Consider the following 54,876-nt stretch of genomic DNA (forward strand, 5'->3'; position numbering starts at 1 on the left):
GTCATTGCGAATACTATGACTAAATCAAGTGGATTAGGCTGATTTTTTGTATTTCTTGATCATTTTCTGAATGTGTTTTGGATCATATTCTGCCCGGTTATTCCACATGGCACAGTACAGACGAATCAGTTTATTGATGATGTTGTTGATAGCAACTAATTCATGCTTGCCTTCATTAATTTTCTTCTCGTAATATTGGTGATAGTGTGGTTTGTGGTTGGCTACACTGCGGGCTGCCTGATGCATTAATCGCCGCAATTCGGAGTTTCCGTACCCGGTGGATCGATCCGGGCTTTTGACCGAGCTTCCGGAGCTTCGCCCGTGTGGGGCAAAGCCAAATCGAGAAGATATTTTCCGGGGATTGAGTTGGTCTTTCCCAGCAAACATGCACAACCAAAATCGTGCAATGACCGGACCGATACCGGGAGCTGTTCGCAAGGTTTGATGGCGCCTGCACAGAATTGGGTCCTGACGGATCAGCTCATCCATGGTGTATTCCAGCTGCTCGATATGCTGGGTGAGAAGTTCTACCTGTTGGTTCCACATCTTGGTTAATTGGCTCATGTCCGCATCATGAAACTCAGCCTCGCCAAGCTTACTCTTGAGGGCTGCTCGTCGATCCACCATCTTCCGTCTTTCGGCCTGAAGCCGTTTTAATTGTGCTTGCGTGGGTTTTGGAGCCTCTGCCAGCTGTAATCGGTCATTAAATCGAGCTCCATATTCTGCCAGTTGGCTGGCGTCAAATTCATCCGTTTTACGGTGATGTTCCCAGCTAACTTTTTCCAGGGCCGTTGTCTTTACCACCGCATGAGGCCAACCAGTCCGTGTACTCCATCGTAACAAGTGCTCCCCATAGCGTCCGGTGTGTTCACTAATAAGTATCGTCTGTGATTGAGTTACTTCGTGATCTTCCATCCACTCGGCTAAGTTGTGGAACCCTTCCTGAGTGTTAGGCACCTGCAACATATTTCTATCGCCGGTTTGGCGATCAAATAAAGAGATATCCAGGGTGTGTTTAGAAATGTCAATACCTACGATAAAGCGCCATTTAATTGTAATTTCCATAGCTATTTACCTATTTTAATTAAGATTGAATAGCTGCCGAGTAGTTATCTTCCCGCCTCTTTTAAAAAGGTATACTTTCCATACTATATGGGTTTAGATAACTACCTGCCATGACAGGCTTTGATTCGCAATAAGGGTTTTACCCGGAGGAGCGCAAGAGATTGCCTGCCATGGTTCGGTAGCTTTATTTTGTTAGTAGCTAACCAACAAAATATTTCCTAAGAAGTCTAAAAGAGGAGTTCGCATAGTATAATGTTGGTTGAATAAGCTAAACGACGAAGCAATCTCCCGAAATCGATATCCCAAAAAGATCAGGCAGATTGCCGCGGGTTGTGTTCACTTCGTTCACGGCAACCCTCGCAATGACATTCTCTAAATAACCGGTCATTGCGAGGCGCCCGGTGGAATAACGTTGGTTTAGAAAGTTAAACAACGAAGCAATCTCCCGAAATCGATCTCCCAAAAAGATCAGGCAGATTGCCACGGCCTTTGCTTCGCGGAAGGCCCCGCAATGACTGGCTACAAAAAAAGCCCTGCATGCTTTCGCATACAGGGCTTTGATACTTTTAAAACCGAATCTCTCAGTTATTACTTATTTGAGAATTCGAATTTTTGAAGGTCAATATCAACGCCATCCTTAGGACGAAGAGTGGTTGATTTCGGCTCAAGGAAATACTTGAGATAATCACGTCCACCGGCTTTGGCATCGGTTCCACTTAGTTTGAAACCACCAAATGGCTGGGCTCCAACAAGGGCTCCGGTACATTTTCTGTTGATGTATAGGTTTCCAACTCTGAATTCTCTGAGCGCACGATCCAGTTTCTTAGGATCATTGGAGAAATAGGCACCGGTGAGTGCGTAATCCACACCGTTAGCAATGCGAAGGGCATCATCGGTGTCTTTGGCTTTGATGAATGCGGTTACCGGACCAAAGATCTCTTCCTGTGCAATGCGGGCATTTTCATCCACATCCGCAAAAACAGTCGGCTCGATGTAATAGCCTTCCTCATCGGTTTCGGCACGTTTACCGCCGGCCATCAGTCGGCCTTCCTCTTTACCGATCTCAATGTAGCTCATGATCTTATCCACGGCTTTCTGATTGATAACCGGTCCTGAGATATGATTGTCTTTTGGATTACCTACACTCAGAGCCTTGGCTTTCTCAGTTACTTTTTCAAGCAATTCATCATAGATAGCCTGGTGGGCTACTACACGAGAACTTGCAGAACATTTTTGTCCCTGAAACCCGAAGGCTCCTTTGATGATCTCATCTGCTGCGGCATCGATATCAGCGTCTTCATCAACAACGGTTGCATTCTTACCGCCAAGTTCACAAACCATGCGCTTAAGGAATTTCTGTCCTTCTGCAACTTCAGCTGCGATCTTATTCAGGTGTAGCCCCACTCCCTTGGATCCGGTAAAGGTGATGAAACGGGTGTTAGGATGCTTCGCAAGATTTTCACCTACTTCAATGTCGCCACCTGTTACGTAGTTGAACACACCGGCCGGTAATCCAACTTCATCAAGGATCTCAGCGAGTAAATGTCCCATTTTTGGTGTGTCGGGCGCAGGCTTGGCAACCACTGTGTTTCCAACAGCGATCGGCGCCACGGCCATACCCACAAATATTGCGAATGGGAAGTTCCAGGGTGAGATCGAAACACCGGCGCCGATCGGCATGTAGATGGTTCGGTTATGGTCGCCCCAGGTTTCTTCAAGCACATCCATGCCATCATCAATGCGGAGGGCTTCGTGTGCGTAATATTCAATGAAGTCGATGGCTTCGCAGGTGTCGGCATCCGCTTCCAAATAATTCTTTCCGGCTTCGCTGACCATCCAGGCATTGATCTCTAGTCGTCGGCGGCGGACTACATCAGCGGCTTTAAAAAGATACTCAGCTCGTTTCTCGGCAGAAACATATTGCCAGTTTTCAAAAGCTTTCCATGCTTTGTCGAGAGCATCAAAAGCCTGTTCCTTACTTGCCATCTGAAAGGTTCCGATGGTCTCAGAGAGGTTACCGGGATTCTTGCTTTCGAAGGTGCCGGCATCACCCTTTACAAATTTTCCGTTAATATATAGATCATATTCTTTGCCAAAATTAGATCGCACTTCTTCAAGGGCATCCTTTTGGGCTTTATCGTTAGTAGGGTCTGAAAAATCCAGATACGTTTCGTTTCGGAATTTCTTTAATGTTTGATCAGGCATAGCAGTTTTTTATCTCGTTTTTATAATTATACCTACAAGATACGCAGAAAAGCGCTCCCATTTCAAAGGCCATATTTAATCTGAGAGGGTACCGGGTAAAACATTGAAAATCGGGCGTTATAGTGGTACTTTTATGGAGATTCACAAGAACTTTATAAGTGCTTTTTACATTGTTGTTATATGAATGAAGAGCATTAATATTTAATCATAAACAAGGATTAGAAATGTCAAAAATAAAAGTAGGAATTAACGGGTTTGGAAGGATCGGAAGAATGGTTACCCGTTCAATCCTCGCAAATCACAAAGATAGTATTGAAATTGTTGGTGTCAATGACCTGACAGATACTAAAACACTGGCTCACTTGTTCAAGTATGATTCAGCTCAGGGTATGTATCCCGGTGAAGTATCTGTGGATGGGGAAACCATCACGATTGATGGCGACAGCTTTAAAGTATCAGCTGAGAGAGACCCTGCAAATTTGAATTGGGGTGATCTTGGTGCGGAAGTGGTCATTGAATCCACCGGATTTTTCCGCGATGCTGAGAGTGCCGGAAAGCACCTGAAAGCCGGAGCTAAAAAAGTCATTATTTCTGCACCTGCCAAAGGTGATATTCAAACCATCGTATTGGGTGTAAATGACGAGAAGATCGACAAAGACGTTGAGATCTACTCAAACGCAAGTTGTACAACCAACTGCCTGGCTCCAATGGCTAAAGTACTGGATGATAATTTTGGATTGGTGAAAGGGTTTATGACCACTATTCACTCTTACACAGGCGATCAGGCTCTGGTTGATGCACCGCACAAAGACCTTCGCAGAGCGCGTGCCGCTGCTGTGAACATTGTACCGACTACAACCGGTGCTGCTAAGGCTGTGGGACTCGTACTTCCTCACCTTGATGGTAAGCTGGACGGTGGAGCTGTTCGTGTTCCTACTGTAACCGGATCACTGACTGATTTCACGGTCGTTCTTGAAAAAGAAACAACGGAAGAAGAAGTCAATGCTGCATTTAAAGCTGCATCTGAAGGACCAATGAAAGGAATCCTCGAATATTCTGATGTGGAACTGGTGTCAAGTGATATCATTGGAAACCCACACTCAAATATCTTTGACAGCCTAAGCACTAAAGTGGACGGAAATCTTGTCAAAGTGATCGGCTGGTATGATAACGAAGCAGGATATTCTGCACGTACCGCTGACCTGATCTCAAGGATCGTTTAATTCGACACTGAGAGATCAAAGATCTATTTGAACTCCTGCTCTCGAAAGAGGGCAGGAGTTTTTTTATATCTGTTTACTTGTATAACTGGATCTATCTCCCCACATTTGCATAGGAGTAACATCCCCCTGTAAATGAACAAGTTCATTTTCTGTCCCTCTTCAAAGAGGGAATTCTTTGTAGTTACTGGTGAATTTATTTTCAGGCTTTGGTTCCTTAACCTATTGTGAAAATTCTCCCTTAGAAGGGAGACCGGTTAAGAGCTTTAGCTCATAACCAGGGGGATGTGAGTGGTAAGAGTTAGCAGTGTATTAACTATTAAATCTAAAAAGAGATACTATGATTCGGTCAATATTTTTGGCGACGATCTTTGTCGGAATGGCAACATCCGGCTGCATTACCCAAACGGAAGAATCCGGGGCAGAAAAAGAAATTGAATACGACTATGAGCTCACGGATGCACAAACACACGCCCGCTGGAGTCGAACCATTGAGCCGGTGCTTACAGTCCCTTCAGGTTCTGTGGTAAAAGTGGCAACACAGGAAGCCTCAGCTAAACAACTGACCGTCAACTCAACGGTTGAGGACCTTGGGAACCTGAGTTTTGATCCCATTCACCCACTTACCGGACCGGTGTATGTGGAAGGCGCTGAACCGGGTGACGTCCTGAAAGTCACATTACACAAGGTTGAAATGGGCGATTGGGGCTGGACGGCCATCATCCCCGGATTTGGTTTTCTCGCCGATGAATTCGATGAACCCTATCTGAAAACATTTGAACTGGGTAAAGATCGAAAAACGGCCAAGTTCTCAGATAATATTGAGATCCCATTGAAACCCTTTCCCGGCGTGATGGGTGTGGCCCCTGATACCGATGAAATGTTGTCGACCATTCCGCCCCGGGCAAATGGAGGAAATATGGATGATCCAAATATGACCGAAGGATCGACCATTTACTTTCCGGTTTTTGTAGATGGTGCTTTGTTTTCTATTGGTGACACTCATGCTACTCAGGGGTCATGGTGAAGTTTGCGGAACAGCTATTGAAGCACCAATGAATATCATTTATGAAGTGGAAGTGATCAAGGGCGGCAGAACGATCACCGAACCTCAGTATGAAACCGATGACTACTATGCCGTTACTGCTTTTGCTGAAACGATCGATGAGGCAGCTAAAAAAGCCACGCGATTTATGATCGATTACCTGGAAGAGGAAAAAGGTTTGAGCCGAAATGATGCCTACGCCTTACTTTCCCTGGCCGGTGACCTGAAGATCGCAGAGGTGGTGGACGTCCCGCACATGCTGGTGTCCATGCATATTCCAAAAGATATCTTCAAATAACCTCACACAATTCAAATACTAATTAAACTTAAGCTGACTGAATAAATGAATCATTTAAAACTCCACCTGCTACTTTCTTTTTTTGTACTTCTTTTTGTTTCCTGTTCAGCAGATCAGGAAGCTGAATATGTTCTTGATACAGATCAGCTGATCGAGGACCTTCGTATTATTTCATCCGATTCCACAGAAGGCCGACGTACCGGTACGGAAGGCAATCAACTTGCCCGGGAGTATCTGCTGGATCGATTTGAAGAGGAAGGAGCGGAGCCCTTTCAGGGGGCATTTACTCATGAATTCAGTTTTAACAGCCGACAGGGAGAGGAAGTAACTGGCAATAACGTGATCGGGCAGATCACAGGTAAAACGGATTCGGTTATCGTCATTACGGCGCACTACGATCATATTGGCAAAAGGGATTCCCTGATCTTTAACGGAGCCGATGACGATGCTTCGGGAACAGCCGCGTTATTGGCTTACATCGACTATTTTAGCAATGTGGAGCCGTATCATACATTGGTCTTCGCTGCTTTTGATGCCGAGGAAATGGGGCTGCAGGGAGCAAGAGCATTGGTTCAGGATTCGGTATTTCTGGATAAGGTAAAAATGAACATCAACCTGGATATGATCGCCCAAAATGATAAGGATGAGATCTATGCGGTTGGGACCTATCACTATCCTGAGTTAAAACCGGTTTTGGATGGCATTGATAAGGCAGGAGTGAATGTGCTGTATGGGCACGACGATCCGAACAGTGATCTTGACGACTGGACCTACGCCTCCGATCATGGACCGTTTCATCAGCAGGGGGTTCCGTTCATCTATTTCGGGGTTTCTGACCATGAACATTACCATCAGCATACCGATGATTTTGAGACCATTCCCCAGGAATTCTACAAGAAATCGGTTCAAATGATCCTAAATGCGATCAAGGCGTTTGATGTGAGCTTGTGATCTTGAATAAGGCACTCACATCCCCCTGTAAATGATCAGTGGATCATTTACGATCCCTCTTCGAAGAGGGAATAATCTTTAGTCAGTTTCGGAGGCTATTTTAGGTTTGTGGGTTTAAAAAAACAGTTTAATTATTATTGTAGAATTCTCCCCTGCCTCGCCGGCAGGCAGGCTTAGAAGGGAGACCGGTTGAGAGCTTTAGCTCGAAACCAGAGGGATGTGAGTCAAGCACAAACACAAAAAAGGGAGTACAATATGCCTAATAAGATCCTTCCGTATGATCGGAATTTGAAATATTTAGCACGGGAACTAGGGAAAAACAGCACCCTCAGTGAAGTACTTCTTTGGAAACAAATAAAAGGTAAATCACTGGGTGTTGAGTTTCACAGACAAGTGCCAATATTGAATTATATAGTAGATTTTTATTGTCACGAGATCATGGTAGCAATAGAAATTGATGGGATAAGTCATGATCATCCAGAGAAATTTAGACAAGATAAAATACGACAAAAGGAAATTGAGAATTTAGGTGTCACATTAGTGAGAGTAAGTGATGCCGACGTAAAGAATAAATTACCAGATGTTGTACGGTATTTGGAAGGTTTTGTGGAGCGTTATAAGAATAAATAGCTTCTCGAAAACAGTTTACATCCCCCTGTAAATGATCGGTGGATCATTTACGGTCCCTCTTCGAAGAGGGATTTCCCCACTATAAAATTTTGAGTGTTGAATTGAAATGTACGTTTGTAATAAACTTTTGAATGAGGTATTAGAGTAAATCTCCCTTAGAAGGGAGACCGATTGAGAGCTTCAGCTCTCAATCAGAGGGATGTGAGTCAGGTTACCTGCTTTAAACAAAAAAAGCCCCTCCAAATGGAGAGGCTTTCGGTATAAAAAATGTTTCGACTCAGTTAAAACTTACGGAGATAACTGGTGCACTCTTTGCATTCTTTTCCGTCTTTTCGGGCATCTTCTTCTTTTTCAAAACCTTGACTGGAAAAAGCCTCAATATCACCATTCTTGGAAACACGTCTCCATCTCCATTCGCCTTTAACGTCTTGGTATAACTCACATTTAGCCATAGATAAGTAATTGATTTATTGAATTTTATAAACTATAAAATAGCTAAAATGTAGCTCACAAGCAATTCAGAGGGCTTTTCAAACTACTCAATAACATAGTCGTAAGTGATCTCAGAGCCCTTTTCCAAAGCTTTTGAAGCTGAGCAATATTTTGTGATGGATAGTTTGAGTGCGCGTTCCACTTTTTTAGGATCCAGGTCACCGGAAAGAATAAAATGCAGATGTATGGATCGATATTCAGTATGCGAAGCACCTTCTACTTTTTGACGGTCTCCATCCACTTCAACCTTGAGAGAGGCCACTTTTTGTTGCTGTTTTTCCAGAATGTGGAGGACATCAATAGCACTGCAGCCTCCAACACCGGCCAATAAAAGCTGCATTGGGGCAAGACCGCCTTCGAGGCCACCGATCTCATTATTTCCATCTATTCGGATCTTGCCGTTGGTTTCGTTTTCGGCTTCAAAATGGAAGTCTTTTCCAAGCCAGTTTACATCAATTTTCATCTGTAGGTAGTCTCTTTTGTATGATTTAAAATTTAAGTGAACAAAGGTAAGAAAATAGTAATGGCTTAACCATTCTCTTTCATTTCCAGCCGGCGCATAGGCATCTCATCAATGACGTCAAATAGCTTTTCGTGACGGATGAATTCGTCAGATCTATATTTGCTGCCTCCATCTTTTCCGATCAGAATGATCCTGAATTCAGACGGATCAATGTTAAATCGATCTCTTAGTTCTTTAGCATTTTCATCGCTAAGCAGATGATCTGAGTCATAATTACCGGAATTTTCTATAATCTCATAGAACAATAAATCTCTTTCTTCAAAACCATCCTGATGTTCTTTTATCATTCTCAGAGTTGAATTGAGGTCGGTGTGTGTACTGTTTGGAGAGAAGATGAGTAACACCCGGTTTTTCCATTTAAGGTCACTTAGATCTGTATCCATTTCAGTTTGTGCCGAAAGACCCGTGCTTAGTAGGCTTGCTGTTAAAAGGATCAGTAGAAGAGTCTTCATGTATGCTATTTTGTGGTCATTCGATAAATAAACAGGGCAAACAGCCAAAAAGTTTAGTTTTCAACGAAACGGTAGATGCTTAAAGAATCGTTAAATCAATATTCGGAATTGTACCTAAAACAAACTATGCCTATTTTTGAGCCGTGAAAAAAATGAACCTATATATTTCTCATCCAATTCATCATGGTGTCCGTCATGCCCATCAGGGACATCATCATATTCATGTGCATTAAATTTGCATCTGTTTTCACACGTTTTCTACCCTCTATAATTTTTATTTAACCAACCATTACTTACTGATATTATGAACCGAACGAAGGATTCTTCAACCTCATTGCGTATTGCTATTCAAAAAAGTGGTCGTTTGACTGATAAGACCATTGCTTTACTTGAAGGCATTGGAATAGAATTTGATAACTACAAGCGTAACCTCATTGTCAAAACCCGGAATTTTGATGTAGAATTGTTATTGCTTCGGGATGATGATATTCCCGAGTATGTACAGGATGGGGTTTGTGATCTTGGTTTTGTGGGTGCCAACGAAACTCAGGAAACAGGAGCTGATGTAACACCGATCCGCGACCTTGGCTACGGGAAATGCCGGTTATCGCTGGCGGCTCCTAAAAATGGGAATATTAAGAAACCCAAGGATTTTGACGGGAAAAAAGTAGCCACAAGTTACCCGAATCTGACCCGTAAGTTTTTTGAAGAACTGGGGATCGATATTAAAGTGATCGAAATTTCCGGTGCGGTTGAGATCGCGCCACAGCTGGAGGTGGCCGATGCGATCGTGGATCTGGTGTCCTCAGGTGGTACGCTGCGTGCAAATGGATTGGTGGAACTGGATACCATTCTTGAATCTCAAACACAGTTGATCCGAACCAATAAGGAACTTTCACCCGGCAAAAAGGAACTGATCGAACGCTTTTTGGTGAGAATGGATGGTTATCAGCAAGCGGCCAAGAGTCGTTATATTATGATGAACGCGCCGAATTCAGCGGTTGAGAAGATCAAGGAGATCATTCCGTCTATGAAAAGTCCGACTGTGATGCCATTGGCTGAAGAGAACATGGTTGCGGTTCACACCGTCATCCCGTTAGAAAAATTCTGGACCGTAATGGAAGAACTGAAGGAAGCCGGAGCATCTGATATCGTGATGTTGCCGATCGAAAGTATGATCCTATAGAACATTGAACAAGGAATATTGAACCTGCCTCGCCGGCAGGCAGGTATCGAAGTATTCGAAACTCGTTCCGTCGCTTCGCTACGGAATGCCAAACTGAGGCCTGCTTTAAACTATAAGGCAAAGAAATGAAAAAATACAACTATTCTGAATTATCACCGGAAGAGATCAGAGAGCTGCTGAAGCGGCCAAAAATTGATTTTAGCTCCATATTCCAAACGGTTCAACCCATAATTGAAGCTGTTGAAGAAGAGGGCGATTCTGCCGTGATCCGATATACGGAGCAATTTGATGGTGTGAAACTGAATGAGGTCACGTTGGATCCAAATGATGTTAAGGTTCAGATAGACGCCTCGGTCAAAGAGGCCATAGATATTGCGTTCAGTAATATTTCCCAATTTCATAGGGCCCAGCAGGCACCGGACCTGCATGTGGAAACCATGCCGGGTGTGCGGTGCTCAAAAGTGAGTCGCCCGATCCAACGTGTTGGACTGTATATTCCCGGTGGAACCGCCGTTCTGCCTTCCACGGCGATGATGCTGGCTATTCCTGCCATGATCGCGGGTTGCACAACAAAAGTGTTAGCAACACCGCCCAAGAAAGATGGAAGTGTGGCACCGGAGATCATTTACATTGCCCAGAAAGCCGGGATCAATACGATACTTTTAGCCGGTGGTGCCCAGGCTGTGGCAGCATTGGCTGTGGGAACCGAAAGTGTGCCCAAAGTGGACAAGATCTTTGGGCCGGGAAATCAATATGTGACAGCGGCGAAAATGATCCTTCAAAATTCGGAGGCTCAGATCAGTATTGACATGCCGGCCGGGCCTTCTGAAGTTCTGGTCATTGCCGATGCTGAAGCCAATCCTGCTTATGTTGCAGCCGACTTGCTGTCTCAGGCAGAACACGGAAGTGACAGTCAGGTAGTTTTGGTAGCCACTGAAGATTTTGACATGAATGAATTGGAGCATGAACTAAAAACCCAACTCAACGAGCTTCCCCGAAAAGAAATGGCAACCGGGGCTTTGGATAACAGTTTCAGCCTTGTGGTGAAGTCGCTTGATGAGGCTTTTGAGTTTTCAAATCAGTATGCGCCCGAGCATTTAATTGTGAATGTGAAAGAAGCTGAATCGTATGTGGATGAGATCATCAATGCGGGGTCGGTCTTCCTGGGACAGTTGACCCCGGAAAGTGTGGGGGATTATGCTTCCGGCACTAATCACACATTGCCAACTTATGGGTATGCCCGCATGTACAGCGGGGTGAATCTGGCCGCTTTTCAGAAATCAGTGACCATGCAATCTCTTACAGAAGAAGGGTTGAAAAATGTGGGTCCTGCAGTGGAAATACTGGCGGAATTAGAAGAACTTCAGGCGCATAAAAATGCCGTCAGCCTTCGGTTGAAGAATATCGAATAGTGAATAAAGGAATATTGAATTTGAAGTTGTAATAACACCGGAATAGAACAAGGATGACGCAGATTTAGCAGATGATCGCTGATATAAATTTAGATCTTTGGGCATGCGTAAAAGGCGCTTCATCCGCGTTTCAATTCAAAAGCAGAAATAATATATAGCAGTACACCATAAATCATTAGGAATGAAAAAAATTGACGTTAGTGCCCTGGTGAGGGAAAACATCCGTGATCTCAAACCTTACAGAAGTGCCCGGGATGATTTCGACTCAGGGATCTTACTGGATGCCAACGAGAATAGTTTTGGTGCTCCTTTCGCGGATGACCTTGAGCTGAACCGTTATCCAATGCCGTATCAGAACGAACTGCGTGATAAGATCGCAGCATTCCGGGGTGTGGATACAGAGAATGTGTTTGTGGGTGTGGGAAGTGATGAGGCCATTGAATTACTGTTCAGGATATTTTGTAAGCCCGGGAAAGATCGGGTGATCATCAACCCACCTACCTATGGTATGTACAAAGTATCTGCCGCGATCAACGATGTGGCTGTGGATGAAGTACTTTTGACGGAGAATTTTCAGCTTCAGCCTGATAAGATCCTTGAAGCGGTTCAACCCGAGACCAAAATGATCTTTATTTGTTCTCCCAACAATCCTACAGCCAACAGCCTGGATATTGATGACATCATGCAGGTGCTCAATGAATTTGAAGGGATCGTAGTGATCGATGAGGCATATGTTGATTTCAGTACTCAGGCCAGTTTAGTGGGAAATCTCACTGACTATAACAACCTTGTGGTGCTGCAAACTATGTCGAAATCATTTGGGTTAGCGGGCATAAGGCTGGGAATTGCCCTGGCTGATGCGGAGATCATATCCTACTTTTTGAAGGTGAAGGCGCCATACAACATCAACAAACTGACGGCTCAAAAAGCGAATCAGGCATTCTCTAATCTGGATAATCTTCAGAAAAATATCAATGCTGTGTTAGAAGAAAGGGAACGGGTGATCAGTAAGCTGATTACTTTTCCTCAGGTTAAACGCGTGTACCCAACCGATGCCAATTTTGTGTTGTTCAGGATCGATGATGCCATGGAGGTGTATAAGAAACTGGCTGATGAGGGCGTGATCATTCGGTATCGGGGAAATGAACCCCATTGCGAAGATTGTTTAAGATTGACTGTAGGAACGTCCGTGGAAAGCGACCGGTTCTTCGCTGCATTAAAGAATATTCAATAGTGGATACAACGGTATGGAACCCGGATGATGCTGATTTTATAGATACCCGCAGATATAAAATTTACTCATCAGTGGTAATCCGCTGAATCTGTGTCATCCGCGTTCAATACGATTATTTTATTAAATAATATCAGCTTTAAATATCAAAAATGGACGACTTGTCCGCCTAAGAGGCTTAACCATGTTGATCTCAATTACCAAAAACGCACTGAACGACCCTTCCGAAACGTTCATATTCCGTCCAAATACCATTTCTGTCTTAAAACAAATTGTGGGTGGGGGACGTGACCTGCATATTCCAACGGATGCCATTTCATCTCAGCAAAGGTTGGTATTGGAACAGGAAGGGATCTCGTTTGTTGAAAAAGGGGATGCAGATCTGGTTATCACTGAAGATGAAGGGAAGCTTAAACTTCTCAAAAAGGAAGAAGTATTGATCACTTCAAAGGAGTGGGAGCCTGTGATCGGGTTTATCATCCGGAAAGCGCGTAAGGCAAGTATTCAGCGAAAAACGAATGAGACGAATATCAGCATAGATGTAAATTTGGATGGCACGGGTAAGGCAGATATCTCAACCGGATTAAACTTCTTTGATCACATGCTGGATCAGATCGCCCGGCATGGTTTGATCGATATGAACCTGAAATGCGAGGGGGACCTTGAAGTTGATGAGCACCACACCATTGAAGATGTAGCCATTGCATTGGGCGAAGTGATCACTAAAGCCCTGGGAAACAAGATGGGAATTGAGCGTTATGGTTTCGTGTTACCAATGGACGAAACGCAAGCTACCGTGGCTATTGACCTGTCAGGCCGGCCATATCTGGTGTTCGAAGGAGACTTCAAGAGAGAATATGTTGGAGACTTCCCCACAGAAATGGTTGAGCATTTTTTTTATAGCCTGGCAATGAACTTGAAGGCGACATTACATGTTAGCTTTTCAGGTAAAAATGACCACCACAAAATTGAAGCCTGCTTTAAGGGTCTCGCCCGGTCTTTAAAGATGGCTATAGAACAGAACGGGCGCATAAAAAATCTGGTCCCAAGTTCAAAAGGGACGCTGTAGATTACATATGATCGCTATCATCAAGTATAAAGCCGGTAACACAGCTTCAGTGGCCAATGCCCTGGAGCGGCTTGAAGCACGATATTTTTTTGCTGAGACACCTGAAGAACTTGAAAGTGCAAGAGCTGTAATATTTCCGGGTGTCGGACATGCCGGTGCTGCCATGGAGTCACTCAAGGAAAAAGGGGTGGATGAATGGCTGAAGAACACGAAAAAACCGGTACTCGGTATCTGTGTCGGAATGCAGTTGATGTATGAAAATTCATCAGAAGGGGATACGGCAGGACTTGGGATCATTCCCGGTTCATTGAAAAAATTTGATGAGTCTAAAGCCAAGGTTCCGCACATGGGCTGGAATAAATTAAAAAGCACAGGACAACATCCTATCCTTAAAAATCTGATCGAAAAAAACTACCTGTATTTTGTGCATAGTTACTACGCGCCTGTAAGTGAGCATACTTTAGCTACCTGTAATTATATCAACAACTTTTCAGCAATAGTTGCCAAGGATAATTTTATTGGGGTTCAATTCCACCCGGAAAAATCAGGAAGTGTCGGCTCAATGATCCTTCAAAATTTTCTGGATCTTGTTTACTCTCCTAAAGCAGCCAATGCCCTGGATAAATAGGATGAAGGTGTAGCTCTTCACCTTAACTTCACGTGTTTCAGGTATTTTCTTTTGACCTTAGTTTTGGTTAAATAACCGGGGAGGTCAATATGATACTATCCAAATCCAAAGCCTGTTTACTTTCACTGTTTTTACTGCTTCTTTCGGGAACAGTTTTGGCACAGAATGCATCCGAGATCGTGAAGAAAATGGATGAAAAAATGCGGGGGGAATCGCTGGAAGCCGAGGTTACCATGACTATTGTCAGGCCGGATTGGAGTCGGGAAGTATCCATGAAGAGCTGGAGTCGCGGTTCAGAATACTCAATGATCTTGATCACAGCCCCTGCCCGCGATAGGGGTACCGCTTTTCTTAAACGAGGTAACGAAATTTGGAACTGGATCCCGAATGTGGGAAGAACCATAAAAATGCCACCATCAATGATGATGCAGTCATGGATGGGCTCTGATTTCACCAATGATGACCTGGTTCGTGAATCGTCTGCTGTGACAGATTATGAGCATGAACTGGTTGGGGAAGAAACGATTCAGGGGTACGAGTGCTATAAGATCGAAATGACCCCCAAACCGGATGCCCCGGTTGTATGGACGAGAGTGGATGTGTGGATCTCAAAGGAAGAATACATCGAATTAAGAGCAGAGTTTTATGATGAATTCGGGGAATTGATCAATGTGATGAATGGCATGGATGTGAAGGATTTTAACGGGCGGCAGATACCCTCACGCATGGAAATGATCCCAATGGATAAAGAAGGCCATATGACAATACTTGAATACAGATCTATGGAATTCAATGAAAACATCTCTGAAAGATTCTTTAGCGTGCAGAATATGAGAAGAGTTCAGTGATCAGTTATCAGTGAACAGTGATCAGTACCCAAAGTATATTATAACTTGATTGTTGAATCCAGTTCGGCCAGCTTCTGCTAACTGCTAACTGCTAACTGCTAACTGCTAACTGCTAACTGCTAACTGCTAACTGCTAACTGCTAATCCTAGTCGTTTTTAATATGGAAAATAGAATTCTGCAAAGTTCATCTGCATCGTCATGCATACTATTAAACGTCTTAGAATTTATAAAATCAGTATCATACAATAGGTTTAGCCAATACTTTGTTTCTAAAGATTCTTTGTATGCAATGGAAATTTTAGATGAAAAATCAGCTTTTGAAATGGCACCATTGGCTTCAGATATATTTGCGCCAATACTGGTTCCACATCGAAGTAACTGTTTTGAAAGCATAAATTAACGTTATTCTTTACTTAAGAATTGATATCCTTTAACAACCCGAATTGCAAATGCATATGCTTTTTTAGAATTAATGATGGATTACATTGTAAGAGCCATTAAATCCAAAATCCTTACAGAATTTTTTAAAACATATGTAAAACTGTTTACTGATCACTGTTAACTGCTCACTGAAAAACGAACATGTTATATCTAAAATTAGCCTGGCGGAATATCTGGCGGAATAAGAGGCGCACGTTCATAACGATGCTATCAATTATTGTGGCCGTCATGCTCTCGTCAGTTATGAGGACGATGAACGAAGGTTCCTATGAGCAGATGATCGAAAATACGGTCGGCATCTTTACCGGTTATGTACAAATACATCAAAAAGGGTACTGGGACGACAAGACACTCGAAAACACGTTGGTTTCTTCAGACACACTGTTCCAGATCATTGCCCAAACTCCCGGCATTACAAAAGCAGTTCCAAGAATTGAATCCTACGCTTTGGTAGCAGGAGAGAACCAAAGCCGAGCCGCTATGGTCATCGGCATAGATCCTGAAAAAGAAAGGTCTTTAAGTGATCCTCAAAACCGGATCGTTACAGGTTCCTATTTTGAAGATTTAAATGAGCGATCGGTCCTTTTGGGAACCGACTTGGTGCAGAGACTTGAGCTACAGGTAGGAGACAGCCTTGTGATGATCGGGCAGGGATTCAGAGGACAAAGCGCAGCCGGATTATACGAAGTGAAAGGAACCGTGCGGTTTCCAAATCCGGAAATGAATAAAAGCCTGGTTATGATGCCACTCGGAACGGCTCAGTTCTTTTTAGCCGCTCCCGACAGACTTACTGGGATCTCACTTATTATTGAGGATTCTGATGACGCAGAATCGGTTACAAAGATACTATCGGGTTATTTATCGAGCGAGGATTATGAGGTCATGGACTGGAAGGAACTGATGCCTGAGTTGGTTCAGGCCATTGAGTCGGATCGGGGCAGTGGGTTAATCATTATCATGATATTGTATGTGGTTGTTGGTTTTGGAATACTGGGAACCGTTCTCATGATGATCACGGAACGCACTTACGAATTCGGTGTGATGATATCGGTAGGAACATCAAGGTTTGCAATTGCGATGATGCTGGCCTTTGAGGTCTTACTCATGGCCATGGCAGGGTCACTCGTTGGTATTGTTGCCTCCTATCCAATTTCATACTACTTCCACATAAATCCGATCCGTTTGTCAGACAGTGGAGACATGGCACAGGTTATTGAGACATTCGGTATGGAACCGGTCCTTCAGTTTTCACTTGAACCTTCACTATTCTACTCTCAGGCCATCATCATTTTTGTGATCACCCTGATCTTTTGCCTCATACCTATTCTTAAAGCCAGTCGGTTGAATCCTGTTAAAGCGATGAGGTCCTGATATGCTGAAATATATCCTGAAACTTGGCTGGAAGAATGTCTGGAGAAATCCCACACGAAGTGGTGTAGTGATCATCACCGTGCTGCTTGGAACCTGGGCCGGTATCTTTGCCACCGGTTTTTTTAATGGAATGCTGAATGATTATATCAAGGGACAGATAAATTTGACGGTGGGTCATGTTCAGATCATGTATCCGGAGTTTGAAGATCTATACAATCCGAATTATGCCATCCCGAATGCTGAGAACCTAATAAGAACACTGCAGGTAAACCCGGATGTGGATGAGGTATCGGGTAAAAGTGTGGCAACCGGACTGGCGCAAAGTGCGCGAAACAGTTTTGGGGTCACAATATGGGGTATGGATATTGAGAATGACACCTCTGTTTCGGTGCGTTCCATTAAAGGGTATCTGGAAGAGGGAGACTTTCCGGAAGCTGAAAATCGAAATCAGATACTGATTGGAGATGACTTGGCCGAAAGACTTGGCCTGGAGTTGCGCTCCCGAATGGTATTAAGTTTTCAGGATGTAAGTGGAGACCTCACGGCTGGTGCGTTCCGGGTAGCCGGCATTTTTGACAGTTTTGATAGCCGGTTTGATGAGAACTTCGTGGTGGTCAATAAAGCCGATCTGAACCGTATTTTAGGAGGGAAAAACTTAACCCATAACATCCGTATTGATACAGACGATCTGATGACAGCCGGTGTACTTGCTGAACAGCTTCAGGATTCGAATCCGGACCTTGAGGTGAAAAGCTGGAGGGAGATCGCCCCGGATTTAAGGTATGTTTTTGATATGCAGGATCTGTCCCTGTATTTGGTGATGATCATAATCATCATTGGTCTGATCTTTAGCATCATCAATACTATGCTGATGGCCGTGATGGAGCGAACCCGCGAACTTGGTATGCTGCGTGCTATTGGTATGAATAAAAGCCGAACCTTTAGTATGGTCATGCTTGAGACGGTGTTCCTGACCCTGGTTGGATCACCGGTAGGTTTGCTTCTCGGTTGGTTAACGATCACATATTTTGGGGCTAGCGGGATCGACCTCAGTGCTTTTTCTGAGGGACTGGAAGGATGGGGTTTTACAACCATGATCTATCCATCACTGGCTTTGAAATACTATTTGAATATTGTGCTTTTTGTGGCTGTAGCAGCCTTGATCTCGGCACTGTATCCGGCCTGGCGGGCACTTCAATTGAGACCTGTTGAAGCAATACGAAAATTTAACTAAAGGTTAGAGATGTTTAAACGGATGTTTATAGTGAAATTTAATGCCAACACAGAACGGAAATAACATGTCTGTAATACGAACAGAAGGGTTGACCAAAGTATATAATCCGGATCAGGTACCGGTTCATGCCCTGAACGGTGTGGATCTTACCATTGAAAAAGGTGAATTCACTGCCATTGTCGGCCCATCCGGTTCAGGTAAAACCACCCTATTGAATATCATTGGTGGCCTGGATGAACCGACCGGGGGGAAAGCCTTTATCAGAGGGACAGACATCAGCACCCTTTCTGACCGTGAGTTGATCAACTTCAGGCTCAATCATATTGGGTTTGTATTTCAATCCTTTAATTTGATCCCGGTTCTTACTGCCCTCGAGAATGTGTCGTTCATCATGCAGATGCAGGGAAGGCCGGCAAAAGAATGCCGTGAAAAAAGTATAGAGCTTTTAGAGGAAGTTGGTCTTAAAGACAAGATCAATAAACGTCCCTCAGAATTATCAGGAGGACAGCAGCAGAGGGTAGCAGTGGCCAGGGCTTTGGCATCCAAACCCGATTTTGTCCTGGCTGATGAACCGACGGCCAATCTTGATTCTGTTTCCACAGCCGAATTACTGGATATGATGGCGGAATTGAATGAGGTGGAGGATATGACGTTCATATTTTCGACTCATGACCAAAGGGTGATCGATAGAGCGAGGCGGGTCATTACACTTGTGGATGGGAAAATTGATTCGGATGAAGAGAGAACAGTGGACAGTGGATAGTAAACAGTAAACAGTAAACAGTAAGCAGTGATCAGTGTTTAGTTTGAATATGGAATTATGAACGAACATATTTTTAAATATGAAGTAGGAGCTTATGAAGTAACGTCGAGGCGTTTTGGATTTGGCTTAGTTATTCTGATTCTGATTTTGCTGGTTCCAACAACCATTCAGTCCCAAAATATTGAGGCTGACCTCAGAGGATACGTGAAAGAGCTCGGTGTTTTTAGCCTGAGCAATGATCTTGGAACACTAAGGTACGATAACATCCTGCATCATCGCATTGAAAGCCGTTTTGGCCTGGGGGAAAAATTTGAGATCAGGGCAGATGCCAGAACACGCCTCTTTAACGGCTGGACGGTCAATAATTCACCGGGTTATGGTGACTTTCTATCCAACGATCGCGGATACTTCGATCTGAGTCACACCTGGATCGATACGGACAACACCGTGTTAAATACCGCCATTGATCGCCTGCACGTATCTTATATCAACGGACCGTGGGAACTGCATGCAGGTCGCCAGCGGATCAACTGGGGAAAGACCATGGTGTGGAATCCCAACGACCTGTTCAACGCCTACGCCTATCTCGATTTTGATTATGAAGAGCGTCCGGGTACAGATGCTTTTTATGCATCTTATTCGTGGAGTTATGCATCCAGTGTGGAGGCCGGTTACCGTTTGGGGAATGGCATTGATGAGTCGGTTATAGCCGGAATGGTCCGCGGAAATGCCGGAGAGTATGATCTGCAATTCATTGTAGGAAATTATTTTGAAGAACTGGCCGTAGGAGCCGGATGGAGCGGATATCTTAAGAATGCAGGATTCAGGGGTGAGTTCACGTATTTTCACCCCAGAGATAATTTCTTTGATGAAACCGGACATATCACCTCCACGGTAGGAGCAGATTATATGTTTCAGAATGGGGTATATGGCTCTGCCGAATTATTGTATAACGGGGGATGGAGCCGATCCCTGAATCCGGTGGCACAGTTAACCAGACCGCCCAGTGCATCCGATCTTTTTATTGCGGAAACAGGGTACTTCCTGAATGGAGCCTATCAGGTAAATCCTTTAACAAGTATTTCCGGTGGAATTATGGGGAGCTTTGATCGGAAGATGATCATCCTGATCCCCCAGTTTACCCGCTCCCTTTCCGAGAATATCGATCTTTTGATCCTGGCTCAGCTTCTAAAGGGGGCCGTCTTTACTGATCTGACCGATACCCCGAACGGCATTTACTTTAGGTTAAAGTGGTCCTATTAAAAAAGCACAGCTTAGAAAACCGTGCTTTTTGATCAAATTCGTAAGATCCGAAAATGTGACTAATCCACCCAGTCAGCCACAAAGACGTTGGTAGATCGGTCACCGCCGTTATTTCGATTGGATGAGAACACGATCTTCTTGCCATCCGGTGAGAACATCGGAAAGGAATCAAATTGTTCATCAAAGGTGACCTGTTCAAGTCCGGTTCCATCCACATTGATCATGAAGATGTTGAATGGAAAGCCACGTTGCGACTGATGATTTGAGGAGAATACCACTTTCTCTCCGGATGGATGAAAATAAGGAGCCCAGTTGGCATTGCCGAGATCGGTGATCTGTCGTAATCCGGTACCGTCTACATTTACAATAAAGAGCTCCATGTTAGTCGGTTCCACCAGACCGTCATCCAGTAATGACTTGTATTTTGTGACTTCTTCCTCAGTCTGAGGTCGTGAGGCCCTGAAGATCAGCTGAGTGCCATCAGGCGAGAAGAAAGCGCCGCCATCATAACCGAGTTCGTCGGTTATCTGTATCACGTTGGAACCGTCGGTGTCCATAATGTATAACTCCAGATCTCCGGAACGGTCTGACGTAAAAACGATCTTGTCACCTTTGGGAGAAACAGTAGGTTCAGCATCATAACCCGGTTCATCGGTGAGTTTTGCAATGACGTTACCATTCATGTCAGCTTTATAAATATCGTAGGTATCATAGATGGGCCAAACGTAGGCACCTGCTTCTCCGCGCTCGGGAGGGGTAGGACATTCCATGCCAGACTCGTGGGTTGAAGAATACACAAAGGTTGAATCTCCCGGCAGGAAGTACGCACAGGTAGTCCGGCCATTTCCGGTACTGATCATGGTTGGCTCAAATCCGGGTTCTTTTTCAGAAATATCCATCGTGAAGATCTGATCACACTCCACTCCCCATTCCGGATTGTTGGATTGAAAGATCAGTTTGTCACTGTCGTAGCTCCAGTAAGCTTCAGCATTGTCGCCACCAAAAGTGAGCTGTTGAACATTCCGGAGGTGAACTTCCTGCTCGTACTTGAGTGAGTCAGATTCCGGGTTGTAAGTTTCTTTTTCAGGTGTGGAGTTACAGGAAACAGCCAGCATGGCTGCCACAGATATTAGTAGGTACTTCATGAATAGTTTTAGAATAATTTTGATGAATGGATTAAAGATAAGGAAAATAATTTGTTTTGAATGGGCAGGAAATTGCTCAGAATTTAACTTCCGATCTTAAGCTCCAAAGTAAGATAAAAGGTACGTGGGGGGGATGGGATAATGCCGGGGCCGGGATAACCTGTTGCACGTCGTGTAAAATACCAGTTGTGCAAAACGTTATTGATGCCTGATTCAAGCGTTACCCTATTCCAGTTATAGGAAAAGGAAAGATCCAGAACATCATATGCAGGTATTTCACCCCGGATGCCACTTTGGTTATCAAAGGGATTTTGCTCTGCGTTAGAAGCATCCGTGAACTGCCTGGTTACATAGGTGTACTGCAGACTCCCAACAAAATCTTTATAACCAATGTTGAATCCCGTTTTAAGATTCAAAAAGGGGACAAACTCTACATTATTACCTTCGATACCTGGAATGTCTGAATTGAGGTATTCCGATCGGGTCAGAGCCGTATTGGCAAAAAAGCTAAGTTTTTTATCCGGTGAATCATATCCTAGTATCGGCAATAGATTTAATTCGATCAGGCTTTCAATGCCATACATAAATGCCTGCCCGATGTTTCCACGGTAACGGACAACACGGCCTGTTTCCTCCAGTTCTCCTTCTGTATTCTGGCGGGTTTCTGCTCTCAGAACCTCACCAATTCGGTTATCATACAATAAACCAAAACCCCCGATATCATATGAAACAGATTCATTAAAACGACCCCTGATCCCAAAGTCGGTTGTAAATCCGCTTTCATCTGTAATGTCTGGATCAACCTGAAATGTTGGATTGACAATGCGAATATCATTGAAAGTTACAGAGCGATAGTTTTGAGAGAAATTTCCATAAAATTCTGTTTTTGAGCTCGGGAGATAACTGATACCGGTTCCCAATAAAATAAAGCTACGCTTGAAATCGCGGTTGTCTTCAAAAGTTTCGTTTTGTATTGGATTTCCGGCAAGATCGAAATTGATGCGTTTAAAAGTCCCTTCACTTCTTGTATTGATATATTCGAAGCGAAATCCCGGTGTGATCGAAAGGTTATCCTTTAAATAGAATATGTTCTCCCCAAACACAGCCACATTGCGGTTTGGAAAGGTGAAATCAGATTGGTTGGGGTAATTAGGAAACTGTTGGTCACCAAGAGAAAAGTCAGCTTCTGAACTTGCGGTACCCGGCCCCTGGACGGATTCATTGTTAGACTGATAATATTTGGAACCGATCAGGAAAACAGAACTCATGGAACCGATCTCATAGCGATTCAGGAAACGTATTTCAGTACCCCAATTGTTGAAATCTCCAAGAATGAGGTCGCGGGGGGCATCAAGGTCATCTTCCTGAGAGACTCGGTTTGTACGGAATCCGACAGATTTCCTGGAGGCATCAAGGCCATAGGTCAATACGCTTAGTCGGGTTTTGTAAGAAAATCGGTGCTCTAATTTTAGAGAGGCCAGTTTCCAATCCACTTCAAACCAGTTCCGGGTACGATTACTAATGGTTGGGTCCCGGTAAAACTGAGCATCTGTTAAGCCACCCGGCTGCTGTGCCAGGTAGTACAGGTAAGTAAAATCAGCACTGATGGTTGTGTTTTTACCCAGCTTGTAATCACTGAAGATATAGGCATTCTGAGAATCGAAATTTGAATTGGGGCGAAAACCATTTCCTTGCTTATAATTGAAATACCCATAATATCCGATCTTACCGATTGAACCACTCAGGCTGTTGAAAGAGGTAAAAAGAGCATTAGATCCAAGAGATTGACGAGATATGAGTTCTATATTTCTATCTCTTTCAGGAGTTTTCATTTTAAAATTGACGAGACCACCAAACTGAGTACCATACTGCAGGGAAGCCGCTCCGCGTATGACCTGTATCTCTTTTATGCCCTCGGCTGGAGGGGTGTAATAACTTTCAGGGTAGCCTAACACATCCGCACTGATGTCATAGTTGTTTTGGCGGGTATTAAAATTGGAAGAACGATTTGGGTCCAAGCCACGTCCACCGATATTCAGTTGGAGTCCTGCATCATTTGATTCAAATATGTTCAATCCTGAAATCTGGCTGTAGATCTGCCGGGCATTATTGGAGGATGTATTTACAATCATCTGATCCAGATTGATGACCTCATTCTTCTTGCCTGCAAAGATGGCTGTGCCCTCCACTTCACGCAAGCGCTGCATGGCAAATACTTGCTCTTTTTGCTCAATGATGGCCACCTCAGACATTTCCCTGGATAATTTTCTGAGTTCAATGTAGATGTTGGCGTTTTGGGTATCCAAAATGATGGGCCGTTGTTCTACTTCATACCCCAATTTGTAGAAAAACAGAAAATAGGTTCCATATGGCAGGTCATTGATCTCGAAATAACCCTCCTCATTCGTACTATAGGACTTACCCGCATTATTATCATATATCTCAACTGATTCAATGGGTTCCTTGGATTCCGCATTGATCACATACCCTGAGATCTGATGCTGGGCAAAAGCAGGGAAGCACCAGATTCCTGTGAACAGTAATAAACTAAAGGCCTTTAATTTCGTCATCAAATGGGAGTAACCAGGTTCGGTGTTTAAATGAGGGTTCGATCTCTGTTAGATCAACGTTTGGGTCTACATAAGGTTGACTTCGCCGCCCATTGAGGGCAACGTAGCTTTCAGCATATATTTCTGGATCTTTGATGCCTTGTTCCTGATAATGATCTTCAAGGAAGTGTGCATATTCCAGAATAAAATCCGGCTGCGAGGACATCTGCTTTTCCTGGAAGCGGGTCAGAAACTGCGTATTATCAACATAGAAACGCTGATCATTTTCAGGATCAACAACCTTGAAATTTGCATACCCGGCTTTTTCCATGAGCATCACTCGCCATGAAAATCGGTACCCTTCCTCAGTCCAGAACAATTCACCCGGATAGAGTAGGTACCGAAAGGGGATCAAAAGTTGAAGAATAAAAAATGCTGATATGATACCCATGGAGGCATTACGGAGCCAGGTCTTTGGAAATTCGTAAACAGCACCGTTATCAAAATAGGATTTACTGATCCTAAGCCATTCTGAAAGTTTTTCCAGGATCTTATTATGTAATGCAGAGTCAAAAAAGATAAGGGCACTGGCGATCATTATATATGGAAACATACCGATCGGGAAAAGCACCCTGGTCATAACGTGGAATACAACCACCAAAATAAATGCAAAAGGCTTGGTTCGTTTATATAACAGCAGAAACGGAATAGACAGATCGTAAATGGCGCCACTCCAGGCAAAGATGTAATGCATCCAGGTTTGCTGCAGCAGATCACCTAATAATGGAATAGAGTACTTAGCCGGTAACCAGATCTGCAATGGCATGGCTTCAAATAACCAGTCCGAATTGAGTTTGGCAAGACCGGCATAAAAATATACGATCCCTAAAAGTAGTTTGATAGAATCGATGGTCCAGGAGGGAACTTTCTGTGAGCGGATCTTTTCATCCTGCCAAGCGTCTACAGAAAAATAGCAGTGAGCCGGGAGAAAGATCATTAAAAAACTGAGTATACTGATGAAGTAATAGTGGTTCAGGTAGGTGGTCTTATCCATCAGCTCGATGTAAGTGAAACTGAGGAAAAAAATGATAATTGCCCATCTATATTTGAAGCCTATGGCTACAAATAAAGAGGCGAGCCCGCAAATGATAAAAATCAGATAGGTCCATTCACCCAAAGGCTGAACCCATTCAAAGCCGTAGTAGGAAAAGAAAAATTGCGGTTCTATGTAAAGTTTAGAAATCCAGCCGTTTGCCGCAAAACGAATGATGCTCCAAAACATCAGGATCCCAAACTGGATTCGGAAAACGGCTAATGGAGCAGCATTCTTGGTACCGGAAAAATATGTGCGAATGGAAGAATTATTCACGCCTTAGTCACCGTCGGCATCCACATAATCTACATTGATATTCAATGCCTGAAGCATATCCACTTTCAGGTTGACGACATTCCGCTGAAGCTCATCGTATGTTGAAAGCATGAGGCTGTTATCAGATTCTACCTGAACAGCGAAGTTATCGTTCAAAGTCTGAGCTTCATTTTTTGCATCCTGAAACTGGCTATTTATGATGGATGTGAGGTCAGCACCATCTTTCATGGTATTGAGATAATCCAGGTAATCATCCAGACTTTGACCATCAGCTTCTCCTTCAAAGTGAGTGCCATTAAAGAAATTGATACTCGCTGACAATGCTTCATTGAATAAAGCCTTAGAAAAGCCTTCACTGTAATAAGCCTCAACATGACTGCTTAATGGCGAACCGGAAAAAACACCGGCCGGAATGCCGATCTTGCCCGCGCGCAAGTGTTTTTCGTAATAATAGATATAATCATTTACCATCATGTCGAGTGAAGAATTAGCTCCGTTTCCAGAGTTACTTACAAATTCATCCCGATATCCTGATGTCCAGCTGTTTAAGACCTGATCAGTTAGAGTATCGATTCGCAGGGTCAGGTCTGTCAGGTAAGTGCGATAGTTTTGGGCATCAATGTTGGTGGTGTAATATGATAGTATTTCAATGTCATTATCACCGAGACCATGGATCAGATAATCCAGTGCAGGGAAGCCCTGACTGTCATTTAAAGAAGGAAGTGTTAGATCATACCCCCCTTCACTGACATTCTGTTTGATCTCAGTTGTGTCGGTTGGGTATATATTCAGATTATCCCGAAAACGAAGCTGCATGGCTTCTCCCATCTCAAACATAGAAACATGCTGAAATGCGAGATAAGTATTTTCCCAGGAGTTTCGAAGGGTGTTTAGATTTTGCTGGGTAGGGGAGGCTGAAAAAGTTTCAGCCGAGGTATGGAGTTGGTCAGTCGCCTCTGATAGATCAGTAAATGAAGGGATGATAATATTATCAGCCCAGTTCACTAAAATTGCTTCTCGATCAAAATCATCCGGGTTGGGGCCTGAAGGGCCGTTATTCGTACAGCTCCATAGAAAGAAAACAGTTAATAACAGAATGGCATATTTCTTCATGGCAAAAATGGTTTAAAACAAAAAAGCTGGCAATTTTTCTTAATGCCAGCTTTATTATAAAAATGGTTTTAATTAGCGGCTTGTGCTACTGTGAAATCAAATTGAGCCGCAATCGTTTCAGACATTTGATCCAACGTGCTGGTTTCAACATCCCAAAGTCCTTCTCCATCCTCTAACTGAGCTAACATTGCATCAATTTCCTCAGAAGAAAGGTAGGGACTATCAGAATTTGGAACACGGCTGAATTTCAGGCTATACATAAACCCATAAGCTTCAGAAAGATCGTGAAAAGCTGCTCCAAAATCAGGATTGGATTGCTCCAGGGCTGCTTTCCCGGACTGCAGATAGTAGACAGCTCTTACCGAGATCACAGTTGAGATATTTTCCCGAATGATCTGTGCTTGTTCATCACGAACATCATAAGCTCCGGCCTCAATGGCGGCTCGTCCAAGAATAAAAGCTTCGTAGGTTTCCTGTCCAATTCCGGCAAAATCATCGTCACCGTCAACCCGCCCAAGATAGGTATTCAGAAAACCACTACCCTCACCGATGGTAGGATTTGCAGGATTGTCAGCATTTCCGAATAAGTATCCGTAGGCTTCATCCCACTTATGTTCCATGTTGGTATAATTGGAGCCTTCAGCGAGAGTTCCCTCATTATTATCTTCGCGGTTCGTTCCGGCGTCCAATACCGAAGTACTTAAATAGTTATTTAGCATTTGGTCGGCCATCAAAGCACCGATGAGGCTTTTGCCCACCAGTTGATTGTATTCAAAACCTTTTCCGTTTACATACCGTGTAGATGAACCATCAGCAATTTGTCCGGGCTGACCGGGGGCTGCCAGGGTATTTTCATTAGGAAATACTTCATTGACCTGAGCGCTGATCCAGCTTTCAAATTCATTTTTGATATCGGCACTCATCTGAGTGTTGGAAGCAAAATAATCAGTGGAGGCAGCTACTTTGCCTTTTATATTTTTGGTGGCATCATTCAGATCCGGATTCTGAAATGGATCGGCATCACCACCATTAGCAGTTTCATTACGATACATTTCCAGGAGCAGCGTTTCAGTGGAATTGTCAAAATCCAGCATGGCGGAAGTCAACTCTGCGGCCATTTGTATCCGGGTGGTTTGACCGGTAAATGATACAGATGATTCACCGTTTCGGGTAAACTCATAAGTGGCAGGAGCGTCTATATTTGGTTCGTTATTATTATCGCAGGAAAAAAGAGAAAGAGCTAATATCGGAAGTAATAATATATTAGAGAGTTTCATCTGAGAAGAAAATTGATATGATATGGTTAGAGTTATTATTTAGAACAATTCTAAGTTAAGGAGCTTTTTAGACGGAATCAAAGCTTATGTAGAATAAATCTAAATTAAAATAAGAAAGCTATAGAAATATAAAGGGAGGCGTATTTTTAGTCGTGTTGGCGGGGTGAAACGATCTCCATAACCTGACTGAGTATGTTCTTACTGACGCTGAAGATGCGTTCCTGATGATTCATGGCAAGCATTCTTAGTACCATTCGTAGTTCGGCAAGTAAAATAGGTGGATCGTTGACGAGGGTATCTTCAGCAACGACTTCATTCCAGTCAATGCCTCGCTCAAATTTCACTCCGGCGCGGGCCATGGTCTTGATGTACACATTGGCCATTAATCCATAACCGATGGTGGTAGGGTGTAGTCCATCCAGGCTGAAAATACCACCTTTGTAGATCTTTCCTTCCTCGTTGAGCCGGATGAAATCAGTGGTTAGCTTGATGTTGCCGGATTCATCCACCAGGTGTTTTGTGGATTCTCTGGCAAGCAGGGCATCACCTAGTCCTTTAGGAAGATCGCGAACTAACTCGCCTCCAAGTCGCCTGTGGGCAAGTCCGGCTACATTCTTAGCGATCGGGACAACTGTCCAGCCGTACTCTTCAGCAATGGATTTGATGATCTTGTTGTAAGCGTCAATTGTAAAGTCGAGTTCAATGACCTGTTCTTTGGTAAGGTAGGGATGTTTATCGGGATGAAAGTCTTCATCCCAGATCCAAAAGCGGGTGTAGTAATCAAAATAACCCAGACGTTGACTTGAAAGATCGGAATTTACGCCACGAATTACGGGTGGGATGGTCACGTAGGGGATCGTTGGCACAAACACCCGACGAGCTCCTAATTTCGAGATCTTTTCAGCCAGTTTTCGGTATTGTTGCTCAAAATGCTCCGGCCGGTATACCGTATAGTTTCGGTGACCCGGAAACGCCTCAAGGTCATCCTCATCTTCCGTCCAAATGACTTTCAGGTCTGTGACGGCAGCAAGTATGTTATTGTGACCATGGCATACGATCAGATTTTCGATACCACCATCTTCTGCTAATATGTGAGCATTATCGATCTGAGAGCGGTTTTCGTACTCCGGGTTCAGTGTTGGATTAAGCACCAGGCGGGCTGTGGTAAATTTAGCATGCTCCGGCAGCATATTGAATACGGTAAACGATTCCTTGTTATTAAGGATGTATTCACGGCTGTTCTTTTCTGTGACAGTCCAGGAATCACTGATATTGAATCCCCATATCGATTGATTATGATAGGGAGTGGTTCTTTCAACCGACAGATCCTTCATGCCACCTTCCCAGTATTTTTTGATCCGCTTGAAGGTTGTGAACATATATTTCGAAGCTGATAGCGCCTCGGTCAGATCAATTTCATCTCCGTATTTTTCCGAAAGTCCTCGAACAATGACTTCTATATTCAGAGGTATACCGGCCTGAGCCGTAAAAATGGGTTGATCAAAATCAGGTTTGGGTTCAAAACACCTGTGGATGAAGGATGGGAAATTGATGTCTGTACGGTAAATGCCACCGTTGTTAAAACCCTGAGACAGGCTGTCACCGATAACGACCAGTTTATGTTTAGCTTCCTTCTTTTTCCAGAACATTGAACCTTATTTATAAATCTTCTAAGCATAAGAAGATAGTTAAGAGTCAGAGGATTCAAAATGCTTTTAGAAGGAATTACACTCAGCATGTGAATTCAGGTACGTCTCAATCTTAATTACAAAATTCAACACCACATTCCCTCTAAAAACTCTCTATTTTAAGCAGACAATAACAAGCCAAAAATAATCAACCCTAATATGTCCGATAAAAACCGATTAGATCAATTCAGAGAAGAACGTGAGATCATGAACGAAAAAGTGATGGATCTGGATCACCTGGGGATCAAACGTTTTTTCAATATGGATACCAACACTTACCGGGATGGGGCGCTTCCGAAACAAACCAAGGAGCTTCTGGGCTTGGTTGCTTCTGCCGTGCTTCGCTGCAACGATTGCATTGATTATCACCTCGAGCAATGTGCAAAAACCGGTTCAACCAAAGCTGAGATCGTGGATGCCATGAACGTAGCTTTGATAGTGGGTGGCAGTATTGTGATCCCCCATTTGCGTCATGCAACCAATACACTTGAATTGCTGGAAGAAGAAGGGACGTTAAAGACGGTTTAATTTGGATATTTCATTGGATCGGGATGAATGAACTCATATTCAAGATCCTTGACCAGTTTTTGAGAAGATATCTGTTTGTAGTCGGCTCCACCCTGTAAAAAATCAGGTTCATCCATACCCAGTCTATTAGCTATGGTGGTATAAATTTTCTGCTTTGAGGGATGAACCGGGCCGCAAACATTATAGATCTGTGAACGGATCTCATTCTTGATCATTAATTGTGTGACCTGAATAACATCCTCACGGTGGACCAGATTTACAGGAGCCTCACCATTCTTTACATTCTCACGGCCGGCCAGATACTTCACAGGATGACGGTCTTCACCGTACAAACCCGCCAGTCGAAGTATTACAGCATCACTCAAAGCCTTACAGAGTTCACCTTCAGCAGCACATATAACGTTGCCATTCTTGGGGTCTGGTTTGGTATGGTTTTCATTGATCAAACCTTTTGCGTTTCCATACACTCCGGTGGAACTATACATGATCACCTGTGTGTTGGTTTCCTTCCAAAGCTCGCCGAGCTGGCGGATGATATCAGGATATGTATTTCTGTTCTCACCCCGCCCCGGTGAAATAGATATAACAACTGAATTTACTTTAGGAAGCTCAATATTTTGTATTTTATCGATCGAAAGCTGAAGCTTTACGGGCGTGATATTATGTTCTTTGATTCCGGAAAAATTTTGTTTAGATCTGGTGGTTCCATAGACCTTATACCCATTATCACTGAGGTACTGACCAAGTTTTTTCCCAACCCATCCGCAACCGACGATCAATACGGAGGTAACTGAATCTGATTTCATAATATCTTCACATTAAACAATGTTATTGCGCAACTGTACACTAAACTTATACTAAAATCTGGCATGGAACAATCTAAAACAGGCATTTTATTGGTAAACCTTGGGTCACCGGACAGTTATGAACCGGCCGACCTGAAAGTGTACCTGAGAGAGTTTTTAACTGATAAAAGAGTGATCGATTTCCCAACCCCGATCAGAAAGGCACTTGTGGAAGGGATCATCTTACCTATTCGCCCCAAAGAATCTGCAGAAGCTTATGAACTGATCTGGTGGGATGAGGGATCTCCTTTGATCGTGATCACACAGCAGGTGATCGATAAACTTCAAAAAAGACTGGGAGAGAATGTGCCGATCGCCATGGGAATGCGTTACGGTAACCCTTCAATTGAAGCCGGTTTTGATGAATTGATGGAAAAGAATCCGGATCTGGAGGAGATCTTCCTGATACCACTTTATCCTCAATACGCCATGTCAACCACCGAAACGGTGATCGAGAAAGCGAAAGAAGTGTGGCAGAGTAAGTATCCACAACTTGAAGTGAAATTCAAGGAGGCCTTTTATGACGATCCCCAATATGTGAAAGCATTGGGTGAGAGTATTCGTCCATATATTGAAGAACATGACATTGAGCATCTTCTGTTCTCCTATCATGGTGTTCCGGAACGGCACATAAAAAAGCGCGATATCACCGGTGATCACTGCCTCAAATGTGAAGATTGCTGTAATGTGAATTCTCCGGCTCATACCTTCTGTTATCGCCATCAGGATATGAAGACTACACAGAATGTGGCAGAATATCTTGATCTGGACAGTAAGGACTTCAGCTATAGTGTTGCTTTTCAATCTAAGCTGGGTATTGACCCCTGGCTACTGCCGGCCACTGATGATGAGCTGGTACGCCTAGCCGAAGAGGAGGGTGTGAAGAAAGTAGCCGTTGCCTGCCCGGCTTTTATCTCTGACTGTATTGAGACCCTGGAAGAGATCGGAATACGCGGTAAGGAAGACTTTGTGGAAGCAGGCGGAGATGATCTGATCCTGATCCCATGCGTCAACGACAGCGATCTATGGATCGATGCGCTTGAAACCTGGTGTACCGATATGCTAAAACCTGCCGAACCCGTAGCTTAAATTAATGAAAATCGGTTCATGTCGGTTTGTTGAACAACCGGTCAGAACTTAGTGAACATCCTGATGGAAGATTCCGGTGAAAAAAGAAAAGTAATGGTATTAGGCGGTGGGATCTCCGGATTAGCCACGGCCTGGTATCTTAAAAAAGCCGGAGTTCCATTTACCCTTATTGAAAAAGAGGATAAGGTCGGTGGCGTAATTAGGTCTTCAGAAATTGAGGGAACCGTAGTCAATTTTGGGCCGAATTCACTTCGGGATAAAGATGGCTCACTCAGAGCCCTGGCAAAAGATGTGGGATTGGAAGATGAGATGGTAGAGATCTCAGAAGCCTTTAAAACCCGATACATCGTGCGGCATCAGGAGCTTCAGGAATTGGTGCCATCTCCAAAGACCCTGTTTACCACCAAGGTGTTGTCGGCAAAAGGTAAATGGCGAATATTTGCTGAACCGTTTATCTCAAAGGGTCCCGAAACCGATGAAAGTGTCGGAGCTTTTCTGGAACGCAGGATCGGAAAGGAAGCGGTTGATTATCTGGTGGACCCGGTCTTTTCCGGGATCTATGCCGGAGATATCTACCAAATGAGTAAAAAGGAGATATTGCCGCAACTGGCAGAAAATGAGCAACAGTTTGGCTCCTTGATCATCGGGGCTTTCCGGTCTAAAAAAGAAAAGTCTGATGTAAAGCCAACCGTTCTTTCCTTCAAAAAAGGGGTTCAACAGCTGGCAGAGGCCATACAATCAAAGCTTACAGAAAATATCCGCCACGAAAAGATCCTGAGAGTCACAAATAAGGAGGGGGGATATCTGGTCGAAACGGATAAATCCACGTATCACTCAGATCAGGTTATTTCATGCCTGCCGGCACACGAACTGGCGAACCTGTTAGATAACGTTGAGGGAGATCTGAAAGATGCGCTTGGACAGATCACGTATTCGCCCATGGTATCCACTCAGCTTATATTTAAAGGAGAGAATGTGGATCTTGAAAAGCAGGGATTTGGGTTTTTGATCCCAAGAAAAGAAAACATTCGACTGCTTGGCGCCATTTGGAAAACAAGCATTTTTCCGGAATTGAGTAAGGATGATCATTTTCATTTTACCCTTATGACCGGAGGGGCTCACGATAAGTGCTTGTTAAGTGAATCCATAGACGACATCGAACAAGAGATCCTTCAGGAGTTTGCAAGTCTCACTGGAATAAAGGCTGATCCGTTGTACGTAAGGTCGGTTATGTGGGGAAAGGCGATCCCTCAGTTTCACGTGGGTTACGAGCACATTCGTGAAGTCCTGAAGCAGGCAGAAGAGAATTATCCCGGGTTGTATTTTGGCGGTAATTACCGATGGGGAGTTTCAGTACCTGATTGTATAAAGGGTGCAAAAACCTTGGTTCAAAAAACGTTCACATTATAGCTCTGAAATCACAAGTTCTGCTTCAGCGTTTTCAGAGTCGAACGTGCCAACAAAAATACTGTATAACCCATCTTTAGGATCCTGGAAGGTAATAGCTGGGTTTACTCCATTTGAATCATCACTAAAGTACCAGGTCCCTTCAGGATCATTGATGAGCAAAATCGTATCCGTTTCACTGTTGACAGAGATAGTAAGAGTCTCATTTGCATTACTAGAAGGAGTAAAATAAAAATCTATATCTGGTTTTGCAGCGGTATATCCGGAGTAGCCGTATTGGGACAGATCTACAGAACCTCCGGCTGTAATGGTTTTTACATAGGGATCGGGCATAAAGCCACTTTCAAGGGTTACGTCACCATAATAAGGATCTTCAGAGATGTCCAGCTCATCAAAAGAGGCATTGCTTATTAAGCCGGTGTTCTCGCTGTTTCCATATCTGTTGATCTCTGAGATCACCAAGGTAGTTGAAATGAAGTCCTCAGCATCATAGTTGCCAACCCATACCGCATAATTTCCTGATTCAGGGTTTTCAATTGTTATTTCTGAATTATACCCGTTTTCATCCCCATCATCATTAAAATGAAACTCACCGGAGGGTGAAAATATCAGTATCACAGGGTCATCTGCACCATCTTCGACCTCTACTGTAAAATTGAGTTCACTGTTTGATGCTTCATAGGTCAGTTGTAGGTCGGGTACAGAGCTTATGAATCCCTCATAGTCACCGTTCATTTCAGATAGGTCAAAAGAGCCTCCTGCTAAGATATCCTGAGAAACACTGGAAGCTGAGTTTCCAAGCTCTGCTGTGCCATAGTAAGGGTCCCCAAGTACATTAGGTAAGGTTTGTGCAAACAGAGGTGAGGAAAGAAACATTAGGAAGGCAACAAAGGTCGCCATAGGTATAGTTTTTAGATATGAGGTGGACATGAACACATTTTTTAATTAAAAAAAGAAGAATGTAGTAAAATTGAACTTATATAACATTGAAAAGTTGAATTTTGCTTTTCCCTTCTCAGGGGCGATATTCGGGCTCATAATTCACATATTTAAACAATGAAAGATTCAAATTCCTCAAAAGGACTCTTTGCATGGGCTATGTATGATTGGGCCAACTCCGCCTATTTCGTGATGATCCAAACCTTTGTATTTGCTGCCTATTTTGCTCAATCCATCGCTGAAAATGAAACCACCGGTACAGCCCTTTGGGGAAATATGATCGGACTGGCGGGTTTTGTGATAGCGCTGACGGCTCCATTGCTGGGTTCCATTGCGGATGAAGGTGGACGCCGTAAACCGTGGATTGGCTTTTTTACGCTGATGTGTATTTTTGGCTGCGGTATGCTATGGTTTGCCGAACCCGGTACAGATTTTATCTGGTTTGCGTTGATCATGGCTTTTATTGCCACAGTTGGAGCGGAACTTTCCTTCATCTTTTACAACGCGATGTTGCCTGACCTGACGACCAGCCTTAACATTGGGAAGTGGTCAGGCTGGGGCTGGGCCATGGGCTATGCGGGTGGATTATTTTGCCTGATCATCTGTTACTTTGGGTTTGTTGAGAATGGGGCGGAGCTTTTTGGACTGAATGAAGGGTCCCTTCAAAATGTAAGGATCACTTTTTTGTTTACAGCCATATGGTATGCCTTGTTCAGCCTGCCCTTGTTCTTAAAAACTCCGGATACTCCTTCTAAAAATAAGACCATCAGGCAGGCTCTAACTGACGGTAAGCAAGAGCTGAAAAACGGGTTGGTAATGTTAAAGGATGAGCCGAACATCTGGAAATTTCTTCTTGCCAGGATCTTTTATAATGATGGACTTGCCACCATCTTTGCAATGGGTGGTGTATATGCTGCAGGGACCTTTAATTTTGATACCGGTCAGATATTCATGTTTGGAATCGCTCTCAATTTTACGGCAGGATTAGGGGCATTTGGGTTTGCATGGCTGGATGACATCAGCGGAAGTAAGAAAACCATTGTACTGGTTTTAACAGGATTGATCATACCGGTAGTGGCAGTACTTTTTGTAGAATCCGAAACCTGGTTCTGGATCTGGGGTTTACTGCTTGGGATCTTTGTGGGACCGGTACAGGCATCAAGCCGCACATTCATGGGCAGACTTGCGCCACAAGATAAAAGAAATCAAATGTTTGGACTGTTTGCACTATCCGGAAAAGTGACGACATTTGCCGGCCCGATCATGGTAGGGTGGATCACGCTGATCATGAACAGTCAGCGCTGGGGCATGAGTGCCATATTACTGCTGTTGGTGATAGGACTCATTCTTATGTTTAGTGTTGAAGAAATTCAGGGAACAAAACATGAGAAAGTCCCTCAAAGATTATAACAAAGAAAAAAATGTATTTATCTACTTATTTATTAAATTAACGCAGAATTTAATGCTGTTTAAGTACAGTACATTTTAGTAGCGGGTGTTTTTCGTTGAGATAAATGCTCTTAACCAAAATATAATTTAAAGGAGTACACACATGAGTAGAATGGACGACATCAACAACGTAGTTGAAGAATTACAAGTTGACATGCAGAAGTTTTATGAGAAAGGAAACAAAGCAGCCGGAACCCGGGCTCGTAAGCATCTGATGACTCTTAAAAACATGGCCCACGAAATTCGTCAGGAAATTCAGGCTAAGAAAAACGAAATGTAATATTCTACAATTACGTAGTTTTTAAAAAAAAGCCACCATTGTGTGGCTTTTTTTATGCCATAAATTTTTTTAAAAGCACGTAGTTTCTACCTTTAGTAAAAACAAGGAACGTTGACCTATGCAGACAGAACCCTCCCAAAGAATTCACAAAAATGCGACCAAGGCATGGACTGTCAATGCACTTATCGTTGGGCTGGTTTGGTTTATCCCATTAGTGTTCTTTGTGGTTCTTTCCATTGGTGGTACCGTCAATACGGAAGTAAAATGGTATCAGGGGATCGATTGGTTCGTGTTTTCGCTATTGTTGATAGGTGGATTATTTATGTATCTGCTGATAGGATTGATTTATCCAAAGTTACGCTGGCAACGATGGAAATATGATGTTTCGGAAAAAGAGATCGATCTGCTAAGAGGGATCATAATCAAGAAGCGAACACTGGTTCCGATCAATCGTGTTCAGCATGTGGATACGCGACAGGGGCCCGTGTACAGAAAATTTGGTCTATCATCTGTAACCATATCCACGGCAGCAACGACACACGAGATTCCCGCTCTTGATGATGAAACGGCCAATGAATTGCGAAATACCATCTCAACCCTGGTGAGAAAAGTGAAAGGTGATGTCTGATTTCAAGAAACAACACCCGGTAGCTGCCGTTTCTCAGGTTTTTGAAACCATTAAACAGAATTTTATTACGCTCATCATTCTGTTCTTTATAGGGACTTCCAACACAGAAGGGTATTTTTTGTATTTCCTGGCAGCCGCTCTTGGTTTATCCCTGTTTGCAGGGGTATTCGGCTGGTGGGTCTTCCGGTATAGGGTAAAGGATGATGAACTACAAATCCGGAAGGGGGTATTTGTTAAAAATAACATCTACATGTCAAAAGACAGAATTCAGGTAATAGACATCACTGAGGGTTTGATACAGCGACTGTTTGGCTTGGTGAAGGTGGAGATCAAAACGGCCGGCGGGGGAACGGAATCGGCTACGATCAGTGCGATCACCCGGGAGGAAGCGGAAGCACTCAGAACGGAATTGCGGAAGAAAAATGGACCGGTGTCGGCTGAAGCCGAAGATGGTTTTACTGATGAGCAGGAAGAAGAAGAAATTCTTGATACCTGGAAATTGCCAAACAAAGATCTGGTTTATGCGGCCTTTACCTCAGGAAATTTTGGTTTGATCGCTTCTATACTTGGTGCGGTGTCCGGTCAGCTTAATGAGGTGATAAATGAAGAAACGATAGAGTATTTGTATGAAATACTACCGGGTTTCAACAATGTGACAATGATCATAATGGTGGTTGTAGCTATCATCGTGGTCTCATGGACACTATCATTTCTTGGCGTGATCTTCAATTACTCAGATTTTCGCCTTCAAAAAACAAAGAAGGAGCTCATTATCACTAGTGGACTTATTGAAAGGAAGCATATCACAATACCCTTTGATAGAATACAGGCGGTACGATTTGTGGAAGGAGTGATCCGTCAGCCTTTTGGATACGGCATGGTTTATGTGGAAAGTGCCGGGTTCAATCAGACTCAAAAAGACCGTTCTATTGTGATCGCTCCATATTTGGCTGCTGATGCATTCAGCACATTTTTGAGTGATTTTCTCCCGGAATATCAGGAACCGGACTACGAGATGACTCCACAACCCAAAGTTAAATTCCGTTACATCAGACGGCCTGCATACCTGATACTTTTAGTTTTACCGATCGTGTGGTTTTTGCTGGACTATGGTTGGTTACTTGGTTTGATGTTACCGGTAATGGGCTTTTTGGGTTGGCTGCGTTACAGAGATGCCGCTATAGGTATTAACGAAGAGTATATCCGCTCAAGGTTCAGAAATATTTCAAGGACCACTGCGATCTCTAAACGGATCCGCGTGCAGAATGTGGAACTCTCCCAGAATCCGTTTCAAAAGAGGAAGCAGGTGTATAGTCTGTCCACAACGGTGGCATCAGGCGCGGGAGGTATGAACTTTGAGGTTGATGACCTTGACAAAGACGACTGTATGCAGGTTTATAATTGGGTGGCCGGAAATGTAAGTGTAACTGAACCGGATGATGCAGTGGAAGAGATGATCAATTCCGATCAGGCAGGATCACACTTTTAAGAAACCATTTCTTGTTTGAGGTTAAAGGTGATCTTAAACCTGGTCCATTCATCCTGACTGATATCAAGCTGACCATCAATGCGCTGTACCAGTACTTCGATGAGTGTCATTCCCAAAGAGTCGGAATCATTGATGTCGAAGTTCTTATCCATCTTGTTCCCGTCACTTTCTATAGATAATTCCACCTTATCATTTATTACATTTAATAACACTTTTAAGGTACCTGAGTTCAGCCCGTTAAAGGCATGTTTATAGGCATTATTGATGAGTTCATTCAGTATCAAACCGATAGGAATGGCACTGTTGATATCTACGGTCAATGGAGCAAGATCCATTTGTATATCAATGTTTCTGTTATCAGACAGATAGGCTCGTTTAATTTCTTCAGTTATTTCAGAGATGTAGGTATTCAGGTTGATATCTGAAAGAGTGGTAGATTCGTAAAGCTTTTCATGAACCTTTGCGATCGATTTGATACGTGCCTGACTGGAAGAGAGCATATTTTGTACGTCTTCGCTGACCCCCTCTTTTTGCAGCTCAAGAAGACTGGAAATGATCGCGAGATTATTCTTTACCCTATGGTGGATCTCCTTCAGTAAGAGTTCCTTTTCCTTTAAAGATTCTTTTATGGTTCTTTCTTGTTGTTTTTGAGTCGAAATATCCCTTACGACTCCAACAATTGCGGTTGCATTTCCCTGCTCATCATGAATTAATGACCGTACATTACTAACCCATTTGTATTCACCGCTCTTGGTTTGGAGCCTGAACTGGGTTTCCGATAAAAAGTCCTTAGAACTAAGTTCATCATATTTTTCTATTTCTCTATTCATTCGTTTTAGATCATCAGGGTGAGTGATCGATAGAACAAAGGGTATCCCTCCTTCAATATAGACCTGTTTTTCATATCCAAGCATATCGTAAACACCCGGACTAACGAATTCATAGGATCTGGTTTTCAGGTTTAATTTGTAGAGGAAGTCTTTAGAGTTATCAAGAATATTTTTGAGCTGTTCCTCACTTTCCTTTATTAGCTTTGTATAGGTCTGGGTGGATTGATAAAAGCGTAAAGTGATCCAGACCCCAATAAATATCAGAATGAGTCCAAGTGAGATGGTGCTCCATCGTAAGATCTCATTGATCAAACGAGCCATGTTTCCCATAGCAAGAGAAAAGCTGTATTCAAGATCGGTCAATTCATGATCCAGGGTTTCGAGGTTTTCCATCCAGCGTGTTTTCTGTACCAATGAAACAGTATCACTGTTTTGGATAACGGAATGGATGTCTGCTGCAAATTTTCTTAATTCCCCAATTTTTTCATCACCCGCTGGCCACGTTTCGATCGCTTCATTCACATGAGAGAAACCCTGAAATCTTCGAAGAAGGTTGATCATGTCATCAACATCGTCCGGGTGGTTTTTACCGGTTATAAAACCTTCGTAGGCAACGTCGTAGTCGAAATCGTCTTTCTGAAGTTCTTCACGACCGATCCTATCTCCCTCAATGACCCGAAGTACACTTTTGAAGTGTTCATATTTTGCAGGATCCTCAGTTATTATATAATTGCTGAGATGTAAGGCGGCTTCTTTTTGAGCCTTAGCCCAATAGCCCTCTCCGGCAACATAGCCGCGAACACCGGAAGAAGTGTTGATCGATAAATTCACAACAAATATAAGTAATAGCGCACATAGCAAGCCGAATGCTACCACACCGAAGATCCTGCCATTACCGATCATTCGTTCTTTTTCCCCACTTATGTTCATGTATATTTAGAATATATGATATGAATCAAATTATAAACTACTATTTAACGAAATAAAAATCGCAATAGTAGTTTTTATAAAAGTGAATGTTAATTGAGAATTAGATCAACGCATAAGTTTTTTGTACTTGATCCGATGTGGCTGATCATCTGTAATACCAAGCCGCTGTTTCTTGTTCTCCTCATACTCTTCGAAGTTACCCTCGAACCAGTAGACCTGGGAATTCCCTTCAAACGCCAGTATGTGGGTGGCAATACGATCAAGGAACCAGCGATCATGCGAGATCACTACAGCGCACCCGGCAAACTCCAATAGAGCTTCCTCGAGGGCACGCAGGGTGTTAACGTCAAGGTCATTCGTAGGTTCATCCAATAACAGTACATTGGCCCCTTCTTTCAGCATTTTTGCCAGGTGAACACGGTTGCGTTCTCCACCGGACAGTTCAGTGACCTTCTTCTGCTGATCACTGCCACTGAAGTTAAACCGGGCGACGTAGGCACGGGAGTTAACCTCTCTGTTGCCGAGTTTGATGGTATCATGACCTCCTGAGATCTCTTCCCAGATCGTTTTATCAGGATCCAGTGGTCGTTTTTGGTCGATATATCCGAGTTTTACGGTATCGCCGGTCACAAGTGTACCTTTATCCGGTGCCTCTTCTCCGGTGATCATCTTAAACAGGGTGGTTTTACCTGCGCCATTCGGTCCGATAACCCCAACAATACCACCCGGAGGCAGCTGAAAGTCCATGTCTTCGATCAACAACCGGTCTTCAAAACCTTTGGATACATGATCGGCCACGATCACTTTATCACCGAGGCGGGGTCCAGCAGGAATGAATATCTCCATATCATCCCGGCGCTTTTCATGTTCCTCAGAAAGCATTTCCTCGTATTTGTTGATACGGGCTTTACTCTTGGCCCGGCGCCCTTTGGGGTTCTGCTGGATCCATTCAAGTTCCTGCTTCAGGGTTTTTTGTCGTTTGGATTCTTCTTTCTCTTCCTGTGCAAGACGCTTGGATTTCTGTTCCAGCCATGAGCTGTAGTTTCCTTCGAATGGAATGCCTTCCCCTCGATCCAGTTCCAGGATCCAGCCGGCTACATTGTCGAGGAAGTAACGATCGTGAGTTACAGCGATCACGGTTCCCTCATAGCGTGCCAAATGCTGCTCCAGCCAGAGGACGGATTCAGCATCAAGGTGGTTAGTAGGCTCATCTAATAAAAGCACATCCGGTTTTTTCAGAAGAAGCCGGCAAAGAGCAACACGCCGGGCTTCACCACCGGAAAGCACTTCAACGGAGGTATCTCCGGGAGGGCACCTGAGGGCATCCATAGCCTGTTCCAGTTTGCTGTCAATATCCCATGCATCGATCTGATCGATCTTTTCTTGCAGTTTGGCCTGCTTCTCGATCAGTTTTTCAAAATCCGCATCCGGATCACTGAACTGAGCATTAATGGATTCATATTCTTTAAGCAGATCCATGGTTTCCTGTACGCCTTCCTCAACGATCTCTTTCACCGTTTTTGAAGGATCCAGTTTCGGTTCCTGGGAGAGATATCCAAAGGTGATGCCCTTTTGAAAACTGATATCACCCTGGTAATTCTGATCCTCACCGGCAATAATGCGCAAGAGGGTCGATTTACCGGCACCGTTAAGACCAAGAACACCGATCTTGGCCCCATAGAAAAATGAGAGGTAGATATCTTTTAAAACTGTTTTATTAGGTTTATAGGTCTTGGAAACCCCAACCATGGAAAATATGATCTTGTTATCGCTCAATGGAGTAAGATTTTATGTGAATATGAAAGGGGATAAAGGTACGAAATGCGTACCGATTTTAGGAAGGCATTTTTAACCGTGGAAAGCAGTTAAGGAATTAAGCAGAACCTATATGAAAGATCCTGCTCAATGTGGTCGATCATCAAAGATCAGCCCAATGATACATCCAGCACCATCATGACCACAAAACCAACCATAAGACCTAAAGTGGCCAGATCAGCATTACCGTGCTGTTGGCTTTCAGGAATTAATTCCTCCACCACCACGTAGATCATTGCACCTGCCGCAAAAGAAAGGGCGTAAGGCAGCACAGGAGTTATGTAGATCACGGCTGCAGCTCCGATCACCGCGGCTACCGGTTCAACAATTGCGGATAATTGTCCGTAGTTGAAACTTTTTAACCGGCTGACTCCATCCCTGCGCAAAGGCATTGATATGGCAACCCCCTCAGGGAAATTTTGAATCCCGATCCCGATAGCGAGGGCAACAGCACCCACCACAGTGGCTCCTCCATCCAGTTCCAATCCAAGGCTGGCGGCTCCAAACAGAACCCCGATGGCAAGTCCTTCCGGAATATTGTGAAGGGTGATGGCCAGCACGAGCAGGGTGGCGCGTTTCCATTTAGTGTCCACTCCCTCTGCTTCGTCACGGGGCAGGCCAATGTGAAGGTGGGGAATGTAGGCATCACAGATCCTTAGGAACAAACCACCAAGTAAAAAACCGACAGCAGCAGGTATCCACCCGATCATATCCTGGGCTTCTGCGAGATCAATACCGGGTATGATCAGTGACCATACACTGGCTGCGATCATAACGCCGGCTGCAAAACCCATCATTCCATCCAGCACTTTGTAATTAATGGTCTTGGTGAGGAACACCAAGGCCGCACCAAGAGAAGTTACACCCCAGGTGAAAAGGCCTCCAATGAGTGCCTGTGTGATAGGGCTAAGGTTGAGAAACCAGTCAGGGATAAATTCCATAGAGATTCAATTTGTAATTATTTGATATAACATATATTAAATTTAGCCTTGGCTAAATATATAAAATTTTGGCTATTACTATACAGGAAATAATTTTACTAACTTGGCATGAATTCTACAGAAAAAATTTGGGAATGAGCAAAGATCTAAGAGCATTTGAAGATCCGATTGAAAGTGGACTTATACGCATATTTGTAAGGATCAGCAGTGTAGTATGTACATTCGAAAATGACGCTCCGGATTTTGTTAAGGCTGAAGATGATACCCCAAAATTGAGAGTACTTCCCGAATCCGGTATCACCGAACTGACCGATGCTTTTAATAACTCATTGAGTTTGATAAGGGACAAAAGGAAAAGTACTGATGACCGACTGGTTTGGTCAGTTGAAGAGGGGGGCGTTTGGTTTGACATCCCTATGGAGGAAGTAAAACAAGTCTGGGTTTCAGAATTCAGCTTTCACATTGAAAGTGAAAAGCCCCGATACCTGGCCTATTACGTGAAGGATGTTGACCACAAGATCGAATGGCTTCAGCAGGATGATGAAACCGGTGAGATCAGGTCGTTAAGTGTGCATAAAAAAACCTTTAAACCCAGCCCGCTTTCGGAAAAGGAAAGTTATAGTGGGGCAGAAGTTGTCAGGTGCGCGGATATGATCGGCCGGGCTGCCAAAAAGATCGATATCAGAACGGGTTCGGCCCTGGTGAAATTCAACACGGATAAAGGCCGCCTTGAGACACTGATCACAGGTATGGCCGAAAAGTTGGGTTACAGGATCGAACCACTTGATAAGGATACGATCGCAAGTGAAAATGAGAAGGATAACAGTGTTAGCCATGTTATTTCACTCAAATAAAAAGCCGGAACAAATGATCTGTCCCGGCTTTTGGTAAAAGTGATGTTCGGTATGATTCAGATCAGCTAGATCATCTGTCCATTTTCCAGAAGATGATGCCACCTGCTTGTTTTCCGGTTTCAACCACATCCACGCGTTGGAGTGTTTCAAGGTTGATAATATCAACAGACCCCGGTTCACCGCCAATGCCCTCAACTGATATAAAGGCAAATTTGTCATCCGGTGAGATCGTAACACCATGGCTTACTTTTCTGCTGTTAGGGATCTTTGCCAGTTCCTGTCCTGACTCAAGATCCCAGATCCCGGTTGCCCCTTCACCTTTATAGGTCACAACCAGCAGTTTTCCATCGTGAGTTACTTCGAGGTTGTAGGGAGCTTTTCCACTGCTCCATCGTTTGGTGACTTCCCACTTCCCGGTATCCACTTCGAGAATCTCATCTGAGCCATTCCCTGCAATATAAACAAGGGGTTTGGTTGGGTGGGGATCAGCCCATGTCGGTTTTTCCACCGGGTTATGCTCCATGCTGTCATGATCCATATTGCTGTGATCCATATCACCGTCACCATGATCCATGTTTGAGTGGTTCATCTCAGAACCGGTGTGCATATTATGGGCACTGTTATTGGCATCTTTACCGAGTTTGAGTCGGCGTGATACTTCCAGCATTTTGGTATCGATCTCAATGAGCTCATCGGTCATCATGGATACATGATACTGCCGGGTTCCATCATCTGAAATGCGTGAACCGTGGGGCATGATCCCGGTCTCAATATCATCAAGCCGCATCATAGTTTCAGGTTCAACAACCGATACCGTGCTAGGCTCCATATCGCCATGCAAGTTGAAGTTTACGATATAGAGCAACCCGGTACTGGATGAAATATCCATAGTGGCCGGAAAGAGTCCAAGTTCAACTTCATCCACATACTCGTTGGTTCCTGTTTCGTATTTCCAAAGGGAACCGTATGGCATGCCGTGCGCGATGCTTACAAACCAATAGTTACCATCAGGTGAAATATTAAGGCCATGGGGACCTTCATTTTCCTGTGGCCAGGTTCCCACATCAATGGTCTCAGCGATCGAGCCTTGCTGTGAATTTCCGTCAAAATGAACCAGGTGAACCTGATCGTCAGATTCAGCGGCAACGTACAAGTAATAATCCTGAGCAAACAGATCAGAAGCTCCCCAGCTGAGGAGTCCTCCGATCAGAATTGCCTGTAATGCTCTCTTAAAATGCATGGTACTTAATCTCTTGTTAGAATATTAGTTGGTTCCCTGCTGTGGTTTATCTACCAGTTTGATCGACCACAATCCGGAATTCCAGTCAGACATAAAGATGTTACCTTTATAAGGTTGAGGTCCCCATGTAAAAGGAGCATTTGGTACCAGGGCATCGGCGTGAGTTGGCTCAAATTTAGCGATCTCACGTCCCTGATCGTACAGGTTCCCCATCAATTCACCGGAAATATCAACGATACGAAGTCCGCCATTGTAGTAGGCCACGTAAAGTACATCACCAACCACCCAGAAGTTGTGAGTACCGGCTTCAGGAACCTGATATCGGGCTACTTCATCCGGATTTCCCCAACCATCAAACTTGATGAAGTGGATCCATCCTGCAGCGGCAACCGGATTATTTCGTGTTGGCAATCCGTATGGGAATGATTCGTCACCGGCAATGACGTAAAAGTCGCCCGTAGATTCGCTTTTGAAAGGGAAGGCTGCGTGATTTCTTCCGCTTGGGTAGGTATAGCTTCCAAGCATCACCGGGTTTTCAGGGGATCCTCCGGCATCGGCCAGTTCGCTGTTACGGCTTCCTATGTCAACGGCAACCACCCCATCTTTCCAGTTACTGGAGTATGCGATACCGTCCTCGATCCACACATCGTGAATAGAATGGCCCGGAGTATCCAGTTCAAAACGCCCAACTGTATATGGGTTGGCCGGATCTTCAATATTGATGATATCATACCGGCGACCGTTGTTAACCGCATAAACGTGGTCTTCGTAAATAAATGCGTTGTGAACCCCACCGGTCAGACCATCGGTATATTCTGAGATCACACTCACATTTCGTGGATCAGATACATCCAAAATGACAATACCGTTCTTACGGTTTGATGCGCCCTCGCGGGTGAGTACTCCAATGGTACCGTCTTCCGAGATCTTTACATCATTCACGGTACGAGCGTCAACCCGAACGGTATCCACAGCCACCATATTTGTTGGGTCGGTCACATCCCAGAAGTAGGTATCACCGTTAGCTCCCCAGGTTCCGGTAATGGCATAATCGCGGCCATCCACACCTTCCCAGACCCAAAGGTCGGATGTGTGTACGTCAAGCACTTCAGCATGGCCAAGCAGCTCTACATCTTTTGCTACATTACGTTCGCGTACTCTGATTACCTGATCGGTTACAGCATCTCCGGATCGCGCACTTAAAATAAACGTACCCGGTACGTTTGCTACAAATTTTCCTTTTTGGTTGATCTGTCCCTCGGCACCCTGACCCAGGTTATCATCCGGTTGGGCCACAAATGAGTACGTGATCGGTGCATCAACAGTTCTACCGTTAGCCGCTTTGGCTGTAGCATTCAGGGTGATCACATCACCGGTTCTGATGCTGGTTTCAGTGTTTGCGATCTCAATGGTTTGAGCCGGATTGGCTTTGATATTCAGATTAAGGGTAGCAGATTTACTTTCAGAGGTTGCTGTAACCCGAACATTACCGGGCTTTAGAGCCAGCAGTTTTCCATGGCTTACCGTTGCCACCGATTCATTGCTGCTGCGGAAGGTGACATCAGGATCTTCTCTGATGAGGTCCATTTCATCGGTTACCTCGACGTGCAGATCGATGGTTGTTTTTGCATACACATTTTCCGGAACCTGCTTAAAAGCTACCTCAGCGATAGGTGGATAGGGAACCTCGATCTCAAAGTTTCTGGTAACCCGCTCTTCACGCGGACCGGATCTCATGGCTATGACCGTATAGTTGCCGGGTTTATTGGCTTTAACGAATCCTTCACGAGAAACTTCCAGGTCGGCCCCATTTCTGGAAAAGAATAGCACGGTGTCGGGTAAGGCCTGCCCCTGTGCATTCACTAATTTTGCTGACAACTGAAGCTCAGATCCAACTTCTACGACAACGGGATCGGGTTCAATTACAATTTTTAATGTGTTTGCATCCTGTGCAAAGATGTTACCGGTGCTCAAAAGCAAGACGGCGACTAAAAGTTTTAGTGCTTTTCCCATGATTTGATAAAATTAATTAGCGGAAATACTGATTTTGATTAGAGCACTAATAAATCAAAAAAAAATGACAAACTGAATTAATTGAAGAGCTAAATGATGCCTTTTTGAAGCGCTTTTTCCTTATTTTACAGAATCCGAATGTTAAGCTGTTTTCTGGAAATGAAGGACGGCAATTCAGTGTTTCATTTTTAAATTTCTAACCTCACGTTTTAGCCTAAATGAACATCAATTTCGACCGAGAAGTATTTGCTCACCGACACAATGGACCCGATCAGGAATCAACTCAAAAAATGCTGGAGGTTATTGAAGCTGATTCGCTGGACAAGCTGATCGATGAGACCATTCCTGAAGGCATCCGGCTGAAAAAACCATTGGAATTACCGGAGTCGTTGAGTGAGGCTGACTTTCTGAATGAATTCAAAAAACTGGCTGAGAAGAATAAGATCTTTAAATCGTTTATCGGGATGGGGTATTATGATACCTACATGCCCAATGTAATCAAACGGAATATTCTTGAGAATCCGGGCTGGTATACGGCTTATACGCCATATCAGGCTGAGATCGCACAGGGTCGGCTAGAGGCATTGATCAATTTCCAGACCGTGGTTACCGACCTGACGGGGATGGAGCTGGCCAATGCTTCATTATTGGACGAAGGAACCGCTGCTGCTGAAGCCATGAGCATGTTGTACGGGCAGCGTAAAGGTAAAAAGCGAAAAGAAGCGGATGTATTTTTTGTCTCGGAAGCTTGTCATCCTCAAACCATTGAAGTACTTCAGACACGGGCTGAACCGATCGATGTAAAGATCGTAGTTGGCGATCACAAAAAGCTGGATGTTACGGATCCAACATTGTTTGGTGTACTGCTTCAGTATCCTGCAACTGACGGTTCGGTTGAAGACTACACGAACCTCATTACCGCTGCTCACGAAAACGATGTTTATGCTGTGGTAGCTGCCGACCTGCTTAGCCTTACCTTACTGAAAGCACCGGGAGAGATGGGAGCAGATGTTGTGGTTGGCTCCTCACAGCGCTTTGGAGTCCCTATGGGCTATGGCGGACCGCATGCAGCCTATTTTGCTACTCAGGAAAAATTTCAGCGCAAGATCCCGGGCCGTATTATTGGAGTAACCCAGGATGCCGAAGGGAAGCCGGCCTATCGTATGGCTCTTCAAACACGTGAGCAGCATATCCGTCGCGAGAAAGCGACCTCCAATATTTGTACCGCTCAGGTTCTTCTTGCCGTGATCGCCGGAATGTATGCCGTGTATCATGGCCCCGAGGGGTTGAAGAAGATCGCCTCTAAAGTGCATGGGCTGACCAAACTGACCAAAAAGGGTCTGGAAGCGATGGGTGTGGAGGTTATGACAGACAATTTCTTTGACACCATCACGGTAAAAGCAGATTCAGACAAAGTTCGTGCGATCGCTGAAAAGCATGAGGTGAATTTCCGTTTTGTGGATGAAGCAACCATCGGTATCTCATTTGATGAGGCCAAACACCTGGAAGATGCTGAACTGGTACTCAATATTTTTGCAGAAGCGCTTGGTAAGGATACTTCCTTTGATGTATTCGCTGAAGCTGAGAACACCAAGGTCGAGTTTCCGGATGAGCTGAAAAGAACGACCGATTTTATGGAACATCCGGTGTTCCATTTGTACCATTCCGAGCATGAAATGCTGCGGTACATGAAGCGATTGGAGAACAAAGACCTGTCTTTGGTTCACTCCATGATCTCTCTCGGTTCCTGCACAATGAAGTTGAACGCTACCGCAGAAATGATCCCTGTGACCTGGCCGGAATTTGGTCAGATCCATCCGTTTGCACCACGGAAACAAGCCAAAGGGTACACCCAACTGTTCGACGAACTTAGTGACTGGTTGTGTGAGATAACCGGATTTGCCGGTATGTCTCTTCAACCAAATTCCGGGGCGCAGGGTGAGTACGCCGGATTGATGACGATCCGTGCTTACCATCATGCCAATGGGGATGATCACCGCGATGTAGCCCTGATCCCATCCTCGGCTCACGGTACAAATCCTGCCAGTGCGGTTATGGCCGGTATGGATGTGGTAGTGGTTGATACGGATGATCATGGCAATATTTCCTACGATGACCTTAAGGCAAAAGCGGAAAAATACAGCGACCGGCTGGCAGCTCTGATGATCACTTATCCTTCCACACACGGAGTATTTGAACATAAAGTGAAGGATTTCTGTGAGATCATTCACCAGCATGGCGGACAGGTTTATATGGATGGTGCGAATATGAATGCACAGGTTGGCTTAACCAGTCCGGGTGAGATCGGGGCTGATGTCTGTCACCTGAACTTACACAAGACCTTCTGTATTCCACACGGTGGCGGTGGACCCGGTATGGGGCCGATCGGTGTGGCAGAACATCTGGTGCCCTTCCTGCCTTCACATTCTGTAATTAAAACAGGCGGTGATAAAGGGGTGACGGCTATTTCGGCTGCACCGTGGGGTAGCGCCAGTATTCTGACGATCTCCTATGCCTACATCAGAATGATGGGCGGAGATGGTCTGACCGATGCCACACGATTTGCAATCCTGAACGCGAATTATCTGAAGGATCGCCTCAAAGATCATTATGAGATCCTGTACACCGGCATGACCGGTCGTTCGGCCCATGAGTTCATTGTGGATCTGCGTCCATTCAAGCAATCAGCCGGCATTGAATCGGTGGATGTGGCTAAAAGGTTAATGGATTACGGATTCCATGCCCCAACCATGAGTTTCCCGGTTCCCGGAACCCTCATGATCGAGCCGACAGAAAGTGAGTCGATCGAGGAGCTGGACAGATTCTGTGAAGCCATGATCTCCATCCGGAAGGAGATACAGGAGATCGAGGATGGCATGGCCGATAAGGAAGATAACGTACTTAAGCATGCGCCACACACGCAGAGAGTAATGGTAGCAGATGAATGGACCCGAAGCTATCCGCGTGAAAAAGGTGCCTTCCCGCTTGAAGAGTTGAGATACGATAAACTCTGGCCGGCAGTATCACGAGTAGATGATGCTTATGGCGACAGAAACCTGGTGTGTGCCTGCATCCCAATGGAGGCTTACGAAGAAGGGATCGAAGTTATCGAATAACGAATATTGAACCTGCCTGCCGACGAGGCAGGCGCAGAGCGTCTTAACGAGGCAAACGAAGTGATTTCACAACCAAACATTCGTCAGACGGGCTCAAAGCCGTCAGACGAAGACGTGGTTACAAGGTTGCAAGGACCTCACTAACTCAACGTGCCAACGCAGAGCGTAGGCACGAGGATAAATGCCAAGGTTTGAGTTCGAATGAAATATCATTCAACCCCTCGTTAAGACGCTCTGCGTCGTAACGAACTCAGGAAGTGCTCAGGCTACTCTCGATCGTGATATCACTCATGAGTGTTCGGTGAACCGGACATTTCTTAGAGATCTCCAGCAGCTTATCTAACTGTTCCTGCGTCAGGTCTCCTTTAACGATCAGCTCCTTTTCAATGTGGTCGATCTTGCTTTTTGGGTCATCACACTCCCTGCAATCATCCGCATGCCGTTTGTTGTGGCGCAACTCCAGGTACATATCATCCAGTTCCCAGCCCTTACGCTCAGCATACATTTTTACCGTCATCAGGGTGCAGGAACCCAATCCCATTAATAAATAATCATAGGGATCAGGGCCGGCATCGGTTCCCCCCTTAACGCTTTCCGGTTCATCGGCAATCAGTTCGTGTTTACCTGCACTCAGCGTGGTCTTATAGGTTTCATCTTTTGGCAGGTGTACGTGTACGATCTTTTTCTCGCTCATATTTTAGGTGTGGTTAGAATGCTGATTTACAATTTCGTAACACATTGGTAACCAATGTTTAACGCTTACTAAAAGCCGGGATAACATAGGATGTGGATATTTACCATCAATCATCTATCCCATGGCTATGAAGCGTTCACTTGATACCGTTGTTTTATCTGATATTCATCTGGGAACCGTTGGCTGTCATGCGGTTGAACTGGTTCAATATCTGAATTCCATTGATCCAAAGCGAGTGGTTCTGAATGGGGACTTCATCGACATGTGGAATTTCAAGAAATACTACTGGCCGGAATCCCATATGCATGTGATCAGAACCCTCATCACCATGATGACCAACGGGGTTGATATCTATTATCTGACGGGTAACCACGACGAAACCTTACGAAAGATCTCAAGCCTGCAACTGGGACCACTTTTCATACGGGATAAACTGGTGCTGGAAATGAATGGGGAAAGCGTCTGGATCTTCCATGGAGACATTTTTGACATCACCATGAAACACAGTAAGTGGGTGGCCAAGTTAGGCGGAAAAGGGTATGAGCTGCTTATTTTACTGAACCGATGGATGAACAATCTATCAGAAAAAATGGGGTATGGAAAGTTTTCCTTGTCTAAAAAGATCAAGGACAGTGTGAAGCAAGCCGTGAATTTTATCGATGATTTTGAAGTCACGGCCATGGAACTGGCCATCGAGGAAGGTTATGATTACGTGATCTGTGGGCACATTCATCAACCGAAGATAAGAGGGTATGAGAATGATAAGGGATCGGTGATCTATCTGAATTCGGGCGATTGGGTTGAGAATCTGACGTGTCTGGAATATGACGGAGCCGAGTGGAGTCTATATCGTTACAGCGAAGATAAAATATTACAGGAGAGCCCAAGAATGAACCTTTTGATGAAGAGCCACACGTTTGATCAAAGGGTGATGATCGGATGAGAATTTTATACGGCATTCAGGGAACCGGACATGGGCACATCAGTCGGGCAAGGGTGGTGTTACCCAAGCTTCGGGAATATGCCGAAGTGGACGTCCTGATCAGTGGGTACAATTACAATATGTCAATCGATGGTCCGGTAGATTTTACAGCACGTGGGTTGAGCCTCACTTACGATCATAGGGGAAGTGTGGATCTTCTGGGAACAGCATTAGGCTTGAATCCGGTCAGGTTCATTCAGGATATTCAAAAACTGAAGGTTGAAGATTACGATTTTGTCGTGAATGATTTTGAGCCGGTGACCGCCTGGGCCGCAAAAAAAGCAGGTGTACCTTGCGTGGCCATCAGTCATCAGGCATCGTTTTTATCGGAAAAGGTGCCACGGACAGACAAACGATCACCGGTGGCAGAACAGGTCATGAAGCATTTTGCCCCCTGCACAGCTGCGGTTGGGTCACATTATCTGAGGTATGATGATTTTATCGAACCACCCATAATTCGACATCAGATCCGGGATCTTAATCCTTTGCAGGGGGAACATGTGACGGTTTACCTTCCGGCCTTCGACCATGAAACATTGGCTTCGATTTTCGGTTCAGTTAAAGAAGTAAATTGGGAGATCTTTTCACCTTCCTGCAGATCAGCCTATCAAAAGCATAATGTGAGGGTTAATCCCGTGGGCAAGGAATCATTCTTGAAGAGTATTGAACATTGTTTGGGAATTGTGTCCGCAACCGGATTTGAAACGAGTTCAGAAGCAATGTATCTGGGTAAAAAATTCCTCACGGTGCCCATCAGAAAACAATACGAACAACTCTGCAACGCTGCCGCTTTAAAACAGCTTGGTGGAGAGGTTGTTTATCGAATCGATCAAACATTCAGTAAAAAGCTGACTGATTGGGTTAAAAATGGAAAGGCATTGTATTTACCGGAGATATCGGATGAGGAAGCCCTGGTGCAGAAGATCATTAAGGCAGGAAATGGGGAGCATGAAAATGTGGATGAGTTCAAGTTGGAGCAAGCCTTGTAGCCTGACTCACATCCCTCTGGTTTTGAGCTGAAGCTCTCAACCTGTCTCCCTTCAAAGGGAGATTTATCCTTAGCAATTTGGGATGATGCTATCAAGTCGATCAGCAAAAGTTCAATCCTACTGATCAGGCGAAAATCCCTCTTTGAAGAGGGACAGAAAATGATCCCCGATCATTTTCAGGGGGATGTGAGTGGGTGCAATTTTAGTTATACTGTCATTAAAGTCAGATAAATCAGTAAGAAACCATGGTTTTTGGAAAAACGATAAAGATATTTTTGATAGATGGCGATCCCAACGGTCGAATGACCTGTGAATTATCAAATTGGACAGGAAAAGCATACAAAATCCCAAGAATTAAGCTTAAAGAGTGTACAGATCGTGATGAGTTAAATAGTACGGGGGTGTATCTACTATTTGGAAAAGATGAGGAAGGAAAGGATCTGGTTTACATTGGGGAGGCAGAATCTATTTATAAGAGATTGGTTCAACATTTAAACCAAAAGGACTTTTGGAATGAGACAATTGTATTTATAAGTAAAGACGAAAATCTGAATAAGGCTCACATTAAATATCTTGAAAATCGATTATTCGAAATTTCCCGAAGTGTAAATCGATATAAAGTTGCCAACTCTGTAACTCCAACTCAATCATCTATTTCTGAACCGGACCAGGCAGAAATGGAAGAGTTTATAGAGAATATTAAAATGATGGTTAATACTCTTGGTCATAAAGTATTTGAGGAAAAGAGAGAGTTAAAGAAACGTTTGAAATCTCAATCGTTTTTTATAGATAGTGTAAGAGGAACTAATGCGGAAGGTGAAGCAACTTCTGAGGGTTTTGTAGTTTTTAAGAATTCAAAAGCTGCAGGATCAATTGTCAATTCAATGACGGATAATTTCATCAAAATGAGAAACAGTTTGATAGATGAAGGTATTCTGATTCCAAATGATGAAAGTTTGATATTTGGTGAAGATTACATTTTTAGCAGTCCTTCGACAGCTGCGTCAATTGTGATGGGAAGAAATGCAAATGGACTTACAGAATGGAAGCAGGAGGATGGTACATCACGGGAGTGTTCATTAAAGTGTGTCAGGGGTTAAAAATCTATCTTCAAAGTAATCTACTAAATCCCGACGAACCGAGGACCATCCAAACATAGCTCCACTCCATTTGGTTTGGGCGTTTATCGTGGCCAGGTAGATTTGTTTAACAATAGCATTCTCGCAGCTGAATGCTCCTTTGGTCTTGGTTACTTTACGAACCATTCGGTGATAACTTTCAATTGGGTTATTGGTATAAATAACCCTGCGTAGTGCCGGTGGATACTTATAAAAATTAGTCAGCCGATCCCAGTTATTATGCCAGCTGCGAAAGATGACCTTGTATTTTGCTCCCCAGGTTTGTTCGGCCTGCTCCAGATACTGCTTTGCCGCTGATTCATTCAGGGCTGTATACACTTTCCTCAAATCCCGGCTTACCGCCTTATAGTCTTTGTAGTTGACATACTTGAGACTGTTACGCATTTGATGCACCAGGCATAACTGCACATCGGTGTGCGGGAACAGGTCCTCAATAGCTTCGGCGAAGCCAGACAAGTTGTCGATGCAGGCCACAAAGATGTCTTCCACACCCCGGGTTTGTAATTCGTGGAGTACGCTGCGCCAGAAACTAGCCGATTCAATATCTCCAAAGTAAATCCCCAGCACCTGCTTGACCCCTTCGGTGTTTACTGCCAGTACTGAGTACACGGCTTTGGATATGACTTTTCCGTGCTCGCGTACTTTAAAATGCATCGCATCCAGCCACATGACCGGATAGACCGAATCCAAGGGCCGGGACTGCCAGTCCAGGATCTCCGGCAGAATCCGGTCGGTGATCGCACTGAGCGTGCCTGTACTTACCTCTACGCCGTACATATCGCTCAGATGAGCCTGAATATCCCGGTAACTCATGCCCCGGCTGTAGAGCGAGAGAATCTTGGTATCCACATCACTGGTAAGCCGCCGCTGACGCTTGGGGAGTGTTTGTGGGGAAAAACTGCCATCGCGGTCACGGGGAGTAAAAATCTCAAATCCTCCCAACGAGCTTTGCACATTCTTGCTTCCACGGCCATTACGGCGATTGGAGCTCGTGCCCTTCTCCTGTTCCAGATGAGCATCCATCTCACCTTCCAGACTCGCTTCTATCACGCGTTTGAGCAGGGGCGTGAATACCCCGTTCTGACCCGTTAAGGGCTTTCCCTGGGTTAATTGCTCCGATAACTGTTTTACCAAAGCATCCAGGTGTTTGTTGTTTTTTGTAGGTTCCATGTGTCTAAGTTAGTTATGACACACTTAATTGAACAGTCTC

At 44.2% G+C, this 54,876-nt stretch carries 47 protein-coding genes and 1 pseudogene; 27 read left to right on the forward strand and 21 right to left on the reverse strand.

Features of this window, described 5'->3' with window-relative positions:
• Positions 1-33: 33 nt before the first annotated feature.
• On the reverse strand, positions 34-1,065 hold the full coding sequence (locus C3B73_RS05370; protein WP_103664590.1) for an IS110 family RNA-guided transposase: 1,032 nt from the start codon (positions 1,063-1,065) through the stop codon (positions 34-36).
• Positions 1,066-1,653: 588 nt separating this feature from the next.
• A complete protein-coding gene (gene pruA / locus C3B73_RS05375) occupies positions 1,654-3,270 on the reverse strand; it encodes an L-glutamate gamma-semialdehyde dehydrogenase (protein ID WP_103664596.1) in 1,617 nt (538 codons plus the stop codon).
• Positions 3,271-3,494: 224 nt separating this feature from the next.
• Here pruA and gap point away from each other — a divergent pair, with 224 nt between their 5' ends.
• The 5 genes from gap (at position 3,495) to C3B73_RS05395 (ending at position 7,414) form a co-directional block, all read left to right on the forward strand.
• On the forward strand, positions 3,495-4,493 hold the full coding sequence (gene gap / locus C3B73_RS05380) for a type I glyceraldehyde-3-phosphate dehydrogenase (protein ID WP_103664597.1): 999 nt from the start codon (positions 3,495-3,497) through the stop codon (positions 4,491-4,493).
• 337 nt (positions 4,494-4,830) lie between these two features.
• Positions 4,831-5,517, forward strand: coding sequence for an acetamidase/formamidase family protein (locus C3B73_RS05385; RefSeq protein WP_269800992.1), 687 nt, complete (start codon positions 4,831-4,833; stop codon positions 5,515-5,517).
• 28 nt (positions 5,518-5,545) lie between these two features.
• Complete coding sequence (locus C3B73_RS14145) at positions 5,546-5,833, forward strand: acetamidase/formamidase family protein (RefSeq protein ID WP_269800993.1); 288 nt, start codon at positions 5,546-5,548, stop codon at positions 5,831-5,833.
• A 45-nt stretch (positions 5,834-5,878) separates the two neighbouring features.
• Positions 5,879-6,784 (forward strand): M20/M25/M40 family metallo-hydrolase, encoded by a 906-nt coding sequence (locus C3B73_RS05390; protein WP_103664598.1) that lies wholly within the window; start codon positions 5,879-5,881, stop codon positions 6,782-6,784.
• A gap of 255 nt (positions 6,785-7,039) precedes the next feature.
• The gene (locus C3B73_RS05395; RefSeq protein ID WP_103664599.1) at positions 7,040-7,414 is read left to right on the forward strand and encodes an endonuclease domain-containing protein; all 375 of its coding nucleotides are present in this window, start codon (positions 7,040-7,042) and stop codon (positions 7,412-7,414) included.
• A gap of 281 nt (positions 7,415-7,695) precedes the next feature.
• Here C3B73_RS05395 and C3B73_RS14000 read toward each other — a convergent pair whose 3' ends face one another.
• The 3 genes from C3B73_RS14000 to C3B73_RS05405 form a co-directional block, all read right to left on the reverse strand.
• Entirely contained in the window at positions 7,696-7,866 is a 171-nt protein-coding gene (locus C3B73_RS14000; RefSeq protein ID WP_198597285.1) for a YegP family protein, read from the reverse strand.
• A gap of 83 nt (positions 7,867-7,949) precedes the next feature.
• The gene (locus C3B73_RS05400) at positions 7,950-8,369 is read right to left on the reverse strand and encodes an OsmC family protein (RefSeq protein WP_103664600.1); all 420 of its coding nucleotides are present in this window, start codon (positions 8,367-8,369) and stop codon (positions 7,950-7,952) included.
• A 65-nt stretch (positions 8,370-8,434) separates the two neighbouring features.
• Positions 8,435-8,881, reverse strand: a complete 447-nt coding sequence (locus tag C3B73_RS05405; RefSeq protein ID WP_103664601.1) for a DUF4174 domain-containing protein — start codon at positions 8,879-8,881, stop codon at positions 8,435-8,437.
• Between the two features lie 304 nt (positions 8,882-9,185).
• Here C3B73_RS05405 and hisG point away from each other — a divergent pair, with 304 nt between their 5' ends.
• The 6 genes from hisG (at position 9,186) to C3B73_RS05435 (ending at position 15,255) form a co-directional block, all read left to right on the forward strand.
• On the forward strand, positions 9,186-10,067 hold the full coding sequence (gene hisG / locus C3B73_RS05410) for an ATP phosphoribosyltransferase (RefSeq protein ID WP_103664602.1): 882 nt from the start codon (positions 9,186-9,188) through the stop codon (positions 10,065-10,067).
• A gap of 125 nt (positions 10,068-10,192) precedes the next feature.
• Positions 10,193-11,479, forward strand: coding sequence for a histidinol dehydrogenase (gene hisD / locus C3B73_RS05415; protein ID WP_103664603.1), 1,287 nt, complete (start codon positions 10,193-10,195; stop codon positions 11,477-11,479).
• Positions 11,480-11,660: 181 nt separating this feature from the next.
• The gene (gene hisC, locus C3B73_RS05420; RefSeq protein ID WP_103664604.1) at positions 11,661-12,713 is read left to right on the forward strand and encodes a histidinol-phosphate transaminase; all 1,053 of its coding nucleotides are present in this window, start codon (positions 11,661-11,663) and stop codon (positions 12,711-12,713) included.
• A 181-nt stretch (positions 12,714-12,894) separates the two neighbouring features.
• A complete protein-coding gene (hisB, locus tag C3B73_RS05425) occupies positions 12,895-13,779 on the forward strand; it encodes an imidazoleglycerol-phosphate dehydratase HisB (RefSeq protein WP_103664605.1) in 885 nt (294 codons plus the stop codon).
• 7 nt (positions 13,780-13,786) lie between these two features.
• Positions 13,787-14,407, forward strand: coding sequence for an imidazole glycerol phosphate synthase subunit HisH (gene hisH / locus C3B73_RS05430; protein WP_103664606.1), 621 nt, complete (start codon positions 13,787-13,789; stop codon positions 14,405-14,407).
• 89 nt (positions 14,408-14,496) lie between these two features.
• A complete protein-coding gene (locus tag C3B73_RS05435) occupies positions 14,497-15,255 on the forward strand; it encodes an outer membrane lipoprotein-sorting protein (protein ID WP_103664607.1) in 759 nt (252 codons plus the stop codon).
• A gap of 133 nt (positions 15,256-15,388) precedes the next feature.
• On the opposite strand, the pseudogene C3B73_RS05440 reads toward C3B73_RS05435, so the two are convergent.
• Positions 15,389-15,730: pseudogene (locus C3B73_RS05440) on the reverse strand (four helix bundle protein).
• 171 nt (positions 15,731-15,901) lie between these two features.
• On the opposite strand from C3B73_RS05440, the gene C3B73_RS05445 reads away from it, so the two are divergent.
• From C3B73_RS05445 to C3B73_RS05460, 4 genes are all read left to right on the forward strand, one after another.
• Positions 15,902-17,068, forward strand: coding sequence for an ABC transporter permease (locus C3B73_RS05445; protein ID WP_269800994.1), 1,167 nt, complete (start codon positions 15,902-15,904; stop codon positions 17,066-17,068).
• A gap of 1 nt (position 17,069) precedes the next feature.
• Entirely contained in the window at positions 17,070-18,302 is a 1,233-nt protein-coding gene (locus C3B73_RS05450; RefSeq protein ID WP_103664609.1) for an ABC transporter permease, read from the forward strand.
• A gap of 64 nt (positions 18,303-18,366) precedes the next feature.
• Positions 18,367-19,065, forward strand: a complete 699-nt coding sequence (locus C3B73_RS05455) for an ABC transporter ATP-binding protein (protein ID WP_103664610.1) — start codon at positions 18,367-18,369, stop codon at positions 19,063-19,065.
• Positions 19,066-19,122: 57 nt separating this feature from the next.
• Positions 19,123-20,328 (forward strand): hypothetical protein, encoded by a 1,206-nt coding sequence (locus tag C3B73_RS05460; RefSeq protein WP_103664611.1) that lies wholly within the window; start codon positions 19,123-19,125, stop codon positions 20,326-20,328.
• 59 nt (positions 20,329-20,387) lie between these two features.
• On the opposite strand, the gene C3B73_RS05465 is transcribed toward C3B73_RS05460, so the two are convergent.
• The 6 genes from C3B73_RS05465 to C3B73_RS05490 all read right to left on the reverse strand — a co-directional run bounded on the left by C3B73_RS05465 (position 20,388) and on the right by C3B73_RS05490 (position 29,430).
• Positions 20,388-21,473, reverse strand: a complete 1,086-nt coding sequence (locus C3B73_RS05465) for a TolB family protein (protein ID WP_103664612.1) — start codon at positions 21,471-21,473, stop codon at positions 20,388-20,390.
• A gap of 83 nt (positions 21,474-21,556) precedes the next feature.
• On the reverse strand, positions 21,557-24,043 hold the full coding sequence (locus tag C3B73_RS05470; protein ID WP_103664613.1) for a TonB-dependent receptor: 2,487 nt from the start codon (positions 24,041-24,043) through the stop codon (positions 21,557-21,559).
• Positions 24,021-25,391, reverse strand: coding sequence for an HTTM domain-containing protein (locus tag C3B73_RS05475; RefSeq protein WP_103664614.1), 1,371 nt, complete (start codon positions 25,389-25,391; stop codon positions 24,021-24,023). The genes C3B73_RS05470 and C3B73_RS05475 overlap by 23 nt, the downstream gene beginning before the upstream one ends.
• A 3-nt stretch (positions 25,392-25,394) precedes the next feature.
• Positions 25,395-26,504, reverse strand: a complete 1,110-nt coding sequence (locus tag C3B73_RS05480; RefSeq protein ID WP_103664615.1) for an imelysin family protein — start codon at positions 26,502-26,504, stop codon at positions 25,395-25,397.
• A gap of 68 nt (positions 26,505-26,572) precedes the next feature.
• Complete coding sequence (locus C3B73_RS05485; protein ID WP_103664616.1) at positions 26,573-27,781, reverse strand: DUF4856 domain-containing protein; 1,209 nt, start codon at positions 27,779-27,781, stop codon at positions 26,573-26,575.
• 146 nt (positions 27,782-27,927) lie between these two features.
• Positions 27,928-29,430 carry a hypothetical protein gene (locus tag C3B73_RS05490; RefSeq protein ID WP_103664617.1) on the reverse strand — a complete coding sequence of 501 codons (1,503 nt, stop codon included), beginning with the start codon at positions 29,428-29,430 and terminating at the stop codon, positions 27,928-27,930.
• 198 nt (positions 29,431-29,628) lie between these two features.
• On the opposite strand from C3B73_RS05490, the gene C3B73_RS05495 reads away from it, so the two are divergent.
• A complete protein-coding gene (locus C3B73_RS05495) occupies positions 29,629-29,997 on the forward strand; it encodes a carboxymuconolactone decarboxylase family protein (protein WP_103664618.1) in 369 nt (122 codons plus the stop codon).
• On the opposite strand, the gene C3B73_RS05500 is transcribed toward C3B73_RS05495, so the two are convergent.
• Complete coding sequence (locus C3B73_RS05500; protein WP_103664619.1) at positions 29,994-30,803, reverse strand: NAD-dependent epimerase/dehydratase family protein; 810 nt, start codon at positions 30,801-30,803, stop codon at positions 29,994-29,996. The two genes, C3B73_RS05495 and C3B73_RS05500, sit on opposite strands and share 4 nt — an antisense overlap.
• Before the next feature lie 63 nt (positions 30,804-30,866).
• Here C3B73_RS05500 and hemH point away from each other — a divergent pair, with 63 nt between their 5' ends.
• Together hemH and hemG are read left to right on the forward strand one after the other, a co-directional pair.
• A complete protein-coding gene (gene hemH, locus C3B73_RS05505) occupies positions 30,867-31,931 on the forward strand; it encodes a ferrochelatase (protein WP_103664620.1) in 1,065 nt (354 codons plus the stop codon).
• A gap of 51 nt (positions 31,932-31,982) precedes the next feature.
• Positions 31,983-33,341: a protoporphyrinogen oxidase gene (hemG, locus tag C3B73_RS05510; RefSeq protein WP_232803015.1), complete on the forward strand. Its 1,359-nt coding sequence runs from the start codon at positions 31,983-31,985 to the stop codon at positions 33,339-33,341.
• Here hemG and C3B73_RS05515 read toward each other — a convergent pair.
• Complete coding sequence (locus C3B73_RS05515; protein ID WP_157939435.1) at positions 33,336-34,238, reverse strand: hypothetical protein; 903 nt, start codon at positions 34,236-34,238, stop codon at positions 33,336-33,338. The genes hemG and C3B73_RS05515 overlap by 6 nt on opposite strands.
• A 156-nt stretch (positions 34,239-34,394) precedes the next feature.
• Between C3B73_RS05515 and C3B73_RS05520 the strand changes: the two genes are divergently transcribed.
• The 4 genes from C3B73_RS05520 (at position 34,395) to C3B73_RS05535 (ending at position 38,123) form a co-directional block, all read left to right on the forward strand.
• Positions 34,395-35,687, forward strand: a complete 1,293-nt coding sequence (locus C3B73_RS05520) for an MFS transporter (protein WP_103664623.1) — start codon at positions 34,395-34,397, stop codon at positions 35,685-35,687.
• A gap of 142 nt (positions 35,688-35,829) precedes the next feature.
• On the forward strand, positions 35,830-36,006 hold the full coding sequence (locus C3B73_RS05525) for a histone H1 (protein ID WP_103664624.1): 177 nt from the start codon (positions 35,830-35,832) through the stop codon (positions 36,004-36,006).
• A gap of 118 nt (positions 36,007-36,124) precedes the next feature.
• Positions 36,125-36,634, forward strand: coding sequence for a PH domain-containing protein (locus tag C3B73_RS05530; RefSeq protein WP_103664625.1), 510 nt, complete (start codon positions 36,125-36,127; stop codon positions 36,632-36,634).
• Positions 36,627-38,123, forward strand: coding sequence for a PH domain-containing protein (locus tag C3B73_RS05535; protein WP_103664626.1), 1,497 nt, complete (start codon positions 36,627-36,629; stop codon positions 38,121-38,123). Before C3B73_RS05530 ends, C3B73_RS05535 begins: the two co-directional genes overlap by 8 nt.
• Here C3B73_RS05535 and C3B73_RS05540 read toward each other — a convergent pair.
• From C3B73_RS05540 to C3B73_RS05550, 3 genes are all read right to left on the reverse strand, one after another.
• Positions 38,120-39,883: a histidine kinase dimerization/phosphoacceptor domain -containing protein gene (locus C3B73_RS05540; RefSeq protein WP_103664627.1), complete on the reverse strand. Its 1,764-nt coding sequence runs from the start codon at positions 39,881-39,883 to the stop codon at positions 38,120-38,122. The genes C3B73_RS05535 and C3B73_RS05540 overlap by 4 nt on opposite strands.
• Before the next feature lie 105 nt (positions 39,884-39,988).
• A complete protein-coding gene (gene ettA / locus C3B73_RS05545; protein ID WP_232803020.1) occupies positions 39,989-41,659 on the reverse strand; it encodes an energy-dependent translational throttle protein EttA in 1,671 nt (556 codons plus the stop codon).
• Positions 41,660-41,808: 149 nt separating this feature from the next.
• A complete protein-coding gene (locus tag C3B73_RS05550) occupies positions 41,809-42,639 on the reverse strand; it encodes a ZIP family metal transporter (protein WP_103664628.1) in 831 nt (276 codons plus the stop codon).
• A gap of 134 nt (positions 42,640-42,773) precedes the next feature.
• Here C3B73_RS05550 and C3B73_RS05555 point away from each other — a divergent pair, with 134 nt between their 5' ends.
• Positions 42,774-43,493 (forward strand): hypothetical protein, encoded by a 720-nt coding sequence (locus tag C3B73_RS05555; RefSeq protein WP_103664629.1) that lies wholly within the window; start codon positions 42,774-42,776, stop codon positions 43,491-43,493.
• A 70-nt stretch (positions 43,494-43,563) separates the two neighbouring features.
• On the opposite strand, the gene C3B73_RS05560 is transcribed toward C3B73_RS05555, so the two are convergent.
• Both C3B73_RS05560 and C3B73_RS05565 read right to left on the reverse strand, forming a co-directional pair.
• Positions 43,564-44,733: a YncE family protein gene (locus tag C3B73_RS05560; RefSeq protein WP_103664630.1), complete on the reverse strand. Its 1,170-nt coding sequence runs from the start codon at positions 44,731-44,733 to the stop codon at positions 43,564-43,566.
• 24 nt (positions 44,734-44,757) lie between these two features.
• On the reverse strand, positions 44,758-46,746 hold the full coding sequence (locus tag C3B73_RS05565) for an Ig-like domain-containing protein (protein ID WP_103664631.1): 1,989 nt from the start codon (positions 46,744-46,746) through the stop codon (positions 44,758-44,760).
• 218 nt (positions 46,747-46,964) lie between these two features.
• Between C3B73_RS05565 and gcvP the strand changes: the two genes are divergently transcribed.
• Positions 46,965-49,862, forward strand: a complete 2,898-nt coding sequence (gene gcvP / locus C3B73_RS05570) for an aminomethyl-transferring glycine dehydrogenase (protein WP_103664632.1) — start codon at positions 46,965-46,967, stop codon at positions 49,860-49,862.
• Positions 49,863-50,112: 250 nt separating this feature from the next.
• Here gcvP and C3B73_RS05575 read toward each other — a convergent pair whose 3' ends face one another.
• The gene (locus C3B73_RS05575; protein WP_103664633.1) at positions 50,113-50,556 is read right to left on the reverse strand and encodes an OsmC family protein; all 444 of its coding nucleotides are present in this window, start codon (positions 50,554-50,556) and stop codon (positions 50,113-50,115) included.
• A 127-nt stretch (positions 50,557-50,683) separates the two neighbouring features.
• Between C3B73_RS05575 and C3B73_RS05580 the strand changes: the two genes are divergently transcribed.
• The 3 genes from C3B73_RS05580 (at position 50,684) to C3B73_RS05590 (ending at position 53,627) form a co-directional block, all read left to right on the forward strand.
• Positions 50,684-51,499, forward strand: a complete 816-nt coding sequence (locus C3B73_RS05580) for a UDP-2,3-diacylglucosamine diphosphatase (protein ID WP_103664637.1) — start codon at positions 50,684-50,686, stop codon at positions 51,497-51,499.
• Entirely contained in the window at positions 51,496-52,527 is a 1,032-nt protein-coding gene (locus C3B73_RS05585; protein ID WP_103664634.1) for a glycosyltransferase family protein, read from the forward strand. Before C3B73_RS05580 ends, C3B73_RS05585 begins: the two co-directional genes overlap by 4 nt.
• Positions 52,528-52,772: 245 nt before the next feature.
• Complete coding sequence (locus tag C3B73_RS05590; RefSeq protein WP_103664635.1) at positions 52,773-53,627, forward strand: GIY-YIG nuclease family protein; 855 nt, start codon at positions 52,773-52,775, stop codon at positions 53,625-53,627.
• Here C3B73_RS05590 and C3B73_RS05595 read toward each other — a convergent pair.
• The gene (locus tag C3B73_RS05595; RefSeq protein WP_103664478.1) at positions 53,607-54,836 is read right to left on the reverse strand and encodes an IS256 family transposase; all 1,230 of its coding nucleotides are present in this window, start codon (positions 54,834-54,836) and stop codon (positions 53,607-53,609) included. The two genes, C3B73_RS05590 and C3B73_RS05595, sit on opposite strands and share 21 nt — an antisense overlap.
• Positions 54,837-54,876: the final 40 nt, after the last annotated feature.

This window comes from Gracilimonas amylolytica, from assembly GCF_002911695.1.
GTDB classification, from domain to species: domain Bacteria; phylum Bacteroidota; class Rhodothermia; order Balneolales; family Balneolaceae; genus Gracilimonas; species Gracilimonas amylolytica.

What these genes read in the sequence shown, in the direction of transcription:
- hisH (WP_103664606.1), top strand. Translation starts at nt 13,787, where the DNA reads ATGATCGCTATCATCAAGTATAAAGCCGGTAACACAGCTTCAGTGGCC.
- hemH (WP_103664620.1), top strand. Translation starts at nt 30,867, where the DNA reads ATGGAACAATCTAAAACAGGCATTTTATTGGTAAACCTTGGGTCACCG.
- C3B73_RS05450 (WP_103664609.1), top strand. Translation starts at nt 17,070, where the DNA reads ATGCTGAAATATATCCTGAAACTTGGCTGGAAGAATGTCTGGAGAAAT.
- C3B73_RS05400 (WP_103664600.1), bottom strand. Translation starts at nt 8,369, where the DNA reads ATGAAAATTGATGTAAACTGGCTTGGAAAAGACTTCCATTTTGAAGCC.
- C3B73_RS05465 (WP_103664612.1), bottom strand. Translation starts at nt 21,473, where the DNA reads ATGAAGTACCTACTAATATCTGTGGCAGCCATGCTGGCTGTTTCCTGT.
- C3B73_RS05395 (WP_103664599.1), top strand. Translation starts at nt 7,040, where the DNA reads ATGCCTAATAAGATCCTTCCGTATGATCGGAATTTGAAATATTTAGCA.
- C3B73_RS05460 (WP_103664611.1), top strand. Translation starts at nt 19,123, where the DNA reads ATGAACGAACATATTTTTAAATATGAAGTAGGAGCTTATGAAGTAACG.
- C3B73_RS05485 (WP_103664616.1), bottom strand. Translation starts at nt 27,781, where the DNA reads ATGAAACTCTCTAATATATTATTACTTCCGATATTAGCTCTTTCTCTT.
- C3B73_RS05540 (WP_103664627.1), bottom strand. Translation starts at nt 39,883, where the DNA reads ATGAACATAAGTGGGGAAAAAGAACGAATGATCGGTAATGGCAGGATC.
- C3B73_RS05575 (WP_103664633.1), bottom strand. Translation starts at nt 50,556, where the DNA reads ATGAGCGAGAAAAAGATCGTACACGTACACCTGCCAAAAGATGAAACC.
- C3B73_RS05390 (WP_103664598.1), top strand. Translation starts at nt 5,879, where the DNA reads ATGAATCATTTAAAACTCCACCTGCTACTTTCTTTTTTTGTACTTCTT.
- gap (WP_103664597.1), top strand. Translation starts at nt 3,495, where the DNA reads ATGTCAAAAATAAAAGTAGGAATTAACGGGTTTGGAAGGATCGGAAGA.
- C3B73_RS05370 (WP_103664590.1), bottom strand. Translation starts at nt 1,065, where the DNA reads ATGGAAATTACAATTAAATGGCGCTTTATCGTAGGTATTGACATTTCT.
- C3B73_RS05525 (WP_103664624.1), top strand. Translation starts at nt 35,830, where the DNA reads ATGAGTAGAATGGACGACATCAACAACGTAGTTGAAGAATTACAAGTT.
- C3B73_RS05490 (WP_103664617.1), bottom strand. Translation starts at nt 29,430, where the DNA reads ATGTTCTGGAAAAAGAAGGAAGCTAAACATAAACTGGTCGTTATCGGT.
- C3B73_RS05445 (WP_269800994.1), top strand. Translation starts at nt 15,902, where the DNA reads ATGCTATCAATTATTGTGGCCGTCATGCTCTCGTCAGTTATGAGGACG.
- C3B73_RS05565 (WP_103664631.1), bottom strand. Translation starts at nt 46,746, where the DNA reads ATGGGAAAAGCACTAAAACTTTTAGTCGCCGTCTTGCTTTTGAGCACC.
- C3B73_RS05580 (WP_103664637.1), top strand. Translation starts at nt 50,684, where the DNA reads ATGAAGCGTTCACTTGATACCGTTGTTTTATCTGATATTCATCTGGGA.
- C3B73_RS05515 (WP_157939435.1), bottom strand. Translation starts at nt 34,238, where the DNA reads ATGGCGACCTTTGTTGCCTTCCTAATGTTTCTTTCCTCACCTCTGTTT.
- hisG (WP_103664602.1), top strand. Translation starts at nt 9,186, where the DNA reads ATGAACCGAACGAAGGATTCTTCAACCTCATTGCGTATTGCTATTCAA.
- hisB (WP_103664605.1), top strand. Translation starts at nt 12,895, where the DNA reads ATGTTGATCTCAATTACCAAAAACGCACTGAACGACCCTTCCGAAACG.
- C3B73_RS14145 (WP_269800993.1), top strand. Translation starts at nt 5,546, where the DNA reads ATGAATATCATTTATGAAGTGGAAGTGATCAAGGGCGGCAGAACGATC.
- C3B73_RS05495 (WP_103664618.1), top strand. Translation starts at nt 29,629, where the DNA reads ATGTCCGATAAAAACCGATTAGATCAATTCAGAGAAGAACGTGAGATC.
- C3B73_RS05535 (WP_103664626.1), top strand. Translation starts at nt 36,627, where the DNA reads ATGTCTGATTTCAAGAAACAACACCCGGTAGCTGCCGTTTCTCAGGTT.
- hisD (WP_103664603.1), top strand. Translation starts at nt 10,193, where the DNA reads ATGAAAAAATACAACTATTCTGAATTATCACCGGAAGAGATCAGAGAG.
- C3B73_RS05435 (WP_103664607.1), top strand. Translation starts at nt 14,497, where the DNA reads ATGATACTATCCAAATCCAAAGCCTGTTTACTTTCACTGTTTTTACTG.
- C3B73_RS05455 (WP_103664610.1), top strand. Translation starts at nt 18,367, where the DNA reads ATGTCTGTAATACGAACAGAAGGGTTGACCAAAGTATATAATCCGGAT.
- C3B73_RS05590 (WP_103664635.1), top strand. Translation starts at nt 52,773, where the DNA reads ATGGTTTTTGGAAAAACGATAAAGATATTTTTGATAGATGGCGATCCC.
- C3B73_RS05405 (WP_103664601.1), bottom strand. Translation starts at nt 8,881, where the DNA reads ATGAAGACTCTTCTACTGATCCTTTTAACAGCAAGCCTACTAAGCACG.
- C3B73_RS05560 (WP_103664630.1), bottom strand. Translation starts at nt 44,733, where the DNA reads ATGCATTTTAAGAGAGCATTACAGGCAATTCTGATCGGAGGACTCCTC.
- C3B73_RS05385 (WP_269800992.1), top strand. Translation starts at nt 4,831, where the DNA reads ATGATTCGGTCAATATTTTTGGCGACGATCTTTGTCGGAATGGCAACA.
- C3B73_RS05555 (WP_103664629.1), top strand. Translation starts at nt 42,774, where the DNA reads ATGAGCAAAGATCTAAGAGCATTTGAAGATCCGATTGAAAGTGGACTT.
- C3B73_RS05530 (WP_103664625.1), top strand. Translation starts at nt 36,125, where the DNA reads ATGCAGACAGAACCCTCCCAAAGAATTCACAAAAATGCGACCAAGGCA.
- C3B73_RS05470 (WP_103664613.1), bottom strand. Translation starts at nt 24,043, where the DNA reads ATGACGAAATTAAAGGCCTTTAGTTTATTACTGTTCACAGGAATCTGG.
- C3B73_RS05585 (WP_103664634.1), top strand. Translation starts at nt 51,496, where the DNA reads ATGAGAATTTTATACGGCATTCAGGGAACCGGACATGGGCACATCAGT.
- C3B73_RS05480 (WP_103664615.1), bottom strand. Translation starts at nt 26,504, where the DNA reads ATGAAGAAATATGCCATTCTGTTATTAACTGTTTTCTTTCTATGGAGC.
- C3B73_RS05595 (WP_103664478.1), bottom strand. Translation starts at nt 54,836, where the DNA reads ATGGAACCTACAAAAAACAACAAACACCTGGATGCTTTGGTAAAACAG.
- gcvP (WP_103664632.1), top strand. Translation starts at nt 46,965, where the DNA reads ATGAACATCAATTTCGACCGAGAAGTATTTGCTCACCGACACAATGGA.
- C3B73_RS05500 (WP_103664619.1), bottom strand. Translation starts at nt 30,803, where the DNA reads ATGAAATCAGATTCAGTTACCTCCGTATTGATCGTCGGTTGCGGATGG.
- pruA (WP_103664596.1), bottom strand. Translation starts at nt 3,270, where the DNA reads ATGCCTGATCAAACATTAAAGAAATTCCGAAACGAAACGTATCTGGAT.
- C3B73_RS05550 (WP_103664628.1), bottom strand. Translation starts at nt 42,639, where the DNA reads ATGGAATTTATCCCTGACTGGTTTCTCAACCTTAGCCCTATCACACAG.
- C3B73_RS14000 (WP_198597285.1), bottom strand. Translation starts at nt 7,866, where the DNA reads ATGGCTAAATGTGAGTTATACCAAGACGTTAAAGGCGAATGGAGATGG.
- C3B73_RS05520 (WP_103664623.1), top strand. Translation starts at nt 34,395, where the DNA reads ATGAAAGATTCAAATTCCTCAAAAGGACTCTTTGCATGGGCTATGTAT.
- hisC (WP_103664604.1), top strand. Translation starts at nt 11,661, where the DNA reads ATGAAAAAAATTGACGTTAGTGCCCTGGTGAGGGAAAACATCCGTGAT.